The organism is Sphingobacterium faecium (assembly GCF_003054045.1).
GTDB classification, from domain to species: Bacteria; Bacteroidota; Bacteroidia; order Sphingobacteriales; family Sphingobacteriaceae; genus Sphingobacterium; species Sphingobacterium faecium.
In genome coordinates this window covers 403700-461370 of record NZ_QBKH01000003.1, presented here as the reverse complement: position 1 = coordinate 461370, position 57671 = coordinate 403700, and the positions used below count along the sequence as shown (strand labels likewise).

General features: G+C 35.0%; 55 protein-coding genes and 1 pseudogene (1 of these 56 cut by a window edge). 17 read left to right on the top strand and 39 right to left on the bottom strand.

What is annotated here, in order from left to right; all coding sequences use genetic code 11:
* Both C8N37_RS10135 and C8N37_RS10125 read left to right on the top strand, forming a co-directional pair.
* On the top strand, positions 1 to 34 hold the final stretch of the coding sequence (locus C8N37_RS10135) for a cyclic nucleotide-binding domain-containing protein (RefSeq protein ID WP_108158802.1). Its footprint begins 545 nt before the window's first position; only the last 34 of its 579 coding nucleotides appear in the window; the start codon falls outside the window, past its left edge; its stop codon occupies positions 32 to 34.
* Positions 35 to 494: 460 nt separating this feature from the next.
* Positions 495 to 737 (top strand): hypothetical protein, encoded by a 243-nt coding sequence (locus tag C8N37_RS10125; protein WP_094772373.1) that lies wholly within the window; start codon positions 495 to 497, stop codon positions 735 to 737.
* A gap of 76 nt (positions 738 to 813) precedes the next feature.
* Here C8N37_RS10125 and C8N37_RS10120 read toward each other — a convergent pair whose 3' ends face one another.
* From C8N37_RS10120 to C8N37_RS10110, 3 genes are read right to left on the bottom strand one after another with little or no spacing between them, the layout of a single operon-like run.
* The gene (locus C8N37_RS10120) at positions 814 to 2079 is read right to left on the bottom strand and encodes a TlpA family protein disulfide reductase (RefSeq protein WP_108158800.1); all 1266 of its coding nucleotides are present in this window, start codon (positions 2077 to 2079) and stop codon (positions 814 to 816) included.
* Between the two features lie 14 nt (positions 2080 to 2093).
* Positions 2094 to 3452, bottom strand: coding sequence for a RagB/SusD family nutrient uptake outer membrane protein (locus tag C8N37_RS10115; RefSeq protein ID WP_108158799.1), 1359 nt, complete (start codon positions 3450 to 3452; stop codon positions 2094 to 2096).
* A gap of 11 nt (positions 3453 to 3463) precedes the next feature.
* Complete coding sequence (locus C8N37_RS10110) at positions 3464 to 7021, bottom strand: SusC/RagA family TonB-linked outer membrane protein (protein ID WP_108158798.1); 3558 nt, start codon at positions 7019 to 7021, stop codon at positions 3464 to 3466.
* Between the two features lie 686 nt (positions 7022 to 7707).
* On the opposite strand from C8N37_RS10110, the gene C8N37_RS10100 reads away from it, so the two are divergent.
* A complete protein-coding gene (locus C8N37_RS10100; protein ID WP_108158796.1) occupies positions 7708 to 7953 on the top strand; it encodes a helix-turn-helix domain-containing protein in 246 nt (81 codons plus the stop codon).
* Here the strand turns inward: C8N37_RS10100 and C8N37_RS10095 are convergent, their stop codons facing one another.
* From C8N37_RS10095 to C8N37_RS22785, 9 genes are all read right to left on the bottom strand, one after another.
* Entirely contained in the window at positions 7954 to 8823 is an 870-nt protein-coding gene (locus C8N37_RS10095; RefSeq protein ID WP_108158795.1) for a nucleotidyltransferase domain-containing protein, read from the bottom strand.
* 167 nt (positions 8824 to 8990) lie between these two features.
* Positions 8991 to 10088 carry a hypothetical protein gene (locus C8N37_RS10090; RefSeq protein WP_108158794.1) on the bottom strand — a complete coding sequence of 366 codons (1098 nt, stop codon included), beginning with the start codon at positions 10086 to 10088 and terminating at the stop codon, positions 8991 to 8993.
* A complete protein-coding gene (locus C8N37_RS10085; RefSeq protein ID WP_108158793.1) occupies positions 10075 to 10737 on the bottom strand; it encodes a hypothetical protein in 663 nt (220 codons plus the stop codon). The genes C8N37_RS10090 and C8N37_RS10085 overlap by 14 nt, the downstream gene beginning before the upstream one ends.
* Positions 10730 to 12244, bottom strand: a complete 1515-nt coding sequence (locus tag C8N37_RS10080) for an ATP-binding protein (protein WP_108158792.1) — start codon at positions 12242 to 12244, stop codon at positions 10730 to 10732. Before C8N37_RS10080 ends, C8N37_RS10085 begins: the two co-directional genes overlap by 8 nt.
* A 159-nt stretch (positions 12245 to 12403) precedes the next feature.
* Positions 12404 to 13231, bottom strand: a complete 828-nt coding sequence (locus tag C8N37_RS10075; RefSeq protein WP_108158791.1) for an HNH endonuclease — start codon at positions 13229 to 13231, stop codon at positions 12404 to 12406.
* Positions 13215 to 14984, bottom strand: coding sequence for an AAA family ATPase (locus tag C8N37_RS10070; RefSeq protein ID WP_170114507.1), 1770 nt, complete (start codon positions 14982 to 14984; stop codon positions 13215 to 13217). The genes C8N37_RS10075 and C8N37_RS10070 overlap by 17 nt, the downstream gene beginning before the upstream one ends.
* Positions 14968 to 16182, bottom strand: coding sequence for a DNA adenine methylase (locus tag C8N37_RS10065; protein WP_108158789.1), 1215 nt, complete (start codon positions 16180 to 16182; stop codon positions 14968 to 14970). Before C8N37_RS10065 ends, C8N37_RS10070 begins: the two co-directional genes overlap by 17 nt.
* Positions 16183 to 17429: 1247 nt before the next feature.
* Positions 17430 to 18215 (bottom strand): hypothetical protein, encoded by a 786-nt coding sequence (locus tag C8N37_RS10060; protein ID WP_146171050.1) that lies wholly within the window; start codon positions 18213 to 18215, stop codon positions 17430 to 17432.
* 70 nt (positions 18216 to 18285) lie between these two features.
* Positions 18286 to 18456: a hypothetical protein gene (locus tag C8N37_RS22785; protein ID WP_170114506.1), complete on the bottom strand. Its 171-nt coding sequence runs from the start codon at positions 18454 to 18456 to the stop codon at positions 18286 to 18288.
* 83 nt (positions 18457 to 18539) lie between these two features.
* On the opposite strand from C8N37_RS22785, the gene C8N37_RS10050 reads away from it, so the two are divergent.
* Positions 18540 to 19253, top strand: a complete 714-nt coding sequence (locus C8N37_RS10050; protein WP_108158786.1) for a hypothetical protein — start codon at positions 18540 to 18542, stop codon at positions 19251 to 19253.
* Between the two features lie 122 nt (positions 19254 to 19375).
* Here C8N37_RS10050 and C8N37_RS10045 read toward each other — a convergent pair whose 3' ends face one another.
* The 3 genes and pseudogenes from C8N37_RS10045 to C8N37_RS10035 all read right to left on the bottom strand — a co-directional run.
* On the bottom strand, positions 19376 to 19777 hold the full coding sequence (locus tag C8N37_RS10045; RefSeq protein ID WP_108159058.1) for a type II toxin-antitoxin system HicB family antitoxin: 402 nt from the start codon (positions 19775 to 19777) through the stop codon (positions 19376 to 19378).
* A 38-nt stretch (positions 19778 to 19815) separates the two neighbouring features.
* The gene (locus C8N37_RS10040; protein WP_186812828.1) at positions 19816 to 19995 is read right to left on the bottom strand and encodes a type II toxin-antitoxin system HicA family toxin; all 180 of its coding nucleotides are present in this window, start codon (positions 19993 to 19995) and stop codon (positions 19816 to 19818) included.
* A gap of 178 nt (positions 19996 to 20173) precedes the next feature.
* Positions 20174 to 20407, bottom strand: a pseudogene (locus C8N37_RS10035) (transposase); the annotation flags it as partial.
* Positions 20408 to 21704: 1297 nt separating this feature from the next.
* On the opposite strand from C8N37_RS10035, the gene C8N37_RS10030 reads away from it, so the two are divergent.
* The 6 genes from C8N37_RS10030 (at position 21705) to C8N37_RS10010 (ending at position 26685) form a co-directional block, all read left to right on the top strand.
* Positions 21705 to 23432 carry an RICIN domain-containing protein gene (locus C8N37_RS10030; protein WP_108158783.1) on the top strand — a complete coding sequence of 576 codons (1728 nt, stop codon included), beginning with the start codon at positions 21705 to 21707 and terminating at the stop codon, positions 23430 to 23432.
* Positions 23433 to 23744: 312 nt separating this feature from the next.
* Positions 23745 to 24068: an IS110 family transposase gene (locus tag C8N37_RS23270; RefSeq protein ID WP_108158782.1), complete on the top strand. Its 324-nt coding sequence runs from the start codon at positions 23745 to 23747 to the stop codon at positions 24066 to 24068.
* 323 nt (positions 24069 to 24391) lie between these two features.
* Positions 24392 to 24523, top strand: a complete 132-nt coding sequence (locus C8N37_RS23175; protein WP_261775297.1) for a hypothetical protein — start codon at positions 24392 to 24394, stop codon at positions 24521 to 24523.
* A 446-nt stretch (positions 24524 to 24969) separates the two neighbouring features.
* The gene (locus tag C8N37_RS10020; RefSeq protein ID WP_108158781.1) at positions 24970 to 25422 is read left to right on the top strand and encodes a VOC family protein; all 453 of its coding nucleotides are present in this window, start codon (positions 24970 to 24972) and stop codon (positions 25420 to 25422) included.
* 292 nt (positions 25423 to 25714) lie between these two features.
* The gene (locus C8N37_RS10015) at positions 25715 to 26083 is read left to right on the top strand and encodes a hypothetical protein (protein ID WP_146171049.1); all 369 of its coding nucleotides are present in this window, start codon (positions 25715 to 25717) and stop codon (positions 26081 to 26083) included.
* Positions 26084 to 26421: 338 nt separating this feature from the next.
* The gene (locus C8N37_RS10010; protein ID WP_045752368.1) at positions 26422 to 26685 is read left to right on the top strand and encodes a helix-turn-helix domain-containing protein; all 264 of its coding nucleotides are present in this window, start codon (positions 26422 to 26424) and stop codon (positions 26683 to 26685) included.
* Positions 26686 to 28897: 2212 nt separating this feature from the next.
* Here the strand turns inward: C8N37_RS10010 and C8N37_RS09990 are convergent.
* The 6 genes from C8N37_RS09990 to C8N37_RS09965 form a co-directional block, all read right to left on the bottom strand.
* Positions 28898 to 29104 carry a hypothetical protein gene (locus C8N37_RS09990; protein ID WP_108158779.1) on the bottom strand — a complete coding sequence of 69 codons (207 nt, stop codon included), beginning with the start codon at positions 29102 to 29104 and terminating at the stop codon, positions 28898 to 28900.
* A gap of 23 nt (positions 29105 to 29127) precedes the next feature.
* Complete coding sequence (locus C8N37_RS09985; RefSeq protein WP_108158778.1) at positions 29128 to 29763, bottom strand: cytochrome b; 636 nt, start codon at positions 29761 to 29763, stop codon at positions 29128 to 29130.
* 2 nt (positions 29764 to 29765) lie between these two features.
* Complete coding sequence (locus C8N37_RS09980) at positions 29766 to 30866, bottom strand: catalase family peroxidase (RefSeq protein WP_108158777.1); 1101 nt, start codon at positions 30864 to 30866, stop codon at positions 29766 to 29768.
* A gap of 135 nt (positions 30867 to 31001) precedes the next feature.
* Positions 31002 to 31826 (bottom strand): helix-turn-helix domain-containing protein, encoded by an 825-nt coding sequence (locus C8N37_RS09975; RefSeq protein ID WP_108158776.1) that lies wholly within the window; start codon positions 31824 to 31826, stop codon positions 31002 to 31004.
* A gap of 177 nt (positions 31827 to 32003) precedes the next feature.
* Entirely contained in the window at positions 32004 to 32189 is a 186-nt protein-coding gene (locus tag C8N37_RS09970; RefSeq protein ID WP_108158775.1) for a winged helix-turn-helix transcriptional regulator, read from the bottom strand.
* A 26-nt stretch (positions 32190 to 32215) separates the two neighbouring features.
* Positions 32216 to 33112 carry a LysR family transcriptional regulator gene (locus C8N37_RS09965; protein WP_108158774.1) on the bottom strand — a complete coding sequence of 299 codons (897 nt, stop codon included), beginning with the start codon at positions 33110 to 33112 and terminating at the stop codon, positions 32216 to 32218.
* Positions 33113 to 33202: 90 nt separating this feature from the next.
* Here C8N37_RS09965 and C8N37_RS09960 point away from each other — a divergent pair, with 90 nt between their 5' ends.
* Positions 33203 to 33820, top strand: a complete 618-nt coding sequence (locus C8N37_RS09960; protein ID WP_108158773.1) for an NAD(P)H-dependent oxidoreductase — start codon at positions 33203 to 33205, stop codon at positions 33818 to 33820.
* 567 nt (positions 33821 to 34387) lie between these two features.
* Here the strand turns inward: C8N37_RS09960 and C8N37_RS09950 are convergent.
* Positions 34388 to 34651: a winged helix-turn-helix transcriptional regulator gene (locus C8N37_RS09950; protein WP_108158771.1), complete on the bottom strand. Its 264-nt coding sequence runs from the start codon at positions 34649 to 34651 to the stop codon at positions 34388 to 34390.
* Positions 34652 to 34754: 103 nt separating this feature from the next.
* On the opposite strand from C8N37_RS09950, the gene C8N37_RS09945 reads away from it, so the two are divergent.
* On the top strand, positions 34755 to 35627 hold the full coding sequence (locus C8N37_RS09945) for an SDR family oxidoreductase (RefSeq protein ID WP_108158770.1): 873 nt from the start codon (positions 34755 to 34757) through the stop codon (positions 35625 to 35627).
* A gap of 125 nt (positions 35628 to 35752) precedes the next feature.
* On the opposite strand, the gene C8N37_RS09940 is transcribed toward C8N37_RS09945, so the two are convergent.
* The 9 genes from C8N37_RS09940 to C8N37_RS09890 form a co-directional block, all read right to left on the bottom strand.
* Complete coding sequence (locus C8N37_RS09940) at positions 35753 to 36721, bottom strand: alpha/beta fold hydrolase (protein ID WP_108158769.1); 969 nt, start codon at positions 36719 to 36721, stop codon at positions 35753 to 35755.
* Positions 36722 to 36732: 11 nt separating this feature from the next.
* The gene (locus C8N37_RS09935) at positions 36733 to 37143 is read right to left on the bottom strand and encodes a nuclear transport factor 2 family protein (protein ID WP_108158768.1); all 411 of its coding nucleotides are present in this window, start codon (positions 37141 to 37143) and stop codon (positions 36733 to 36735) included.
* A gap of 40 nt (positions 37144 to 37183) precedes the next feature.
* On the bottom strand, positions 37184 to 37747 hold the full coding sequence (locus C8N37_RS09930) for a TetR/AcrR family transcriptional regulator (RefSeq protein WP_045755197.1): 564 nt from the start codon (positions 37745 to 37747) through the stop codon (positions 37184 to 37186).
* A 127-nt stretch (positions 37748 to 37874) separates the two neighbouring features.
* Complete coding sequence (locus C8N37_RS09925; protein ID WP_108158767.1) at positions 37875 to 39011, bottom strand: epoxide hydrolase family protein; 1137 nt, start codon at positions 39009 to 39011, stop codon at positions 37875 to 37877.
* Between the two features lie 315 nt (positions 39012 to 39326).
* The gene (locus C8N37_RS09915; RefSeq protein WP_108158765.1) at positions 39327 to 40394 is read right to left on the bottom strand and encodes an NAD(P)H-dependent flavin oxidoreductase; all 1068 of its coding nucleotides are present in this window, start codon (positions 40392 to 40394) and stop codon (positions 39327 to 39329) included.
* A gap of 61 nt (positions 40395 to 40455) precedes the next feature.
* Positions 40456 to 41256, bottom strand: coding sequence for a 4-hydroxy-tetrahydrodipicolinate reductase (dapB, locus tag C8N37_RS09910; protein ID WP_108158764.1), 801 nt, complete (start codon positions 41254 to 41256; stop codon positions 40456 to 40458).
* Between the two features lie 197 nt (positions 41257 to 41453).
* Positions 41454 to 42326, bottom strand: a complete 873-nt coding sequence (locus C8N37_RS09905; RefSeq protein ID WP_108158763.1) for an NmrA family NAD(P)-binding protein — start codon at positions 42324 to 42326, stop codon at positions 41454 to 41456.
* A gap of 78 nt (positions 42327 to 42404) precedes the next feature.
* Positions 42405 to 42974, bottom strand: a complete 570-nt coding sequence (locus C8N37_RS09900; RefSeq protein ID WP_108158762.1) for a Crp/Fnr family transcriptional regulator — start codon at positions 42972 to 42974, stop codon at positions 42405 to 42407.
* A 381-nt stretch (positions 42975 to 43355) separates the two neighbouring features.
* Positions 43356 to 44423 carry a serine hydrolase domain-containing protein gene (locus C8N37_RS09890; protein ID WP_108158760.1) on the bottom strand — a complete coding sequence of 356 codons (1068 nt, stop codon included), beginning with the start codon at positions 44421 to 44423 and terminating at the stop codon, positions 43356 to 43358.
* A 236-nt stretch (positions 44424 to 44659) separates the two neighbouring features.
* Between C8N37_RS09890 and C8N37_RS22660 the strand changes: the two genes are divergently transcribed.
* Entirely contained in the window at positions 44660 to 44845 is a 186-nt protein-coding gene (locus C8N37_RS22660; RefSeq protein WP_146171048.1) for a hypothetical protein, read from the top strand.
* A gap of 186 nt (positions 44846 to 45031) precedes the next feature.
* On the opposite strand, the gene C8N37_RS09885 is transcribed toward C8N37_RS22660, so the two are convergent.
* The 3 genes from C8N37_RS09885 to C8N37_RS09875 all read right to left on the bottom strand — a co-directional run bounded on the left by C8N37_RS09885 (position 45032) and on the right by C8N37_RS09875 (position 48438).
* Entirely contained in the window at positions 45032 to 46168 is a 1137-nt protein-coding gene (locus C8N37_RS09885; RefSeq protein WP_108158759.1) for a clostripain-related cysteine peptidase, read from the bottom strand.
* 32 nt (positions 46169 to 46200) lie between these two features.
* The gene (locus C8N37_RS09880) at positions 46201 to 46758 is read right to left on the bottom strand and encodes a DUF5025 domain-containing protein (protein WP_108158758.1); all 558 of its coding nucleotides are present in this window, start codon (positions 46756 to 46758) and stop codon (positions 46201 to 46203) included.
* A 63-nt stretch (positions 46759 to 46821) separates the two neighbouring features.
* Positions 46822 to 48438, bottom strand: coding sequence for a hypothetical protein (locus C8N37_RS09875; protein ID WP_108158757.1), 1617 nt, complete (start codon positions 48436 to 48438; stop codon positions 46822 to 46824).
* A gap of 604 nt (positions 48439 to 49042) precedes the next feature.
* Here C8N37_RS09875 and C8N37_RS23170 point away from each other — a divergent pair.
* Complete coding sequence (locus C8N37_RS23170; protein WP_261775298.1) at positions 49043 to 49174, top strand: hypothetical protein; 132 nt, start codon at positions 49043 to 49045, stop codon at positions 49172 to 49174.
* Positions 49175 to 49354: 180 nt separating this feature from the next.
* Here the strand turns inward: C8N37_RS23170 and C8N37_RS09870 are convergent, their stop codons facing one another.
* From C8N37_RS09870 to C8N37_RS09850, 5 genes are all read right to left on the bottom strand, one after another.
* Positions 49355 to 49900, bottom strand: coding sequence for a PDDEXK nuclease domain-containing protein (locus C8N37_RS09870; RefSeq protein WP_211322224.1), 546 nt, complete (start codon positions 49898 to 49900; stop codon positions 49355 to 49357).
* A 196-nt stretch (positions 49901 to 50096) separates the two neighbouring features.
* Positions 50097 to 50558, bottom strand: coding sequence for a PD-(D/E)XK nuclease family transposase (locus C8N37_RS23165; protein WP_108158756.1), 462 nt, complete (start codon positions 50556 to 50558; stop codon positions 50097 to 50099).
* Positions 50559 to 50593: 35 nt separating this feature from the next.
* On the bottom strand, positions 50594 to 51109 hold the full coding sequence (locus C8N37_RS23160) for a PD-(D/E)XK nuclease family transposase (RefSeq protein WP_108158755.1): 516 nt from the start codon (positions 51107 to 51109) through the stop codon (positions 50594 to 50596).
* A gap of 257 nt (positions 51110 to 51366) precedes the next feature.
* Positions 51367 to 52131 (bottom strand): hypothetical protein, encoded by a 765-nt coding sequence (locus tag C8N37_RS09855; protein ID WP_108158754.1) that lies wholly within the window; start codon positions 52129 to 52131, stop codon positions 51367 to 51369.
* A 156-nt stretch (positions 52132 to 52287) separates the two neighbouring features.
* The gene (locus C8N37_RS09850) at positions 52288 to 52818 is read right to left on the bottom strand and encodes a DUF421 domain-containing protein (RefSeq protein ID WP_108158753.1); all 531 of its coding nucleotides are present in this window, start codon (positions 52816 to 52818) and stop codon (positions 52288 to 52290) included.
* Positions 52819 to 53619: 801 nt separating this feature from the next.
* Between C8N37_RS09850 and C8N37_RS09845 the strand changes: the two genes are divergently transcribed.
* The 3 genes from C8N37_RS09845 to C8N37_RS09835 all read left to right on the top strand — a co-directional run bounded on the left by C8N37_RS09845 (position 53620) and on the right by C8N37_RS09835 (position 57533).
* Positions 53620 to 53943 (top strand): hypothetical protein, encoded by a 324-nt coding sequence (locus C8N37_RS09845; RefSeq protein ID WP_108158752.1) that lies wholly within the window; start codon positions 53620 to 53622, stop codon positions 53941 to 53943.
* A gap of 63 nt (positions 53944 to 54006) precedes the next feature.
* Positions 54007 to 54846: a GLPGLI family protein gene (locus tag C8N37_RS09840; protein WP_108158751.1), complete on the top strand. Its 840-nt coding sequence runs from the start codon at positions 54007 to 54009 to the stop codon at positions 54844 to 54846.
* An 11-nt stretch (positions 54847 to 54857) separates the two neighbouring features.
* Positions 54858 to 57533 carry a Plug and carboxypeptidase regulatory-like domain-containing protein gene (locus C8N37_RS09835; protein WP_108158750.1) on the top strand — a complete coding sequence of 892 codons (2676 nt, stop codon included), beginning with the start codon at positions 54858 to 54860 and terminating at the stop codon, positions 57531 to 57533.
* Positions 57534 to 57671 lie beyond the last annotated feature (138 nt).

Genomic DNA, 57671 nt, shown 5'->3' with positions numbered 1-57671 from the left:
TAAATCTTTACGCTATCATCTTGGAAAGAGCTAAGATATATCGCATTGCTATTATCAGAGCTTACCGAAGGATTATATTTTTACGAAAAGCAAGTATCAAAAAAATAATAAGAGCTGTCGAAGATCAAAATCAATATGGTCTGACAAATACGAAAAAAATGCAATCTATAGCATTGCTATACGAAGCTAAAGAAGAAGGAATCTAATTTTACATCAAGCATCTTAAATAATATCATGTTTGCTGGATAAACGAATAAACTATGACCATGAAAAACATAAATATAAACAACTTAGGTATCAAAGTATACCGTCGCAAATTTGCGACATTCCCCGGTGGCCGGTGCAGGAAATAAAAGTCCACTTTAATATAAAAGCCTCCGATGCGCGGAAGCTTTTATGTGGCCAGCCTGTTATATACAGGTAGACCGATTTGAACCGATATGAATATACGAATTATTTATGTCTTATTTATGATAACTAAAAACTTGTCAATTATGGCTTGGTTTATTTTTACGGGAACAGACCCGTCACAATCTTCACATTATACATTGTCACCAGGAACAACTCCTCCATCGTGTCCAGGAGCACCAGAAGCATTATGTTCTATTCAGGATATGAATGATGGCTTTAACAATCCAAAGTTGGAAAGCGCTATTCAAGCAGAAATAGCAAACGCTTTGCAAAATGAGGTGAATACGACCAATGTGAGATTAAAGGCTCGTCCAACATCTAAATAATTGGACAACATATAAGCGGTAGCTAAACTCAGAAAGGGTATGGTCGAAAAGAACCATACCCTTATTGTATTTTAGACTAGTAATGCAACTCTTCTACAACCAAAACATTGATTTCAGCATCTTCTATAACACCTTTAACACCATAGGCTGCGAGCTGTACATTCATACCTTCGAGATCATTATAGTCCCCAATTTCAATTTCGATTTTCCTATCGTTCACCAGGTCAACAGCAGGAGGAAATTTTTCAGAAAGATCAAGAAACCCTGTGAGTACATTTGTTCCGACATAAGTTATTTTTTTTGCATCTGGATCTGCAGTATAAGGTACCACAGGACAAGGCTTCAGCACCAAACATTTTATTTTCCTTTTTTGCTGATAGATTTTGACGCCATAAAAACTAAGAAAATCTTGCATGATCACCAAGGCCTGCAACGAGTCCGGCCGCTCTGTAATATCGTAGCGTTCATAACAGATGGCATTTTCTTTCCACCAGCCTTCTTCATTTTTAAAATTATAGTACTTGGTAGAATCTTTCACCTTCCAATGAACTCTCTCGATTCTGGGCATGTATGATTCCTTTAATCTGGCCTTATATATCAATACTCGTAAAGTTTGCATGATGCCCGTATTATAGCATGAACTTTTATACAGGCCAGTGATACTATCGCGTTTGAATCGCCAGGATTCCGCCTCTACTCCTTCCTGATAACCTGAAAAAATAGTTCCCGCTTTTATTGTCTTCTGCTGCCCTGTCATCTGTGTGAGCACATCGCCTGTTGCATAGTCATCTTTAACCCGAACACTAATCGGCAGACCTGCATGTAAATTCAATATATTTTCTTCTGTTATGCCGTTACTATTGGTGATCGCGTGCACCTTACCTTTGTAGATCAAGATTTCATGTGGTGCTGCTTTATGTGGAAAGATACTTTTAAAATAGGTATCATCATAGACCACCGGTAAATTCACTTTATTTTCCTTGAGATATTCGTTCGTTGCAAATAACTTCTCGATAGTTGCTTTATCCTGCCAAGTAACGGTGATCACTTTGAATTTATCTGCATGCTTTTTTTCAAGCTGCTGTAATTTAGGCATGATCTGTATGCAAGTGCCACAAAACGTGTCAAAAAAATCAATGAGTACAACCTTGTCTTCTAAAGCCTTCCAGTCAAATGACTTGTCCGTTCCACGCATCAGCTTTACTGCCGGTGGTGGAATAAAAGTATCGCCAATCTTTAGCGCTTTGGAAAAATCAACCTGCTGTTCTTTTTGCGCATACAGGTGCGCATTAGCAAAAAGTAAACTAAGAAATACGAATAATAATGTGATGTTCTTCTTCATGATATAGTTGTTTTTTATCTATTATTTTGTGGAATATCTGCCAGTCTGATTACGGTCTCCGAAAGACGGTAAGCATATTTAGCACTATTGGGTGGTAGGGTATAAATTTGATCGCCCACCGTACGTATCAATGTTTTTTGAAATCTAGGATCGAGGTTCAATCTTTTTAAATCAGCCCATCTGCGTCCGCGGAAGACCAGTTCTTTACGTCTTTCATCCAAGATGATTTTCAGCAATCGATCAGCGTTATTTTCGGTTACAGGGATATATGCCACTTCTTTATTCCATCTGGTTTTGAGAAGCGTATTGATGGCTAGAAGAGCAATGTCAATCTTATTCGTCCTACATGCCGCTTCTGCTTTTATCAAATAAACTTCACTGTTCGTGATACCGTAGAACAGCGCTGCCCCTTTATCATAGCTGCCTTTGTAAAAATATGTCCCTGTAGGATTGGTATTGACTCGGTAAAAAATACCCTTTCGCAAGTCGTGCATAGCGTACGATCCGACCAATTCCGGATCCATCAAAGCAGTAGTAGCAGCCATCGGTGCAGCTGATGCTGGATTTGCAGAAAATAACACCTCCACATTGAATCGGGGCACAGGATAAGCATCAGTTGCTTTGAGCATATTATAGTCCATCAATTCCGCATGGAGTTGCAAGCAAGAGTCTGCATAAAGATAAGCCTGTTGAAAATCGCCCATATTCAAGAAAGCACGCGCTAGACCTGCATAGGCAGATGCTTTAAAAGGTCTACCGCGGATCGGCTCCACGACAGGTAGATAAATAGCAGCATTCTTAAAATCTGCTATAATCTGTTGATAAGTTTCTTTTAAAGAAGATCGTACCGACTTATCGTCAATTCCAGCATCTAAACGAAGCGGAATCCCAAGCTCTGCCTGAGCAGTTGCCTCTACATAGGCACTACAATGCAACTCTGTCAATAATTGAAAGGCAAATGCACGATAGAACAATGCTGCCCCGAAATTGCGTTTATATGCATCACTGTTTTGGTCCTTTGTAAGTTTTCCAAGAATTTCGAGCACCTGATTAGAGATAAATATCGTCCGATACGGTCTTTGCCACTGTAGCGCATCGACATAGGGCTCATCAGCCCATACATAGCTATTTCTTTGGTCCAGATTGACCAATGCATTCCATCTTTCGGCAGTCAGGTAATAATCATCGGTACCTATCTCTCCATAAGTGGGGTAGCCACCATTTAAAGTGGTATAATCATTCATTAATAAGGTCGCATCTTCCAATGTTTTCGGGATGACCATTTTTATATCAGGCTTTTCATCCAGATATTTGTTGCAGGAGCTCAAGGATAGCACGATAAGCACTAATCCTAGTATAGATAAGTTTTTCATCAGGTAAGCAATTAAAGATTAAAATTTAAGCCAAGTGAACACATCAATGGATCGGGATACCAACTTCCAAATTCAGGATCTATACCTTTTTTATTTGCCCGCCATATCGTACCTACGTTCTGTATATAACTATAGATGCGAAAGCTTTTAAAACCATATTTTGACATTGCTGGCAGCTCCAAACTGCATTGGATATCCCGCAGCTTGATCTGGCCTGCATTTTCAACCAATGCGGCAGAACTCACGTACATCCTACTGCCATTTGCATTATTAGGATAGGTAAAAGCAGGTACATCGGTCACCAACTCATCACCCGGTTTCTGCCACCGCAATTGATAATCCGGATGACCAGATCCATAGTTCAGAAACGCATCATTGCTAAATGTTGGCCTGATGAATTTGTGCCCTAACTGATAAGCTATATTCCATGATAATTCAACTTGTTTAAATCGAATACTATTTCTAAAAGAGCCAAAATACAGTGGTACCTGAGAACCATGGTTCTCTAATGTTGTCACTTTTGCACCTGCAATAGCGACATAGTCTTTTGAGATTTCACCATCCAAATAACCACGTGGTGTACCATCTTCTGGGTCTAGTCCTGCCCACTTATAGGTCAATAAACTGTACAGGTCCATTCCCGTTATGGGTGTTCTTTGAAAACTGAATGATCGGCTTACATTATTCTGGGCGACATCAGATCTTAAGAAAGCCTTGGTTACTTTGGTGCGGTTATAGGAAAAAACCAGGTTACTATTCCATTCCCAAAAACCTGTCTGTAACGGTTTTCCGCGCAACCCGATATCCCATCCTTTTCCATGAAGATTTGCGGCATTGACCGTCAGTGAGGTGAATCCTGTACTAGGGTCTATCTCTGTAGGAGCGATTAAGTCTTTAGACCTTTTATCATAATACTCCATACTTCCTCCAAAGCGATTTCCTTTAAAGGAGAAATCCATTCCTAGATTCAGTGTAGCCACACGTTCCCATCTTAGAGTCGGATTGGGCGGGTTGGTCATCATCGCAAAATTTTGTCCCGTCACACTATTTGCATAAGACTGGATACTCATAGTCGGATACGCAGATACGGTATTATTGACATTACCACTATAGCCATATGTCGTCCTCAATTTTAAATAATCAAGGATACTAGCTTTAGCAAAAGATTCTTTGGATATCACCCAAGCGCCACCAATAGACCAGAATGGCTGACCACGATCATTGGTTTTGACTCCGAACAAGTTTGAGGCATCTTTTCTAAAACTTGCACTCACTATATATCTTTCCTTAAAAGTGTAAGCTCCATTACCATAATAGGAAACAAAACGGTTAAGTTGCTTTTCGAATCCATTGAGATCAGGCAAATAATTGGTTCCCCATAATCCGTTTAAGTAAGGTACCTCTTTACCAAATTGCACCGATTGAAAAGAACCTGTTTCAGCATCATAGCCAAAGTATTGGGATACACGCAGATCTCTGCCCAATTCTCTCCTATCATACCCCGCCAGTAAACTTAAATCATGATGTGTGTTCCACTTTTTTGAATATTCAGCAGTTCCGCGAAGCTGATGCGTATAACTATTCCAAGTGGATTCCAATAACTGATCACCAACTGGCAATCCCCAGCGCACCTGTTTATCATCCCAACTCGCAAATTGATTGATATCCATCCTTTGGCTATATGTTCCAATACCCCTCCATTCTGACACCGGACCGATATTTCGCTGATAAGCATACAATCCATGCAGTTTTAAACCAAATGGCAATACATACGTTCCAGAAAAATTGACCAATAAATCCCGATTCAACTGTAAACGCTTCGAATCATCAAGTTCTTTTAGCGGATTATAACTCCAATCCAGGAGTCTACCCGCCCCTACTGTATCTCTAAAAGCTTGACTAAACACCGCAATATCAACAGCAAGTGGATTGCCAGCTGCATCCGCCAGCTCCATATAAGGAAAATTAGATATCCCCTTACCAAGCGCGTTATAGGCAACAGGGATCTGGCTATCTGTTGCTTTTGATTCTGTATAGGTGATCCCTAAATTAAGCAATAGCTTATCTGTGGCTTTAATTTGGGTATTCGTATTTAAATTTAAACGTCGGAAACCCGAAGTCACCAGTTCATTTCTGTTTTGGTCAACACCCAGCCCAATCGAGGTATTGACCCGATCTCCTCCAGAATTTAATCGTACATTATATTGCTGGTTGACAGCTTTACGATAGATATATTTTTTAAAATCATCTCTGATATCAATCTTTTTCAATCGATTTAATTCATCATTCAATTGCGTCGCTGTCATGTTGCCATCCTTTTCCTGTTTCATTAATTTGATAACAGGTTCCAGATTAGTACCCCAATCGTCAAAATATGCATCGTACCTCCCCTTATCAAAAAAATACTGCATCAGATCAATATAATCTGAGGTAGCCATCTGTGGAATAGCATACAGGTCAGGTCTATCTTTTATCGTGATATTGGTATTGACATCTATATTCGTTTTTTCATTGAATTTCCCCTTTTTTGTTGTGATCACGATCACACCATTTCCGGCCTTTGCTCCCCAGATCGAAGCCGCTGCCGCATCTTTTAAAACAGTTACATTTTCAATATCATTTGGGTTGATATTATTGAACGTACCAAATCCACCATCTGCAAATTTATTTTCATAGGGCACACCATCAATAACCAGTAAAGGCCATCTATCGGAGTTTAGCGTACTTTCACCTCTTATATTAATATTCAGTAATGATCCCTTATTATTGGGGAAAACTTTGGAAGATGATATCCCCGGCACTACGTCTTCTAGCCTACTTACAAAGTCTGTCGAGACCTTACGATTGAAGAGTTTATTGTCGACAAACTCGAAACTCCCTGTTGCACGCTCTTTCGGGATTTTCTGGTATCCGGTTGATACCACCTCCACTTCTTCGAGTTTGTAATCTTCAGGTATCAATTTCACTACTAACGATACTCCTGAGGTATAATTGATTTCTTGGCTTTTGTAACCTATGTAGGAGAATTTGATCTTGCCTCTTTGATTTCTTACTGTCAATTCAAAAGTTCCATTCTTAGATGTTGTAATCTGTAGGTTTTCGTTTTCGATATAGATAGATACACCCTGCATGGGTGTGCCCTCAGCAGCGGATATGACCTGTCCTTCGAGTTTATATTTTCTTTGCCCGTTCACCCCGCTGTCCTTGCGGGGTGTCTGAGCTGATAAACATAAATTATAAAACACTGCAATAACCATGATGCATGGTATCGCAATTACTTTAAGTGCCTTTAATAAGCAGAAGATCAGATTAAAGGCATGTAACATTGGAGCAAGCAAATAGCAAAGTACTACTTGGTTCCAAGATGCTTTTAGCGATGAAACCATAGGTTGATGATCCTCTTGTTGAGAAGAACCCTTCCTGAGGTTTCCAATTTTTAGTATAGAACTTTTCAATGTGTTTATTTTTTGGTTTGTTTTAGATGGAAGACCAAAAAATAACGCTCGAATTAGGACAGTATTTACCCTTCGGGATAGCACATAGCTCTCCCTATTGCAAGTTTTTTGCATTTTTTTTAGATTACATTGAAGGTAAAGCGAGTGCTAGAACTCACGCAATAAGCTCCCTGCTCAACCATTCAATAGTTAAAAAATAAGATTTGAAAAATGCAATTATACTGTTATCATCAAGGTTATATTTGGTCTTCGTGATTGCACTTTGAATGGATAGTCATCATAGTGACTTTACTCAGCCAATTCAAGGTGGGAACTTGAGTATCCTTACAGTTTTTTGATACATCTTTATTTTCTAATTATCTCAAATACAAGTGAATATATCTTATGTAATATGCAGTTGCATATTTTCTATGCACAAATACTTAAATTACAATCTTTTTGGAGCATCAAATTAAGGATTCAAGATTAAATGATATATCGTTATACAGGGGGTGGTTTTATAAAACAGAAAAAGTCTATCCAACTCAAATTGAATTGGACAGACATAAAGTCACCTTTTAAAACAGAGGTGTCTTTTATCTCAATTCTGAGCACTGAAGAACCGTCTCGAGAATTAAAGAGATACTTATTAAAAAGTGTAAAATTATTATTGTTCATATTTCCCTCTATTTCTGTTGTTCTTCAGGCATCAGAATAAGGAATTATACAGCATTTATAATTGTTGATTCAAATATAGTAAATAAAAACTATGTACTCAAATAACACTACAAAATATTTTACTTTTTTTTTGTCTTTTGAGAATGGAGCTTGATAAAATAAAATTCTCTAAAAATTTTGGCATACACCTTAAAGCTATTAGAGAAGGGAATAAATTTAGAAAAGGGAAAAGAATCAGCTTACGTAGACTTGACCAGATGTCTGGTGTCGACCACAGCCATATTCACAAAATAGAAAAAGGAGAATCATCTCCTTCTTTATTAACCTTAAAATCTTTAGCCTTAGCCTTGGATATTAGTTTATCCGAATTAGTAAACTTCGAAGATTAGTTATTTAAAACTTTGTATCCTATCGGTACAGAGTCGATGTGTTACCTCAATCATCTCCCCTAGACGAGAACTTATTTCTTTAAGGTCTTCTATATCAACCTCGAAATCGATTTTATATTTACCACTGATGTATGCTCTGTTTAGTAAATCGAAAAGCCTTCTCTCATTACCTTCTTGAACATCGGGGAATATAGCATTCAATTCTTCCGATATACTGCTAACCGAACGACGATATTTATAAAGATTATGAAGCTTGGGTTTAATACCTATAAATACTAATTGCAATGTACTATAAATAGACTCGACAGTTTGGAACAAAAACCAAGCATTTAAACCAGCTCTCGATTTCCCCTGTAGCATTAATTCATAATCAAAATGAAAATGTGCAAAAAATGTCTCAGCATTACCCATCCAAAAATCGTAATACTCAGTAATATTCTTTCGAATCTGGTCAATAGAAAGCGGTTTTGGTGTGCATAATTGACTCTTCCCATTATCATACAGCATCACTCCTTCAAAATAAACTGGCACAAAGAAGAAGTTACCCGTTACCAACTCCTGATTTAGGTATTTGATATCATACATAAAGAAATTGATATCCGGACGTGCAGAAATGCGCTTTTCTAATTCATTAGCGAGTTCATACTCCTTGATATTTGTCTTGTTAGTAACGACAATAATATCATAGTCACTGATGTAAAAGTACCTGATGCCATTTTTGATGTACACCTGATCCTTGAACTCTCCCCTAGCGTAGCTACCATACAAGATAATCATATCAGGATCCACGAACTCAGTGATGATCGCTTTGATGGACTGTACCTCTTTTATTTTATGCTCCGGAAGTGTTACTGGTAATTGGGAATTCATAGTTTAAAGATACGAATAAGTAACTCGAAAAGGCAAATAATAGAGATAAGGAAAACTTTTTTTTAATATCTAATCCGCTTTATACTTTTAAAAGGTTTTATCACTTATTGAGTGACTTAGTTAGATTTAATAATTAGATAGTTCCCAAATGACAATGTAAGAAAATACTAAATATATTTTGCGGGTAAACTTCCCAATTTACTTTCAAGTTGTCCAAAAATTGTATCAGAATAGACAGATTTTTCTCCTTCAATTATTTCTACAAACATTACCCTATGTAGATCGTTATTTCTGACAGGTATCGGTGATGCCTTATTTCCAGAGATTATAAGGAGCTGATATGATATTGGGTTAGTAAGTTTAATTTTCTTCTTTAATTGAGGACAGATGCCATTTGGCTCATTTGTTTTTACAGGTATCACTACATTACGAAAAGTACCCATAGCATGTTTAGATTCTTTTATTCTATTTGATTTATAAACTACTCCATCTACTTTTTGAACAGAAACCACCCATTGCAATAGTAATTGAGGAATTATATACTCAGGCTTAAATACTTCATTAGGTTTTTTTACCATTAAAGAACAAGCTGCTAAAAGTGGCCAATAACAAAGATATGGAAGGAGTAGATTAAATAATTTTCCTTCATGATTTTTTTTCGGAAAACATTTTTTTTTCACTTCATTTGGAAAAGTATCGAAAAATAAAAATTTCAGTTTTGATTGAGAAAGATCAAACCTAGAAGCATAAAATGTATTTAAATCAGGTCTTCCGAGTTCTTCCCAACAGACAAATATAGAATCACCAAGATATAGACATGGGAATCCTGGAATACTATATCGTTGAGTGGATACTTTTTCTCTAATTTCGAATGGAATGTGAAATAATTGACCAATATCTAATGTTTTACTGTCAGAGATTCTCAAACGGTAAAAAGTAGGATTAAAAGTATCTAAATCCATCTTTTGTATTGGTAAATAATCATTAATATCCAATAAGTTTAGTGCTCTCGATAAGATATCAAACGCAATGGAGGGGGAACCTTGTAAGTAAGAGGTAAGACTTTCCTTAATGAGAGTGATTTGGTTTTCGATAAATGGTATTAGAGTTTTTAACTGGATTTGTAAATCACCCCCAAATTTTTTAATCTCGTTTAAATAATCATTATAGGTATTTTCTAAAAATATATCTACACTATTTTCATCTCTCTTTTTGGGAAGATTAAAAACAATATTATTAAAAATATCTGCATTAGTCTGTGTCATATTTTTCTATATGTTCATGAATTTTAATGAATATTTGATAGTCATCATTAAAGTCCTTTTCAAGGATTTCATTTGTAAAAACGCCACTAGATTCAGAATGGTCAAATTGAATTGCTCTAATAATCCAAGCTAATTGAGCATCCGAAATTTGCTTTTTTAAATTAATACTATTTCCTACTCCCATCAACATACTTCTTAATTTAACAGATAGTGTGTTTCTATCAATATTTCTTTGTTTTAAATAACTAGCTATAGATTTCCAACAATTTCCAGAAATAAGTTTTACCAATTCTTCAATACCTGTATAATCACTATTTTCATCAACAATTTCTTTCAAAAGAGTTAATGGTTGTGATGATTTTAATATTTCATCAGAACGCTTATACATAAGCCTTCTTACTTTTTCAGGAGCTCTCAAGACAATAAAAAGAAGCCCGATATCAAAACCTGTCTTATCTATAGCGGCAAACTCATCATCTTCTAATTCACCTAATCCATTATAAACATCAACTTCACTTACTGTTAATCCAAGATCTTGAGCCATGAATTCAATTACAACATGATTTTTTGATGATAACCAAATTAAAAAACAATCATATCGCTGTTGAAGAGGTATAGATAAATCTAATAATTTTAATTTATCATTCATTACTACCTCCTTTTTGAGAGGTTAACCATATTAGTTGCTCATCTCGGAAAGCAACAGCATCTTTTAACTTATAATCAAACTCTTCACATAATAATAGTAAAATACAATCTGATATAGCCCAGGACAATAATAGAGAAATAGTATTATCATCACTATTTCCATTAATTAAATTTTTATGAATAGGACTTTCTTCATTTATAATAATTGCTAATTCTCTTGATTGTTTTCTAAAATGATAAATCCAAGGCTTATTTCTTTCGTTTTCGCCTAATTTATCTATAATGGGATTTACTATTATAAACCACTCTCCTGTAGTAAGTATAACCGCATTCTCTGGAACTTCCAGTTTTTCCGTGCTCCCTGAAATAATATTAGAGAGAACTTTTTTAATAGCTTTTTTATTCTTTTGTACTTTTTTGATTGTTTCTTTTACCTTTTCATGATCTCCTGATTTAAACTCTTCAGATGCCTGCATAATAGTCGCAATTGAACTCTCTAAAATTTCAGCAACTTTTATCCAACTCTTTTTTGAATAGTCAAAACCAACTTTATGAAATGAAGGGACACACATATCTAAATGTATTTCTCCATAAGTTCTACCAAATTTTGGGTGTGGATTTTTAGGCATTAATCCTCCCAATCGACTAGGTAGTTGATGAAATCTTTCTATTACTTGGTTATTTTTGAATAAATGTAATCCCCATTTTCCAAGACCCGAAGAACTTGTTTTCATTAAACCAAGCCAGCCTTTAATTTGAACAGGATTTCCAGTTGTTTCATCATCTATAAATAAATTAAGTTCATCTAAATTAATAATACTTTCAGAATAAACTGGAACATCAATCTTTTTACAATCGTATTCATGTCCACTTATTTTATCTATAACTTGAATGTGAACATTTTCTACAGATATTTCGGGACTAAATATTTCTTGAAGAGAATCTCTTACAGCAATAGCTGTTAATGGACGATGGCTTAAGTCTTCAATTAAAATTGATGTGCCTGATTTCCAATCACCTAAGGGACTATCGAAAAGATTAGGCAAAGATTCACCATTTATATTTTTTCTATAGTTATTAGTTATTCCATCAGAATCAAGCTCACGTGTATTTAAAATAAATGTATTTTCAATACCTTCTTCTAATTTCGAACGAGTATGAAAAGTGATTTTCCATCCTAAGCTTAAGCAAGCAACTTTCATTCCCATTCCAAACATTCCTTTTCTTACCCGGAGTGATGTCCGCAAATTTTCATTTGCGACTGATACTTGTATGGCATTTTGGAGCTCGTCTGATTTCATTCCGAAGCCATTATCCTTTACTTCTATCGAATTTTTAGAAATAATGATTTGAATCAGGGGTTTTATATTATCATCTTCGATTCGCCAGTCAAGTGAGTTTGCTACTAATTCAGCAAGTGCCTGAGTTGGCTCCATACCCATTGCTCCTAAACCTTTAGGAGTCCAAAAGCGATTGCCAACATTAAGGTCTATTTGAAACTTTGTCATATAATTGAAAATCAATCAGGTCATTGTCAATATTACTTAAAAAATCTGAATAGTAGCCCGCAATTATCAGACATTCTAAACAATCAAATAAGTTATAACTAATTAAACTAGTAAACTATCTTCTATTTTTGTAAAAACAGAAAATAAAACACACAAGTATTAACCAACTTTTAACTCTTTTATAATGGTATTTAACCAATTGTTACTGATCGCGAATCTCCTAAATGCCAAATATTCTAATTTTGGATTTTCAGAATCTGACTTAAAATTATTTAAATTTGTTTTAAGTGCAACTAATTGATCACTAATGCTCTCATTATTTAATAACGCATCGCGGACATTTTCTCTGAATCGATCTAATATGCCTCTTCGCCAATCATTAAGGATTTCTCTATCCACTTTACATATTGAAATAGTGTATTTAAATCTCTTATCTTCTGAAGATATTTCACCTTTCTGATTAAAGACAATTTTTCCTTCAGGATCAGTTACCTCAGGATTAACTAGTTGTGGAAACTCCTTGAGATCATAATTTGCAGACAAAATATTTATAGCCTTTAGATTATTATCATTATTAACAAAGCTGACTTTAGCACCATCTAATTCAAAGTTATTCCCTTTATATTCATTGCATAGAGAACAAGCCATTAATAAATTGTCCCATGAATATGCCAACCAATAATAAATTGATTTTGGTCTATAATGCTCTACGTGATATTGTTCAATTATTTGTTCACAAAATGCACATTTATTATTATAAATTAACCTTAGAGCTGTCTTAATATCTGTTAGTTTGTATCGTGTATTATATACATCCGTGTCGATATAACTTCCTTTTTCAATCAATTCAGTTCGTCTTTGATGTGTAGTCTTAGATGGACCTGGAATGGGGATTACTTTCCTACCAACTCTATCCTTAAAAAACTCTAAATACGGGGGTATTAATGACACAGGTAAGATGGTAAGATCTTTATTCAGTTTTATCATTTCTATCTAACTCCTCATTCATGATTAGATTAATTAAGTCATCAATTTCTTCGTCACTGATGAATTTTTTTCCTTCTTTTCTTTGTAGAGCTAACCTTTCATCTAACTTCAAGTTAATTCGGTGTAACAAATATGAATCACTGGTATCTGCTGTGTCATTCTTACTATCAAGCCGAGCCGATTCTAATCCAAATAAAGATGATGTGACGAGCGTGTTCAGCATCATGTAATTAAGATCTTTACGAAAGTATGTATCAGTAACTCTAGTTATTCCATCCTCTTGATTTCTATATACTTTGAATATGACGGAATCTTCCGAAGCTCCTTGAATAATACTTGGACTATGTGTTGTAAAAATAAATTGAATATTTTTAAAAATATCTCTTAATTTCCGAACAATAACCTTCTTCCATTTAGGATGTAGATGTAAATCGATCTCATCTACAATTACTACTGCTGGTATTTTAAAAATATCTTCATTCGTTGTGACAAGTTTCTGCAATCTATATAACAAATCAATAACAAAAACTGTTACACTTTTGTAACCTTCAGATAATTGTTCAAACTTTAATCTCCTCCCTTTTTCAAAGAAATATAAATCCGTACCTTCAAAGACTACTCTTACATTTTTTTCCAAAATATCAAAAATGATATCTTTAACCATATCAATGGATGCATATATACCTTTTTCATTTTGAAGCTCGAGGAATAATTGGTCTTTAAGCCATTTCTCTGGACTTATTAACATTTCATTAGAATCAAATAACGACATAAAGCCGTACTGTTCAAAATTATCATTAGTGGATCTTCCTCGATGTGTTCCATAAGCAAAAATATTTTTTAAATATCGATCTTCACCATTTGAATCCATTCCACTTAAAATTAGCGATGGGTTATCTTTTAAAATTTCCCTAATTTTCCCGGTTCTCTCTTGATCAGTTTGCTCTAGTACGAAATCTTTGTTAAATGCAAGATATAAAGCCATTAGTATTAAAGATTTTCCATCTCCATTTTCACCAACAAAATAAATCTCTTTTGACGATCCAAAATCCAGATGAATGGGATCCACTATACTATAAAAATTTTGAATTTGCACATTTTTTATATAGGGAAAATCCTTTTTTACATTAACTTTTGTTGCTTCATAACTTTCTAACCAGGATAAGAAGTAATCTCGATCACAGCTGAAAGTTTCATATAATTTAAGTTCATCAATTAAGCTTATGTAATTAGTATAGTCTATCTTAAAAGTCGAGATTCGATTAAGCCGTTCAATAATAACATTTCTAAAAATATTACCAACGTTTTTATTTAACAAAATCGTCGTAAAATCATAAGGAACCTTTTCTTTTCGTCTAAAAATAGGCTTTGATGCTCCAGACTCAACTAAACAACTACGTATATTAGTATACATCTTACCCTCTTCCACATTGAATTCACCAATCATAGGACTCACTGCAGAGTCCCTAAATATATTTAATACTTTGTGATGAGTAAGAATTAAAGCAAAAAGACCAAACAAACGTTTTTCGTTTGGATATTTAAGAATTTCAAACCAATAATCAGGAATTTCGTCATCTAAAGAATCAACTCCCAAAAATGATTTTAAAATAGCGGTATTTAACTTAGAATCTTGATTAACATAACTTATCAAAGTTTCCTTATCAAACAATATATCTAAAACCTGAACTATGTCAAATTTAGTCCACGAAGTAGTTAATTTACTTAAATCAAAACTAGGCTGTGTTGCCATTTCTTCGGAAATTAATAATATATTCTTCAACATCATGTTCCTTTTCATCACTTCTCCCCATCTTGCTATGAACATGGCTTTTACTTAATATCTGAACTTTATATCCTGATCCAAATATCTCTTCTCCTAATTTAGTGATTTTTTCTTTAGAAATCATCCCCGTATCGGCGTAGCTTAAACTAATATGTGCTTTACGAGCCTTAACAGCTTTAAACATATTTATAAAAGCATCCTCAACTTTGGTCTTTAAACAAAAAGGTGATTGATGCCGATCTTCTCTATAACGACCTTTATATTTTACTGTTGGGTAGTCATAACGAACTAAAGTTTCTAAAGCGTGATAGAATCTCGAATAATGAACTGATTGATAGGGTGGATCTGCATAAACAATTGTCCCTTCTGGTATAATTCGCAAGCAATCTAAATAATCCATGGTAGTTACTAGATATTTCCTATTCTTAGTACCATTGATCATTGTTATCAATTCCGTAAACTTTCTCTTAAAATAGGGTATAATATCACGCTTACGATATGATAGAATATCATTAAAATTAGAATCCGTTAAATCCCGATATTGAGCATAATGACCAGTACTTTGTGACATATAAGACATGCCAAAAATTAATGATGATAGTATAACATAATATAATGAACTCCCTTTATATTTCTCAGCAACGGCACGAAAAGAATCGATCCATACACACTGTTCATAAGACCAATATGTACCTGAAAAATATTTTGCAAATAAATGAAATCCTATTTTAAATTCATGATCAATCAATTTCCTCTGCTGATTCTCTATCCAGTCGAATTTCTCATAAGTGATGTCTTCTAAATACTTAAATGATAATTCACTGTGAATTTTTAAAAATTCATTTCTATATGATAACGCTTCTTGGAGAACCATATCCAAATCTTCAATAGAAAAGTTTCCATTCAGATCTGACAAATATGTATTTGAAAATATAGCGGAGTACATCTGTACATCATTCGCCATTACATTATATTTATTTTTAAAAGTGCCCGCTACGACGCTGGTGCCAGAAAAGAGATCACAAAACCATTCTGCTTTTACATCCAACGCTTCTATAGCTTCTTGGACAAACCCCAATATTTCCCTTTTGGAACCCATGTACTTCAAAATATGTGGGATCTTAGCTTTAACTTCAACTTCTGTTGCAATTTCTTGTATACTCATTTATAGGAACGAAATTAAGACAAATTAATGGCTTTGCTAGTTTTATTTTTCAAGAAAAACTAACATATTCTTTCAGTAGATTTGTAAATAAAACATAAACTTCAATGTTTACCGAACCTTTAAATTGCGTTATTAAGGTAAATTAAAGGCAAAATGTAATTAAGTGTTAAAAATTTGTTTCAATATTTTCCAATTTAAGTTGCCTCTTCAAACAAAGTTACAATAATTACTAACAATATTAGCTAAGTATTTTATTACATTTTTTATTATTTCAATCAGTATTAAAGATAAATAAAATTTACCAGTACATATATAGTAATTACAGGTTTAACTTTAATGCTTACAATATTCTACCAATTTCTAGAATTTTCTAAAGCACAAAAACTTAAGACTCTTGCTTTAAAATAATTAGATATTAAGCCTTCACGTACTATAATCTAATAAAAAAGGAGATCAAATATATAAAACAACCAAAAAAATGTAAAAAAATTACTAATTACTTCGGATTTATTTTGATTCCGGATGACTACTATGCGCCAAATACCTTGTCCCAAATACGTGATTCTTAAATTTACTTTACTCGAGTAAAATAATAAGTTTATAGGAAGCCTTGCTATATCAAAAAATGGTATACTTCTTCATTCAAAACCTGTCGGTTTTTCTTATCTTGAATACAAAAAGAAAGAATTATTCACAAAAGCTTTTACAATATGATATCGTAAAATATCTTTCAATTTGAATACCGGTATTACACCAATGGCATTGAAATTATTTTCTTCTAAATAAACCTGAAATTAACGATTAGTTGGCAGAATAAAGGTCTTGTGTTCAGACCTCCAACTGTTTTCTTTCTCTTACCATTACGGCGGTTGTGATTCCAAGAAGGTTTATTCACTTGCAGGTTGTTCTCTCTCTGGCTCGTCGTGAATCATTGAATATAATAAATGCTAAATTAAAGGCACCAAAACACTGATATTGGAATATTAGACTCTTCTAATCTTAAAGATTTTACATAGCTTCCACTTTAAAACGTTCAAAACGGCGAAACCCTCTTGAGTTCCTTTAAAAACAAACACGAACGAAAAATCGAATGAGGTCTTTTCTTTCATGACCATGTCGTTTGAATAATTAAATATAAAAGATCTTGTTAAATTATTCCGTTGATATAGTTTACGTTACAGTCTCGTACTTTCCGTTATCAGGACTACATACACCAATAAAAAATAAATAATCGCATGCTCTTGTACTTAATTACTACCATTGGTCATGTTTACTCTGTAAAATTCATATTCATTGCCTTCTTCTTTATATGCGGTCAACAGCCCAAAATAAAGAGTAGAATCGTCTGACCAAAATTCCTGCTCTATTACGCAAAGCCATTTGCCGGTTTTCTTTACAAAGAAATCATTGAGCTCGGCGATCTTTTTAAATTTTCCATTCTCCCTTACCTGAATAAAATGGCTGTAGCATTCCTGCCCTTCGAATACCTTGTTCAATCTGTATTTTCCAGATGGTGATATGGTTACAAAGTTGAGATTTCCTATCTCATAGGTAGTCTGTCCTGTGGACAGATCAAAGCTTACATCCATGGTGTGGCCGCATTCCAACAGCAAAACGTCCTCGGAAGGAAAGTATGAAACGAAAGCACATTCACTGAGGTCAACCTCATTTTGGACAGAATGACCATTCCTGAAATTAATCTTTTTTATACCCAGGTAATTTCCGTGCTCTTCAAATTCTACGATTCCTGCCAATTTTTCCTGAACGATCTTCAAATCTGTAATCTTCTCCAAAGGGATATTTACTTTAGCACTTTGTTTTGCAGAAAGGAATTTTGCACTACTTATTTTTTCTATTGCCAAGTCAATTGTTTGTGGTCTGGACTTAAGGGGTGCCGGCCCTTCATTTGCGACAGATACTTGCCTTGCTTTGGATGGGACACCACGGTTTGTTGTTCCTTTCTGATCACAGGATAGCACCACTATGGACAGAAAAACAATTACTGATATTTTTTTCAAAAACTTACTTCTCATGTGCATTGAAATTTTAATAGCTGGTTCCTTTTAAATATCCATCGGTTATTTCATGTGCCACCCTTACGTTCTAGCAAGGAAACCACCAGTGCATAAAATATACCCTTCCATTCTTAAAAAATATTTTGATATGCCCATCGGAGCTGCCATTTTCATCCTCTTTCAACTGTATGACCCACAGTTTTCCTTCTTTGTCCATGCCCAACCTACCTTTTACGGCTGTCGGAAACAGACGTTGCATATCATCCATGGTAGTGCCTGCATCAATCCTGATACCCTTATAGTAACAAAATAACAACCTATCAAGATATCTTTAACATAGTGATGGAATTTCAAAATTCTAGCGAATTCCCTTTATTAAGAAGGTCACACCATGCATCAAAAATCCTTAAAAGTAAAAGTGTTGACCTCAATGATTGGGTATCAGCTCAAGAGCTTCTTTTACAAATTCCGTTGGATTCGAACGAAGTACAGCGCTTTCATAGCTATCTAAAAGATAATTTATCAAATGATAACTCATATTTTGAAGCTTGGAGCCTTTTTAAAAATTTTGAGCACGAACAACTCGAAAAAACTACGGGTACAGCACGGGAAAATGTCAAAATTAATACTAAACGTAAAAATGAAATTTTATCAGATAAGTATTATTATATGGCGCTTCCCGAAATTCTTAAGGAAGCTGAAAGAATTAATAGAAATGTCGTGATCTATTTTACAGGTTGGGGGCATGTGGATAGTAGAAAACTAGAAGTCTCGTTATTTAACGATATGCAAATAAATGAATTACTTTACGATAAATTCATGTTTGTTACCTTATACACTGACGATAAAACTAAAATCGAAAACTCTCCGAGCCAAAATGAAGATAAGGGAACCAATATGACAGTAGGTAAACGTGGCGAAAAAATTCAAATTCATTATCTAGGTTCTAAGAAAATACCTGCATTTATATTATTGAATACCAGAGGACAATTAATCAGAAGTTTATCTAAAAATATAAATAAAGAAACGCTACGTAGCTTCCTGACAGAAGAATAAGGATGAACTATTATCCATCAAAGCGATATGGAAAGAAGAGCATTTTTAAACAATCCACTCTTGATAAAAGCGATGAAAACCTTGCTAAATCAAAAGCATAGATTAAATTATCGATGACATTTCTACACCAACTCCACCGCCTGAAGCTCTGCCGCAAGACGATGTAACCCATCCTCAATCTTCTTAAGCTGCGGCTGTCGAGGCTTTTTTAAGCCAGAGGAGTAATGTTGCAGCTGACGCTGATTAATGCCTGTAATCTTCTCTAAAGCAGCATTGGTAAAGATCCCCTTGTAATAGGTAAGAAAACTCTCTGCATCGAAGTGATACACAATATGGTATTTTCCTTTTAGAATGGAAGGTATATTCTCTGAAGTAAACTCTTCAGTTATGATTTTAATAGCATCTAAAATGGATTGTTTTGCCTCTTCGACAGTATCCCCTCCGCCATAGATGCCTTCTGCATTCTCTGCATATGCACTAAACATATCTTCACTACGTTCAATAACAATTTTTAAGGTTTTCATATTTTTGCTCCTTTCTGTTTTCATTTAGAATCTAGGGCTTATTTAAGCCGCAGATCCTTCATGATTTTCTTGCGAAGACCTTCTCCAATTTCTTTACTTCCATGATATGGAACTGGGTATGTTCTACCCTCCTTCTCATAAATGTAGTGAGATCCACTCGTGCGGATATGGTTCCAGCCACTTTTTCGCAAAATCTTGTGGAATTCACTTGATTTCATATTGAAACAGATTTAAATGTGAGTGGATAATTTACGCCTTAAACTACCATACACATCTCGAATACCACAATACAAAGGTAGTACAAATACTACCATTATGCAAAATAATATTAAATTTAATTTTAAACGGAGATATTATAACGACTAATACACAATATCTTATACTAAGAATGCATCAAAGCATCATCTTGTCAAGACTGACATCTATTAAAATCTTTTTCAGTTGGGAATTCTCTTCTTCAAGCTACCGCATTTTTCGGATTTCCGAAACTCTTAGATAACCGTATTTCTTCTTCCAGTTGTAGGATGTAGCTTTACTTATACCCATCTTACGCCAGGCTTCCTCCACACGGGTGCCTGTCTCGGACTGCTTGATCGCAAAGGTGACCTGAGCTTCGTTAAACCGACCGATGGGAGCTCATACGAAGTATAATTTCGATCTTTCCATTCTTACAAAAATCAAAGATGTAGTTCTTAGGACGGATACATATAATTGATATTTATAATTAATAGATACACAATTTTATCACCCTATCATACTGTAAAAATATACCAACTCAAAAAAATCCATATCGTGCTAGATGTGGATTTATAATTAACTCTATTGACTGTTACTCACTTGATCGATCTGACGCCAATTTTAAATTACACTGAGCTTTTAATTCATTTACTAATGTTAATGCTGTGAACAAATTGAGCAATATATCACTGATTACGTGTTTAAACTTAATCGAACAGATATAGCGACAATTATTGGAGTCAACAGAGTCTTTATTACAAATGTTGAGAATCCATCTAATGGAGCAGTTAATTTTAAAACAAAATGGTAAACCTTTTCCTTCAATAGGAATTCCAAGAAAATTTAAGACATTCAAATTATCAAAGGCAAATGAAAAAGATCTTAATCCTGATTTTTTTTACGCTCCTTAATTAAAAAATCACGTTGATCTATATTGTCACTTAACAAAACTATCTTCTGACGCTTGACTTCAGGTAAATTTAAAAATTGACATCATTACATCTATGCAACTATTGCAATCCAAGTGAGAAAATCTTATAAATAATCAGTAGCGTCCTTTATTTGGAACGATAAGAGATTGAAACATTCTTCAAACATCCAAAACGAAGACTAAAGGTCACCAGTTTTGTGGGCACATCCCAAAATGCAGTGTACATCCAGATATAGACGGCATTGATCGGAATATTGCTCTAAATATAGTCAGAAGCGGGCGAAATACAGCTGGAATCTGTCCATTATGGTCAACTTTATTAAACATAATATCTTCGTCAAGATTGATCTCTGTAAATGGGCTGAAGACCCCTTTATTTCAGGTAAATCGCTCGATAAAAAAGGTCAGTTTACGCTATTCTAAACCGAACAGAGAGGTACATTTAGTGTTAAAAAATAAAATCTTTCCTGAAATAGCGATGAAGACGGTTTTTTTCGTGCCAAAAAAATTATTTAAGACGCTACTGATATATATGTCAATTTTATTTGAAAAAATATTTATTTATATTTAATAATATATTTATTTTTATAAAACAACAACTTAAATGACCAATATTTCCATAATACCATGCTTTCATGCGTAAAGAATCCAGGAAAAGAAAAGGTTTCACATCTGAAACTGAATGGAAACAATTTCATTATTCTGACCAACGCATTAATAGCTAAAAAATAAGATTAACAACCCCTTAAATATTTAATTATGAGAACAAACAAAATGTGGCTATTTCTGGCCTTTCTACTAACCATTTTTTTCGGATGCTCCCGGATGGAAGAAAAAACTCTACTGGAAGAATCCGAAAGAATCCTGAGAGTCAACACCAACAACGATGCTTCTGCATTGGCGGTGACACCACCCCTGCATGTCGGCGGCAGGCACCTCAAAGACCCCTGCGGCAATAACGTCGTCTTACATGGGGTTGCCATAACACCCAGTCCCTGGTTCAATGGCTGTCAATATGGTGCGAATTCAGGCTACTGTACTTGGGACAATTATAATGTGCAGGGGGCTCTGAACTATAACAAAGCTGTCATGGACAAGCTCAGCAGCACTGCTGATGGCTGGCACCTCAATTACATCCGCCTTCACATTGACCCATATTGGACCAATAACCCCGGCTCGCCTATCCCTGAGAACGATATCTCAAGATTCAATTATAACCGTTTGGTTACCTACACTGATCAAGTTATTATTCCTTTGATCAACCATGCACGAAGCCGAGGTATGTATGTAATCCTACGTCCTCCAGGTGTATGCCCACATCGTATCGCAGTCGATGATGCGTACCATAACTACCTCAAGACTGTATGGACTTTTCTCTCCCAACACCCCGGACTGAAGAATGCTGACAACGTAATGTTTGAACTGGCCAACGAACCTGTTGAGATCCTGGGAACAAACGGCACATGGGGAACAACGGGGAATGCGCACTTTGCAGCACTCAAAAACTTCTTTCAGCCATTAGTCAACATCATTCGCAACAACGGAGCCAACAATATTTGCTGGATTCCAGGTACAGGTTGGCAATCGCATTATCAAGGCTATGTCAATAACCAGATCACCGGTGGTAATATTGGTTATGCTGTTCACATATACCCTGGTTACTGGGGTGGTGTCAACAACTATCAATCCTTCCAAAATGCATGGAATATTAATGTTAAGCCAATTGCAGACATTGCACCGATCGCTATTACCGAGACCGACTGGGCACCGCAGGGATATGAAACCTTCGGCATCGGCACAACCGGCACAGCAGGCGGAAACGGCTTTGGCGCCAATTTAAAATATATTGTGGATCAATCTGGCAATGTAAGCTGGAACCTCCTTGCACCAGATAATCTGCTACACAAGGGTGATCCTAATGCAGGAACAGCCTATAACAACGATTGGGAAGCCTGCGCAGCTCCAAGCAAGCAATGGTTTCAGCAATATGCTGCCTCTAACTATCCTGTTGCAAACTGTAACGAAACCAGCAGTCTGGTCAATAATGGTATTTATGAAATCGAATTTCAGACCGACCCCAACAAAGTACTTGATTTAAAATCCGGAGAGGACATCAATGGTGCAGTATTAAGACCATGGACGAGGAATGGTGCTTCTGCACAGCGGTGGGTTGCCATTAACGCCGGCAATGGCTACTGGCGTTTTGTGTCTAAAGCCAGTGCAACAAATCGCTGTATCGATCTGGCTAGTAACAGTAATACGCTGGGAACTTCAATTCGGCTTTGGCAGAACTATAGCAATGATGCACAGTCCTGGCAGGTAGTCTCCATCTCCAATGGTTATTACAAAATCCTATCCAAAGTGGATGCTACCCGTGGCTGGGATATCCCCAACTGTAGCATGGACGGTAATTCAACCTTACACCTTTGGGATTATTACGGAACATCCTGTCAATTGTTCAAGTTCAAATTTATTGGGATGAACTAGATGTCATAAAGTGTCTATCACTAATTCTGAAAACAAAAAAATAGGATGCATTTTTCAGCATCCTATTTTTTTACAGTAGCGTCCTTTAGATTTGCTATTATTAAAAATGCTTATATTACTAATAAAAGATTAACTATCGACGGTGGCTCATTTTAGTTGCGTCAAGGTTTTTAATACCTATTTTAGGATCGAATCCATCGCCGATTTTTTTCTCTTAATTTTCATATAACAATTCGGGTTCATTACCCACTATTAAGGACTTGAAGTATAGGAGAAAAAAAGTTAGATCATTAACATACTAATCTAATTAAAATGGAAGACACTACAAAATTTTTCATAGGTATTGATGTCTCAAAGCCTCATTTTGACGCATCATTATTGAGCGTTGTAGGAGATAGACGCCCAATTCAAACCGAGAGATTTGAAAATAATCTTGATGGACTTAAGTTGTTTCAAAAGTGGCTGAGGAAAAATAAGGTTACCATGGTTTCAAATTCTCTTTTGGTAATAGAGAATACCGGAATTTATCACAGACTGATCTGGTCCTTTTGTGGATGTATAAAGTTGCCAATCTATATCGGAAATTCAGCACATATTAAATGGAGTTTTGGACTACCTTTAACGCTTACCTTCTGACTGCTGTCAATTGTCGATAAACAGCAGTGAATTTCTTTAGAAGAGATATCCAATCCCAGTGAATACTTTAACATAATTACCCTATTTTAAAATTATAAAAGAACAGATATTCTGAAAAACCATTACTCATCTTTTATACAGGATTATCTAACGTAATAGATATCTTTAAGTACTATTCTGGATCTCTTCAGAAAGAGACTAAAGCAGGTTTCTCTGTGTCCCAGCATCCTCAAAGAAAAGTGCCTAGTTCGATGTTCAAGTTGCTGCTTTAGCTCTGTTAGTTTTTAATATAAAAATATTGATTATACATTATTTTCAAAGATATGAGTTCACGTTACAGTCTCGACCACATTATTCCTGAGCTTGTCGATCACTTTGAGGTAGAGAGTTATCAAGGAGATCTAACTCCAGATTTTCATTTTTTTGCTTTGCAACATCACCTGAGGAAGCTCTGATTAAATTCGAATCTAAACTCTATCCTTATAGGAGAGATCACAATATTAATTATCCATTAGCCGATGCAAAGTATATGCTGATAGTTTGTTCAGCTTTTATCAACTATATGTACACAAAAATCCAATAATTCATTCGGATTTTGTGCTCAATTTTTCACAGTAAGCTGGTAAGTTCAAAACGGCGAACCCCTCATTAGTTACTTTAAAATAAATACTTATGAAAAATAAAGACACAGTTTCTTTATAATGGCAGAATCATGGCAGTAATTTGAAAACACCTTTTTTATACCTTCTTTAGAAGGATAAGTTCGAATATACGTAGAGATTCGAAAACAAAATTATACTTTTGTATAGCTTAAAGAACAAAAGATTTTATAACACCAGGAAATAATAAATTGAAAAAGTGTTACCATTAATAACGTTTCGAACAATATAGTCAAATTTTCATGATAAAAATAAAGTACGCTCATACCAACATTATAACGAAGGATTGGAAGAAACTTGCAAAATTCTATGAAATCGTATTTAATTGCATACCAGTTCCACCTATACGAACCTATCAAGGAGAGTGGCTTGACAAAGGCACCGGTGTTGTAAATGCTCATTTAGAAGGGATGCAATTACGTTTACCCGGCTATGGCGATAATGGACCAACACTCGAGATCTATCAGTATTCAAAAATGATAAATGCTGAAAGACACCTAGCTAATCAAAAAGGATTTGGACATATTGCATTCCAGGTAGAGGACATTGCCGGACTTTTAGCATTAGCATTATCGAATGGAGCATCGAAGATTGGAGAGCTAAGCGAACATCATTTTGACAATAAGGGGGTGTTTAAGTTTATTTATATCTCGGATCCTGACGGAAATATAATAGAACTCCTAAACTGGAGTTGATATTGATTTAGCAAGCGTGGAGATTGACACCGAACGCTTTTTGGTTTAAATTCTTAAGTCATCATCCAATTTAAATCGCATGATTATGCGAGAGATTTCGAGCTATAATTCCAATAAAATGGTTTAAGAATAGGCATTTTATTATAAAACATTCTATGCCTGAATTCCTGAAATATCTTGTAGCCGAGACACTCAAAAAGTCAGCAGAGCTGCCTGAAAAATATATTGAATTAAAGACATTTTGCGACTTTAATTTTTCATTAATTAATATTAAAGACACATAATGAGCTAAGTGAGTCCTTGTAAGGAGTACCAGGGGCATTATTTGGCCAGCTGCAGCTATAACTTGATGGTGCACCGGCAGCGGTTCCAAGGTAAGCCTATGACCAGCATATGTTCTTTAAGCTTGTTAAGCAGAGAAGATGGGAAATGGAATATTTATATGGAATCACTACCAAATTTAGTCATTCCCAGAAAAAAGGATAAAGGAAATTTTGTTGCCAACACGCTCGGCCAGCTCGCAGAAGCAGGCGAGAAAGAAATTGGCCGGGAATATAAATATGGTAATGGAGAGATCAATGATAAGTTCATAAGCAAGGAATTCAATGAGGATCTAAAGAAAAACCACCAGCGTTTTATATCCAGAAAAATTAAGAAGTAAACAGCTCACCGTCTACAAAAGATACAATTACAAATACACCGTATGGCAAACATATGTTGGTCAAAAACATCTTATACTGGCATTGATTATCGTCTATTTGCTCACTTGCTGCTATAATCCTGATTTTTCACAATGCATAGTGCTTTTCGAAGAATTCACTTTCTATATTTCTATTTTTTTCAACCTAAATCATTATAATGGTTGTGTTTTTAAAATTATAAAAAGAAAAACAAATTATTACATAAACGGAAACCGTACGCCAAAACGAGTATCATTATCAACAATTTCATAATCTCGCATCATTATCCTACAATTTTGAGCCATACAAATTATAGAATATGGAAATAGTATCAAAACAGGATTTGGAACAATTCAGGATAAGAATGCTTTCGGATATACAACAGATGTTGGTAGGCAGTCTTGTCCCGCCTACTGAAGAATTTGACTGGCTACGAAGCAAGGCCATCCGGAAAATGATGGACATTTCACCTGCCACGCTGCAGAACTTAAGAATCACTGGGAAGATCCGCCACAAAAAGGTAATGGGTTCTTATTATTACAACAGGTCAGACCTTCAAAAATTATTTCAAGATGAAAACTGATGTATCCAAAAGAGGTTTGACATACCTTGATCATATTTGTGATGATCCCAGACTGAATGTTTGGCATATAAGCCTACTACTTGCAATTACGCGATTAGCCTATAGGCAAAATGAAAGCAAGATTATACGGGTAAGCAGAAGTAAACTAATGGCTCTCTCGCATATTAATACAACACCCACATATCACAAATACTTTAAGGAACTGCAAATTTATGGCTTCATAAAGTATAAACCCTCCTATCATCCGGGATACCGCAGCACTGTAGAATTACTGCAACCGCACTGAAAAAACTTCAATATTCTCCATATATGAATATGGAACTTTTTGTATTCATTTTACAAAAAAAATTGCTTGAAAATTAGACATAATTTCCCATAAAAGATATAACGCTAATTTCAATCATTAGACTTCAAAATAAAAACAAAATATATTTCTTATCTCCTCTAATCCATTATCAAAATTCATTACCATAAAATTTGAAAGGAAGAGCTCAATAATATGGATTCTGATAACCATTTAAAAAGACCGTCTGAATAAAACGCTGACTAGCTCTTTTGACTACTTTAGAAATAACATTTATTTATTTCGTCTTATTTATGGAGACTATTACATATATATACCATCCAGGAACATAACTAACATTAATAACTTTAACATCTGCTTCATGGCAAAATCAAATTGTTAGCAAAAAAGGTGACTATACTGATCCTATTTACTGATATTTTCGTAATTTAAAGTAATGCGGAGAGAACATTCCACCAATCCGATTGAAATAGCAGTTTTTATTGCACGGCGCAAGGAATTAAAATCTAAAAATTAAAAGGAGTTTGACGAATGAATTAAAAGTATTAATGTAAAAAAGGATGAATTCTAATATCAAGTTTTTTATAATCATAATAGTGTCAGTAATAGGGATTCTATATGTTCCATTGAAATTAATATTTCTAAATAATAATCTCACCCCCATTCAGGGATCATTAATTGAGGTAAAAAAATCAGGTACAAGAATTCCTTTTTATAGATTTCGTATCTCTGATTATTCAAATATATTTTATAACGGAGGAACAGGTTTTTTATCTAATTTTAAAAGTGACAAGGAAATTTTATATAATAAAAATGATAAGAAAATCACATTCTTTATAAACAAAAATGATACTTGCAGGATTAAAGAAGGAAAGGATATCAAGTATATTGGGCTTCAGAAAAAGAATATTTATATCGATCTGTTTTATTATAACTTTTCTCAGTTGTCCAAACTTCCTTTTTTTATGTTTTGTATTATTATGATGTGTTTGAATGCATATGGCATATACGCATTCAAAGAGAGGACTTTTGAAGTATTGATCCTTTTATATTTATTTTACGGAATATTAATTTTAGTACTGTGATAAAGGTATTGATGTTTTATAAGCTCATAAATGAGGTTTTAAAGTGTGTGGTAAGAGTTGTTTCGGATCCCTCCTATCCTACTTTGACTTTACATTTGATAATTTTATTTCGAATACCAATTTTGAGAAACTTTTCCCATACATCAATATTCTATCCGTTTTTGAAAGAACTTCATAAACGGTAATGATTATAAATTGCAAAGTATAAATATAAAATGAACTTTAAAAATCTTTAAAAATGAGTTTTTTTGTCACCATTATTGTGGTATCAATCTGTATTGGAGGCGCCTTAATGTTTTCGGGCGCAATATTACTTTTTCTATTAACGATCTATGAGCTACTTTTTTCAATTAATAAAAGCACTAATAACAGGTTATTAAAATCCGTCATATTCTTTTCCAAAATGGCACAAATTGGGGTTTTGATATTTTTGCTTGGCCTAGCGGCCATGTCGTTCTATATGATGATAGCAGGTTTATTGAAAGGTAAGTACGAGCTGAGTTTTAGTCGAATTGGTCATGGGTTAACACGCATTACCTGGGAAAATCAATCTGGATGGTTTATATTCCAGACATGCCTTTTCGCAGGGTTTTCTATCGGTATTATGATTTTTTTACTAAAACTTCGGAAGAAGTTTTTTTGAATGGGCTAAGAAAATGCCTTCATTCCTTTTATCGCAGCACTTTAGAATTACTATAACCACACTAAAAAAACTTCAATATTCTTTATGTCAGAATATTGAAGTTTTTTTATTCATTTTATAAAGAAGTACACTCTGAAATCTTTGGAATTGACCAACTCTTCCATAACCTGCAATTACTGCTTACCTAATTGTAAACTCCGCGGTCAAAAGACTTTTCTTGTCTTCTTCTTTATAGATCCACACATCCCTCACAAAACTGTACTGACCTTTAACAACAGTATGATTTTTCAAAATGCGAGAAAGGGCTAAAGGAAATTCTTTAGTGCTTTTCAGGGGAATATCGTATGTGCTATCCTCAAAAACCAACATTTCTGCTAAAGGTACCATTTGCCATTTATAGAATTAGTGATTTACATAACCCTTTCATTCCCAACGTTATTTTTATCATTACTCTGTTCACCTGGCAGGAGATTTTCAGATCTAGTAATTGTTTTTCTTGTCCACGTAATACTCGAAAAAAGCCCGTCACGGTATACCCAGGCATGTAACAATGCTGCGGAAAGGTGTCCTATGATCATCAAAAAAAATGTCCAAGCCATCACTTTGTGCGCATCATGCATCAAAGCAAATAAAAATGGATTCTCTGGAAGTATTGGGGGAAGATTGACACCAGGAACGATCTTTATCAAAAACCCTCCTGCAGACAATTGTGCCCATCCTGTTAGTGGCAAAGCCACCATCATACCATACAGGAGCCAATGGAGTCCTGCCGCCGCTTTTGACTGAAAGCCAGACACGCTTGCAGGCATTTTTGGTACAGAAAAGCTTAACCTATTTATCAAACGGATGATCACCAGCAACAATATAGCTGTACCTAATGGGATATGGAGGTTTAGCAGCCACGGTCTCCACGTTAGAGATGTCATCATTCCTACCCCGACGAAGATCATTGTAAGTATCATTGAAGCCATCAGCCAGTGCAATATACGGGCAGTTACATTGAAATGAGTTGGCGGAGCCGAAGGTATATTTTTATTTTTAGCCATGGTTATTTATTTCTCGAGGTTTCTTTTTGAGGTTTCCCTACTGCATCCGTAGCCTTACCATAACCGATCTCGCGTACCCGATCGCTGTGCGAATGAGAATAAATGCCAGCCCGGGCTGCCAGAACGGGATCATCCGAAAGCGTAATTCCCTTTGGGACACGAGTGGGATCGAAATTTACATCCCTGCATCCACCCTTCGTCTGGTCAAAAACATGGGATACTTCCAAGGTGCCGGCCACGATCTGTCTTCGGTTTTCCGGCCAAACCTGTGAAGGGTCATTTACCGGATCGCCTGGTTCGGCCAAAGTCAGCACGAGATCCCAATATAACGACCCTTTTTCAAGACGCTTCTTCAAATCTTCAAACAGGAAGTCGTGGCTGGCCTCTTCACGCTGACTGACACTCCATGAAGTGAACGGTGCGTGTGGGACCATAGACCAGCGTACCGCCTGCTTTTTGCCGTTTGCATCAATCAGGATAAAGGAATTAATAACATTATATTGTGCTCCTGCAAAACTGCGGGTCCAAGGTGCTGTAGCATCCCATTCTACATATTTCTGTGCTTCTGGATACTCTTTCAAAAAAGCTGCAACTCGTGCTGGATCTGGAATGCCCGTAGCCGAAGTAGGCTTATATGCCTCCATTTGCTTTAGAAAACCTTCTGCATCACGGGTAGCAAAAAAAGGTTCATTGTTAAGCTTCATTCTCCATTGTTCTCCGTCATCAGCAGTCAGCATCGCGGCCATACTTACTGTTCGGGTGGAATTATCAGGCGCATAGGGATCGGGACTGCCAAGTGAAAAACGGCCTATAACCGGAACATTTTGCTGCGCAAAAACCCTTGCTATAGAATATGGTACTGCTTGACCTGAGGCGCGGAAAGTACCTTCAAAACATATTCCCTTCCCGTGAGCCCGACGGTAACCTGCCGGATATGTTTTGGGGGTATCCTGTAAAAATGTTTGAGTGGTAATGCGTCCGCCAAAAAGTCCTGCAGTATAAGCGAAGGCTAAAACTAATGTCGCTGAAATCAGAGCAATACCGATCACTATCAAGAGTACACGCTTTCTTTTTAAATAGGTAACTAAAGAATTTTTTTTCATATTTTCAAAAATTATTAGCTGTGAAAACTATGATTCTTTATTGATATGTAGTTTCCCATTACTATTACTTTACCGTACAAATGTAGAGTAATTGAGAGGTGCGAGAATTACACTTTCTGGCTAAAAAAAAGGACATTACTGCTTTTGGAATTCTTTGGGTGTTAGACCTGTATGTTTTTTTGTAAAACGTGTAAGATAAGAGGGTTCGGTAAACCCCAACTCGTAGGCTATTTCCTTTACAGTCTTTTTGCCCAGATACAGTTCCTTTCGGATTTCCAAAATGATGCGATCCTGGATCAGATACTTTATCTTCTTGTTCGTGATACTTTCGCAGATCTGATTAAGCTTTTTGGCTGAAATATTTAACTTTTTGACGTAAAATGCTGCTCCTTTCTCCGTAATAAAATGCGTTTCTATCAGACTCATCAGTTTCCCGAAAACAGGATAGTCCAAATATTCTCTGACCGCTGGACTGTCATCAAAAAGAGTTGACACATGAAATAAGATCGAAAACATATAGCTTTCCATCATTAAAGCCCTATTGTACCTGTTATACTCTTTTAAAAGCAAATCAACGAGGGTTCTCATTGTTATGGCATTTTCACCGGTAAGTGGTACCAACTGATTGATAAAAAAACCATTCAGGTAATCTGATCCGATCTTCTGATTGATCCAAAAGAATACATCATTGTGAATTAAAAATAAATATCCTTTTTTATCAGTCAGATCAATTTTAATATTCTGATAGGGGTAAATGACAACGGCCTGGGAGCCAACCGCTTCAAAATCATTAAAGTCAATACTAAAAGTGATATTTGCGTCTGTCTCCGTACTCCATAGCAGCTGATGGAAATTAAACCGCTGATAATAATCGAATGTACCGGCACGTAATTCTTCTATCCTAAATATCTCTATACAGGAAAATTGTGGGACCGAACTATTTAAAATATGCTTTTTCAAACTATGGTAGATTTATCAAGATAAATATAGGTTAAAGATCCTTAACTCTTATTTATCTTATCAATATGTATATTGCATCGTTTTTTGAGATTAATTATTGTTTTTTGAGCTGAGATGTATTAAGTAATGGAAAACAAAAAGCAGATTAGCGATAAAAGGTACTTTTTAGCAATAATTTTAAACAGCGATATTTCTACAAGCATAGTGATTGCTGAAAGTCATGCTGATTATTTCATGTTCTTCAAGCTTTCGCAGTTGTAAGGTCTTCATTCTTTCAGTTATACCAGGTAATTTCTTCCCATTAAAAATAATTTCTGATCCCTCGGTTGAAATAAAAAAAATAGCAAAAACAAAAATCAACATGGTCCACACAATGGGTTATGTTGATTTTACAACATTTCTTTTTTAAACAAATCTTTAATTAAATCAAGCTCTTTCTCATATGAAGTTTTTTTTCTAGTGGCAAAGTAGAGCGTATTTGTAAGTTTTTTATGTCCTTCCCAAATCACTTTTACAGCACCACTTTCTATTTCTTTTTGGCAAAAAAAGTCAGGAATAACAGCTAATCCATTGGATCCACTCAAACAACGGACAATTGAGTTCAAGTTAGGAACAATATAATTGGGTCTAAAATCAGGAAAGTTTCCAAAATTCAATTGCCAAAAACGAAAAAGATTCTCCATGGCGCCAGTGGTTCCATACCATTTGGGGCTTTTTAAATACTGCTCGGCTTCAATATATTTTTTTTGTTTTACCAATCGCTGAAATTCCGAATCATCCACTTCGCTTCCTCCCACTAAAATAATAGTTTCTGATGAAAAAGCTTCATAAGAAATAGTAGTTGAATTTTCCTTTTGTGGGCAAATTATTAAGTCTAAAATTCCTTTATCTAAATTTTCCAGCATTTCTCTATAATCACCAAAACGAATAATCACATTAAAGGGCAAACTCGAAATGTATTGCTCCAATGTGATTTGGAAAGTCTCAAAACAAATCCCAATACTAATTGTAGGGGTATGTTTCTCCGTACTTCTATGGAAATTTTTTTCGGCATCTTCCAGGGTTTTCAATCCTTCAATAATAGCATTGTATAAAATTTTTCCTCTTTCGGTTGGAATCATTTTACGTCCTGTTCTCTCAAAAAGTTTATAACCTACATAACTTTCCAGGGAACTTAAATGCACACTCACACCAGGTTGCGAAATAAACAACGCCTCAGCAGCACTGGTTAATGTTCCTGTTTTATAAATCGTTTTAAAGGTGCGATACCATTCTAAATTGACCATATCTATTAAATTTATAATACAAATGTATAAATTATACTATTTGAATAATAACAAAAGCTGGTCTAACTTTACGCCAGTATAAAAAAAATCATGAAAAAGATATTTATCATAAATGCAGGACAAAGCTTTGCTACTTCTGGTGGATTATTCAACAACACCATTACTGAAACTACTCAACAATTTTTTAATCAATCAGAAGATATAATAGTTCAAACCACTACAATAGAAAACGGATACACAGCTGAAGAAGAAGTCAACAAATTTGTTTGGGCTGATGTTATTATTTACCACACACCAGTTTGGTGGTTTCAGGTTCCGTTTAACTTTAAGAAATACATTGACGAAGTTTTTAATGCAGGAGGCAACAATGGAATTTTTAGAAACGACGGCAGAAGATCCAGCAACCCAAATATTAATTATGGAACTGGCGGGATGTTGCAGGGCAAAAAATACATGCTCACAACCACTTGGAATGCACCAGCAACTGCTTTTACAATTCCTGGAGAATTTTTCGATCAAAAATCAGTTGACGAAGGTTCTTTTTTTGGTTTTCATAGAATGAATGCTTTTACAGGAATGACTCCTTTAAAAAGTTACCACTTTTATGATGTGATAAAAAATACCAATATTATAGAACATATGGAAGCATACAGCCATCATTTAGAAGAAACCTTTTCTGATAGTTTGATTTGCGAAACTAAAAATTAAAAAGTCCATCTACATTCTTTATAAGCAGAACCATTTTATATTAGAAAATATTAAATGACCGTAAAATTTGGCGTCAGAAACGTACTACTTGGCGTTAAGAACGCCAAATTGGTTTTTTTTTGCATTCTTTAGGTTTAGATACTGTTGTTTTCTGATTTTAACGTGCAAAAATATGCGGTGGATAATTTTTATTTTCCTGCAACCGTTGCGCTTGAGATATTTAGTGAAGATTTTTTTTACTGGACTAGATTTGCCGTTTGGAAAGGCAGTCATTCGCAAACGATGCATTTTGATTGGCAAAAGTCTGAAGTTTTGAGTAGATGTAAGACTGGTTGAGAAAGATTTAGAGGACTTTTTTAAAATCACTTTTTGTAATTTTTTTTAGATTTTGGCGCGCTGCGTGAAAATATGCGCTAACGTATTGGCAGTACAGCGGGTTTGGAACTAAATTAAATCCTATTTCAGATTTGGTAAATCATTCCAAGTACAAACTATCGTTTTTTGAGATTTTTTATCTGTACATAAATCCTTATATATAAGCTCTTATCTGCAATGAATGGCGTACGATTACGTGCGTGATAGTACAGACGTTCTATGTTCTATACCCCATTCAATCATTTTATCCAAAACCTCTGTAATTAATTTTCCTGATTCAGACAATTCATATTCCACGGCCACTGGTGTTGAATCATATACTTTTCGAATAATCATTCCGTTCAACTCTAATTCTTTTAGCTCTTTACTGAGCATTCGGGGGGTGATCTTAGAAATATTACGCTGTATTTCCGTAAATCGCTTTTTACCGAAAAGTATTGAACCAATACTTTCCATTTTTTCAATAATAAATGTTTGTCGCTATACTTTAGTATACTGCTATATTTTAAGAAGCAAATGTACTATATCTTTGTATAACAATATTTAAAAAATTAAAAATATGATTTTAGTAACAGGAGCATCAGGAAATTACGGAAAGGCGACCATTGACTTTCTATTGAAAAAAGGGGTTGCGGCACAAAGTATTTCGGCTTTTGTAAGAGACGAAGAGAAAGTAAAAGACTTAAAAGCAAAAGGAATTAACGTAAAAATTGGCGATTATGATAACTATGATGAATTGGTAGAAGCATTTAAAGGTGTTGAAAAGTTGCTGTTAGTATCAAGTTCAGATATCGAAAACCGCGAAAAACAGCAGGAGAATGCAGTGAATGCAGCTAAAGCGGCAGGTGTCAAACATATATTATATACCAGCTTTGAAAGAAAAAACGATACCGAAACTTCACCTATTTACTCAATTGCAAAATCACATATCAAAACAGAAGAACTAATTAAAGAAAGTGGGTTGACTTACACCATTTTCAGAAACAATCTTTATCTGGATCTGTTACCAATGTTTTTTGGAGAAGACGTGTTAACAACCGGAATATTTTTACCTGCCGGGAACTCGAAATCAGCGTATGCTCTGCGTAATGATATGTGTGAAGCCACTGCCAATGTATTAACAAGCAAAGGTCACGACAATAAAGTTTACTCATTGAGCAATACGGAAAGTGTATCATTACAGGAAATAGCTGATGACTTAAGTGAAATAGTTGGTAATGACATCAACTTTGTCAGCCCTCCACAAGATATTTACGTAGAAACTTTAACGAAAGCAGGTGTTCCAGCTCAATACATAGGAATGGTTGCAGGCATTGCCGAAGCGATTAAACAAGAGGAATTTTCAGCTGAAACAACAGATCTGGAAGATCTTTTGGGCAGAAAACCAACTACTGCAAAAGCATTTTTAAAAGAAGTTTATGCTACTAAATAACATTATGAATGTAATGAATACAAAGAGCGAGTGGTTTAAACTGTTCGCTCTTTGAATATATATTTTTGAGATTTAGTTTATCTGCAGCTAAAATTTCGGGACTGGCCGATATAAGCAGCTGGCAATTACTTCCCAACTTTCATCATAAATATTCTAATTTTTTCTATAATTTCATCTCCATCTTCTTCTAATGCAAAATGTCCGGTATCATAAATATTATAGTCGATTTCCTTAACATCTTTTTTGAAAGCAGCTGCTCCGCTTTCAGGGAAAAACTCATCATTTTTACCCCAAACTATTAATAAAGGTGGCTGATTATCTCTTAAATACTGTTGCCATTTTGGATATAGTTTTAAGTTGTTTTGATAGTCGTAAAATAAATCCATATTGACTTTATGTGCATTTGGTCTTGAAAGTCTTAAATAATCTAAATGCCAGGTGTCTGGATTTATGGTTTCAACATTTCTTGTTCCGTGTGTGTATTGCCATTTTAAGCCGTCCAGTGAAAAGGATGGCAGTATTGCTTTTTCGGTTTCAGGGTTTCGGTCTTTCCAAAGCGCTCTGATTCCAGCCCACGCATCACCCAAACCTTCTAAATATGCATTTCCGTTTTGATTTATTATTGCCGTGACCCTTTCTGGGTGAGCTGTCGCTATTCTGAAACCTACAGGTGCTCCATAATCTTGTATCATCAATGCATAAGAGCCAATTTTTTTCTTTTCTAAAAAGGCGTCTATTGTTTTTGCAATATTATCAAAAGTGTATTCATATTCACTTGCCAACGGAAAATCGCTGTTTCCAAATGAAGGATAATCTGGTGCAATCAGATGAAAGTCATCAGATAACTGTGATAAAACTTTTCGGTATTGATGTGAAGATGAAGGAAAGCCGTGTAATAGCACTATTGTAGGGTTTTTGGGGTTTCCTGCTTCTCTATATGCAATATTAATTCCGTCAACATTGATGGTTTTAAATAATGTGGGGTGTTTGTGTGTCATACTTTTTGATTTAACGTTAGTATTATTAATTGTTTGGCTTTTACATCCAAATAATGTGAATAGGATGATGAATTGTAATAGGATTATTTTTTTCATATTCTGATTGTTTATAACCTTCGTTCTGTTTCTTCAATTTTTAGGTCATTGATGCTTGCAAACCTTTTTGTCATGAATCCATTTTCATCAAATTCCCAGTTTTCGTTTCCGTAAGCTCTATACCACTGACCATTTTTATCGCGATATTCGTACTCAAATCTTACAGCAATACGATTGTCGTTAAATGTCCAAAGCTCTTTTTTAAGTTTGTAATCCAATTCATTTTTCCATTTGTCCGAAAGAAAATCCTGTACTTCTTTTCTCCCGTTAATAAATTGATTCCGATTACGCCATTCTGTATCAACTGCATATGCTTTTGAAATTCGAATAGGATCTTTGCTGTTCCAGGCATCTTCTGCCTTTTGAATTTTTTGTATCGCTGTCTCTTCGTTAAAAGGTGGGAGCGGATATAATTGTGTCATAACTTACCGAACGTTTGTTAATATATTAATTCAAATTTTTTTACTCTGTTGAATATCGCTTTTCAATATTTTTTAAAGTATTTTTAAAAATGCTGGTATCAGCTAACCCTTTTGTTACAATTAGACTGCCTTGCAATTCTATTAAGGTCTGAATAGCATTTTGTTGAGATTGCGTGGAAGTTAATTTTAAGGCAATACCCAATGCATTAAAAGCGGAAATCCATTTATTCATACCTGATTTTATCTGCTGCTCAAATAATGATAATCCGCTATGCATTGAAAAAGCTCTTAAAACACACGTTTCTTTTCCGCTATCATAAAGAATTTCAATATTTTTTAGAGCATCTCTTAATCTCAATTTTGTTGGTTTATTTTCGTCCAATAGAGGAAAGAAAATATGATCATCAACCCACTGATCAATATTGTTCAATACACATTCTGCCATCTCTTGTTTTCCATTTGGAAATCGATGATACAGACTTGCTTTTTTTAATCCGGTTACTTCCGCTAAATCATTTAAACTCGCTCCTTCATAGCCTTTATCTCTAAAAACCTTGGTAAGTCCGGAGATCATATCTGCATCTAAAATTTTCTGTGGTCTCATAGTACAAATATAAATAAAAATTATTAATTACCTAACGTTCGTTAAAATATTTTTATTATTTTTGATATGACACGCTGTTTCTCTTGCTTATTGTAATTTTAAAATGCTGTATCTCAGCTGTTGAAAATTATTTTATTAATATAAGACTCTTGAAAAACTTTTTAATGTCATCGGCTAATAATTTTGGTTGTTCCATTGCTGCAAAATGTCCTCCAAATGGCATTTCCGCCCAATGAGTTATATTAAAACTTTTCTCAATATAAGAACGCGGTGGAGTTGGCAGTTCTTTAGGAAATTTTGCAAATCCAACAGGAACTTTTATAAAGTCGTTTTCTCCAAATTCTAATGGACGCTTGCTGTTTTCACTGTATATCCGGATCGATGAATGAATACTTTGCGTAATCCAATATAAGGTTACGTTCGCGAGCAGTTCGTCTTTTGAAAAAACGTTATAAATATTACCATCATGATCGCTCCAGGCATTAAATTTTTCTATAATCCAGGCACACAAGCCAATCGGCGAATCATTTAATCCATAAGCCAAAGTTTGAGGTTTTGTGCTTTGAATATTGGAATATGCGCCTTCTTTGGATGACCATATCTGAACAAATTTTTGAAATTCCAGAACCTCAGAAGCTAATTCTTCCCCTTCTTTTAAATAAGGTTTGTAAGAACTTGAAATGTAATTCAGATGCAGGCCCATTACGTTATCAGGATATTTTAAAGATAGCCATGTGCTAATCCCTGACCCAAGATCTCCGCCCTGTGCTCCATAGAGTTGGTAACCCAATTCCACCATTAATTTCTGCCAAAGATCGGCAACAAACTCAGAATTGCATCCATCGACTTTGATTGCGCTGGAATATCCAAAACCAATTATCGATGGAATGACCAGATCAAAGGAGAGATCTTTGTCATTTGTCAATAAAGGGATCAGCTTTATCATCTCAATAAATGATCCGGGCCAACCATGAGTAATAATCAGTGGAATACAATTTTCACCTTTTCCTTTTACATGTACAAAATGAATTTCGTAACCATCAATATTTGCAATAAAATTTGGAAACGAATTTATTTCAGCCTCCACTTTTCTCCAGTCAAAACTGTTAAGCCAATAATGGCATAATTCTTTTAAAAAAGATTGATTGGTTCCATAACTCCATTCAGAATTGGTTATTTCGTCTGTCCAACGAACATTTCTGATTCTTGTCTTTAAGTCATCAAGAATTTCTTCGGAAATATTTGCTGAAAATGGTGCTATCATTGTAGTTTTTTGTTAAAATTTTCTGTTTTAGATTTAATGGCAGTTGACGTTTTGCTTAGTTCTTTGGCGGAAATTGAATTGTAATTGTTTACACCACTTAGTTCAGTCATAAGTTTTTCTATCGAAAATACTTCTTCCAAATATTTTTCGTATATTTTATTTGATGTTGCTTGCTGCAAACGTTTGACAAAACGTAGTCTTTCAATTTCATGTAATTGGCTTATATCGTTTATTGTTTTTTTAAATAGAAATATTTTCCATTCAGTTCTTTGTTATAATTATTGTGATTGTTGGAAGCTTTGCCACAAACTGAATTTAGCGATTGTTAGTTTCTGTTTGTTTAATTAATTTACTTATGATTTCAGTAATGGATTGTCCACTATAATCATTGATGGATTGCCCAACCCAAATGTTTACAAAATCAACATTCTTATTGATTTTGGCCACTTTTCGTAATTCGCCTGTCAATTTGTTTTGGTAAGGGTAAGGTAAAATAAACTCTGTTTCTTCCATATCGGAAATAAAAGCGTTTCTTATTCCTCTTGCTAAACGTCCAGAAAAACTTTTTGTCAAAACAATATCAGCTTCATTGACTTTTCGCAATCTTTCTTTCTCAAAATCTTTCAATGCACTTTCAGCCGAACCTAATAATAAACTTCCGATTTGAAACCCACCTGCACCTAAAGCTTTTGAAGCTAATAATGTTTTTGAATTGTAAATTCCGCCTGCGTAAATAATTGGAACATTTACAGTCTCACTTACTTGTGCTAATAATGATAAACCACCAATTTTAGGAATAACTTCTGAAGTGAAACTCCCTCTGTGTCCCCCTGCTTCCAAACCTTGCACACAAATAATGTCAATTCCCGATTTTTCTAAAACAATTGCTTCACTTACCGAAGTGCAAGTGCCAATTAAAATAGTTCCATTGCTTTTTAGTTTGTCAATGCTATGTTTGTCAAGATTACCGAACGTGAAACTTAAAATTTTGCAGTTTTCAGAGATAATAACGTCAACTTGTTCGTGGTAGCTATTGATTTTTAGTTGGTCAATAGTTGGAATGTGTATGTGTAAATTGTTTTGTTCCGCTAAGTGTTCAATGAATGTTTTTGCATTTGCATAGTCCGCTCTTAGTTTGTCTGTAATTTCGGGTATGTCGTGAACGAAAATGTTTACTGCAAAGGGATTTTTAGTGAGTTGCTTTGTCAAGCGAATTGCTTCAACGCATTTTTCAGCGCTAAGGTCAGCCAAAGCTAATGAACCCAAACAATTTATGTTTGAAGTAGCTGCAACCATTTCAGGCGTTGTAACTCCAAACATTGGTGCTTGAATAATTGGGTATTCAATGTTTAGTATTCGTGTTATGTTGTTTGTCCAATTCATAGCTTCTGGTCTGTCAAGTTTATCGCTAACAATTATATACTTTGTGATTTGCAGTTTTTTTTTAAAATTCCATTACACTGTCAAGTCCTCTTTTTAAGCCTTTAAAAGTGCTAACTTTTTCAATTGCTAAAAGTCCGCCTTTTACATAAGGTTCTGCACTTGCTCCGGAATCGTGGCGAATGGACAGCTTTTCATCTTTTAGTCCGAAGATTGTTTCTATGGAAATAACATGACCCGGAAGCCTGACGGAATGCACCTGCACCTCATTTAGATTTGCGCCACGACTTGCTTTTTCGCCAATCAGCTCTTCTTCGGTCACATACTGATTTGGTTTTTGAACTTTTGAAAGTCGATAGGCTAATTCTCTTGCGGTTCCACTTGGTGCATCAATTTTGTCTTCGTGGGCATAATCTATAATCTCAAAGTTTGGGATGTATTTTGCTGCCATTTCAGAAAACTTCTGAAGCAGCACGACAGTAATTGCAAAGTTTCCAACGGCCAAAACAGAGGTGTTGTTTTCGTCTGCTGTTTTTTCTATTTCTGAATAATCTTCATCGGTAAGTCCCGAAGTGCCGATAACCACATTCTTACCTTTTTTAAGACAAGAAATAATGTTCTTCATGGCAATGGTTGGCTTTGTATAATCTACCAATACGTCAAAATCAATTTCTTTTAATGCTGTTTCGATATCACCAAAGATTGGAATGTTTGCTGAACCAAAATTAAGAACATCACCCAGATTTTCTCCTTTATGTTTTCTTGAAAGTGCGCCAACTAACGTCATATTAGGGTTGTTAAAAACGCCTTTGCTCAATTCAGAACCTGCCCAACCGGTGCCGCCTGCTATACATACTTTAATCATAATAGCTGTGTTTTGTTATTTTTATGTTTTTTAAATTTACTTAAATGATTCTTAGGAACAATGCATAACAAAACTCCTGAAGTAATTAAAATGTGAAAATGTCAGTTGTCAAAAAATAAATAAAATATTCAAAAGAGGATAAATACAAAGTTAAATTACCAATGTAATTTTGCTGGTTTCTTTGCTATTGTTTGGCTTTATTTTATTTTATCTACTACATTTTCAATCATCCACTCTTTAATTGTTGTCGTAGTATCATCTGTTCTCGGTTCAGCATCATACAGGCCATTGCCAATTGCCGTCAACATCTCAGTTAAAGAGATTGCAAATGCTTCCGATGTATGGTGTTGTCCTAATAGTGTTTTAATATAGTCTTCATTTGAAACCTGCTGAAAACGGATCGGTCTACCTGTCAGCTCACTCAGTTGAACGGCAATGTCGTTATAGCTGATATCTTCCGGACCCTGAATCTCATATCCTTCTACACCTGCCCAGGTTTTATCAATTAGAAGTTCTACCGCTTTTGCAGCAATGTCTTTTATTGCGACTTGTGGCATTTTGTAATTTCCATCAATCGGCAAAAAGAACATTCCCATTTTTTTTAGTGACGAAATTTGATACAAAATGCTTTCGTAAAATACAGGACAGCGCAATGCCCGGACTGATGCACCTGACTGACTGATGATATCTTCACCTTTATGGAGTGCTGTTATAAGACCTGCCTGCAAATTGCTTTCCTTCCCCCCGCTTGACAAATAAACAACTCTTCGTGTATCTGCATTTTTAATTGCGTTTGAAGCCACGTTGGCGAAGTTCTCATAATAGGCATTTACGTCTTCTTGTGTGTTGCTCTGAGGCACACAAAAATAAAGCGTTTCGCATCCTTGTAATGCCTCTGTAAATTCAGATTCATTCAGCAGAGATCCTGTGGCAACTTCTACTTTTTCTAAAATGTCAGCTGGTATTTTTTCTGGGTCCCTGACAAAAATTCTAACCTGTTGTCCTCGCTCTACTAATTGTTGCACAATCACTGAACCTGTGTTGCCTGTTGGCGTTGTTACTAAAATCATAATTGAACTTTTTTTTCTTTATTGAAGTACAAAGATGATAAGAGTATATTTTGTAAACATTATCCTATGTTCACATTTTTACAGCTTTGATTTTAATCTGCTTAATGTTTGAGGGGTGAGACCTAAATACGATGCAACCATTTTGTTTGATAGCCTTGTCAACCATTTTGATTGATTGGTCAAAACCCAACGAACTTTTTCTATGGCTTCTAAACTTTGAAAACAGTAAATACGTTCCTGGGATTTGAGATAAGCCAATTCTAAAATCTGTCTGTAAACAATAGCGAACTGTGGAACAATTTCAACCAAATGAAAGTAATCTTCACGGTTGATGACCAGCAACTCCGAAGGTTCAATAGTCTGCATAAATTCATACGATGGTTTTTGATTGATAAGACTTGGTAACGCGGTTCCAAAAGCATCCTCAAAATGAAAATATCTCGTTCCTTCTTCTCCGTCCTTATTAATGTTAAAAAGTCGTATGCAACCCTTATTTATAAAATAGAAATGTTTGCAAATTTCACCTTCTTTCAACAGAAATTCATTTCTTTTCGTCTTTTTAATTTTGAAGTATGATGAGATATAAGAAAGTGTCTTATCGTCAATTTCAGTTCTTGTTTTAAAATATTCTTCTAATTGTGAGTGCACTTAAAAAAAATTTAGGGTTCCATTAAAATGTCGCATAGCGTCCAAATTTACGCATTGCCTCAGTCTAATTTAAATAACTTTCATAAAGTTATTTCAGCCAATAATTTTAAATTTAATTTACAATCAAGATGATTGGCTGTTAGTATATGTCATTTCTGAAGCTTTTTTACCGTATCAAACGTTTTTTCATTAAACTAATTATTTTCCGTTTAACTATATTACTCAAAGATAATAATTGTGATCAATACACATTGAACCATATCATTTCTGGACATCGCGAACCTAAAGAAATAGATTCCAGACAGGCACTGACATCGGGGTTCATCTATCATAATTTGCGGAAAAATTTCCGATGTCTTTTGAATACTGCTCATGCAAATCCTAATGAATAGATTTAGTCCTCATTAAATTGCTATTCATTACGATTTTTCTTATTTCCTTCTCAAAATAATAATGAAGACTTTCGTCATCACTATATTGGTTTTCTAATACTACCATATCTACATCACTTTCAGGAAAATAAATTTTAAGTGATGCAAACCCCAGCCCTTTTCCCGGATGCCCGATATATTTGATCGGTGTTTTATCGCTTATGTATACGCCGTAGCCATAGCCAATTTTTTCCTCGCCAAAAGCTTCATGCTGTGCAGTAATAGTATAATTTGTCATCAGTTTGTAGGTCGTTGGCTTTAAGATTTTTCTATGATGAAGTTTTGTATCCCATGTATTTAAGTCTTCTAGATTGGAAACAATTCCCCCAGCTGGAATGAAACCAACCCAATCATTTCCCTGAATGGGATGATTCCTTAATTTGAAGATGTTATTCGAGCTTGTATAGCCATTGACCAGCATGTCTTGCATTTTATTTTCTTCATAGCAAAAGCTATTATTCATATTCAGATCTTTAAACAAATCATTTGCTACATCCACATATTTTTTGCCGGTTACTTTCTCAATGATATTTCCAAGCAGGGTGTAAGCGACCACATTGTATAAGAAGTCTGCTCCAGGTTTAAAACTTAAAGGTTTGTCAATGGCTGTTATTCCCGACGAGAAGTTAAGCAACTGATGAACTGTTACCGAGTCTGCCCAGATTTGCTGTATTTGCGGTAAATATTTTTTTATTGGACTTTGAAGATCTATTTTTCCATTGTCAACTTCCCTTAAAATCAAGACGGCGGTAATTTGTTTGCTGTTTGACTGAATCCTGAACCTGTCTTTAACTGACAATGGTGTTTTGGTTTCAAAATCTGCATAACCAAGAGCCTTTGAATATTTTGTTTTACCATTCTGGGTGATCATAATGACACCATTAAACGAACGTGGATCTTTGATTCGTATTAAGCTATCAATTTTAGCGGAATAATCATCTTTTTGTTGTGCCTGCAAATTACATACAGCCAAAGATGTTGAAAATAAGAATAGCAAGGTTTTTAAAAAATATTTCATAAGTCTTTTGATAAGTAATTGTGTAAAATTGAATTTGAGATTAATAATAGCCTCTTTTTAAAAGATTGATCCATTTGGAAATGCAACTTCAGTTTTTAATCGAGGTCTTTGTGTTCGTCCCGTAACTATGGAAATGTTTTCTTGACGAAGTCAAGATCGGAATGGAGTGATTTGTCCCAGCACATAGTTATTTATATTGATAGAGTATATATTAATAAACACGATAATGTATTCATTTGTTTTATCGCCGGCTATTAACTGATAAGCTCAATGGCCCTGACTTTCTTTTAGTTCTTCCCATCGCAGATGATAGCCCATACGCGACCATGTCCGAGGGTAAAGAGGATATCGATCGGATTTTTCCTTTTGAAGGTGGTCTGGCTACGCAGGTAACCGATAATCTTGGTTTCGTACATGCGTAGCATGCGCTTTTCCCACTTTTCTTCGCGAAAGCGATTTTTGAAGATGCGATAGCCGGAATTGATTTCCAGTAACTGCTGTTACTGAAATGGGATTGTTGTGGTGATCGGTTTGAATAAAAAATACGGGAAGTCGTAAGTTGGGTATTAAACAAACAAAGCCATTCTGCTCAGAATGGCTTTGTTATGTTATTTTAAGAAAAAACTATCCTTGTTCCAGCTTAATTCTGAGTAATATGTATAAAAAGGATCATCAGGTAATGGACAGGAAATGGTAATACCTGAGAATTTATAAATTTTGTTACCCAAAAATTCCTTGGTATTATTTTTATAAAGAATTGCTTCATCCATTAATTTGCGGATGGCATCAGCATCTTCTTGTTTAAAATTTTTGGTTATAAAGTCACTAAAGTCATACAGCTTAACAGGAAATCCAGGTGTAAAATCCAATCTCTGCACACCGTCTGTCACATATACTCGATCATGATCGGATTTTAATTTAAGGTATGACGCTAACTTACTTAATTTGGATAAATCCGTAACGGACACCGAAGCTGACCTATAAAGTCCTTGTTGAATATCATAATAATTGAAAAATGAGTTGGCAATACGAATTAAAGAATTGCGATCGGGATATGAAAGTGCTGAAATAAAAGCTTTATAAGGAAACCCATCAGATAAGATATCAGTCGGCGAAGCTATTATAAAGTCTGCCTTGTCTCTAAATTCATATAACACTTCAATACTTGCCATCGAACAGGCATCAAAAACGATAAAATTAAAATGCATGGGAAGCGCATCTTTCAATGCTATAATATCAATTTGTTGCCCCCTATCTTCTCCAAAAGATTTAGATTTTGGTGGTGATAAATAGTCTGCGCCTGGAGACCATGCGGTACCGTGCGACCACAGCACAAGATTATAAGTTTCACTGTTATATCTTTTATCAACATAAGTCAAAACTTCTCGAATCTGATTTGCATCTGACTTACGGTAAAAAGGAAATGACATGATCGTATCGCTCACTATTCGATATGGATCTGCATTTGCAACTATTTGCAGAAGATAGCCGATATCATCATTATCCTTTATATAAACCAGAATATTACTTTTAGCCTTGGTATTCAATAATCCTCCCTCCAGTTCATGGATGGCTTTGCGAGCTTCTCCTCTCAGATTATTATTGGCTTCCATATAGATGATCGTAGTGATGTCAGAATTAATTTCTAGCAACTTATCATCCTTCTTACATGAAGCAAATATCTGAAGAATACCCACACAAAGAAATGTGATCAGATATCTTTTTTTATACTTATTTAATATCATTTAGCATTACATTTTCTCACAGGAACACGGATTTATTGAAATGGTTCAGTCAAAAATGAAGCTTGTACCAAAATACTGTCTTTATGATTCTTCACATTAAACAGATAACCTTTCATACTTCCTTGTACCGAAGGAACTTTAGATTGTAATTCACTAATTTTTTCTATTTGAACGTTAAAAGTTTCTCGATCTTGCAAAGTGCTATATATTTTTGCATTCTCGTTTCCAATATTACCATCCTTCGTTATTAGAGTAATCCAATTTTCATTTACTCCGTTATCACCGACGTAGGGCAAAAACCTTTTATAGGTGGTCTCAGCCTTCATATCTTTTAAATTGACAATAAGTTGATTATAAATGATAAATTGATCAAAACTGTTATCTAATTCAAATTCGAATTTGATGGATTGTGCATCGCCATCTAAAGTTTTAATCACTTTTCTTGACTTATCATTTTCTAAATAAAAACCATGCCTTCCTATTTCACCTCTAAAAGTACCTGGAATATAGGGCTTGACCTCAACATGATCTTTTGAACAACTTAATAAGCCGATCATTATAAATCCGGCTACTATTATATTTTTTTTCATATATCTTTAATTTCGATATCGCTATAGAAGAATTTCCTCTATAGCGATAGCTTTGATTCAACCTTATATAGGTCTTGGTAATAACATAATATCGATAGAACCTGTACCTACTGAATAACCATCATAAATTCGAACTGCTGGTTTGTCTTTCCAATAATCAACTTTTAAAATTGGATCAGAAAAATAGAATGTAGCATTTCCAAGTGCGTCACTCGTATGGGTCGTAGTCCATTTAGTGCGTTGTACTTTTGTTTCCTCTTTCTGACTAGACATACCAAATGATAAGTCCAACTTGACAAGTTTCTTAGGTAGACCACCTAAACCTAGATCTAATTTAAAATTTGCTGAACTTGAATATTTGTTTGATACTGTGATTTCTTTTTCCTCAATCTCTCCTGGATCAAATTCTTCTACAAAAATAGTCATGGTCATCGACTCCTCGGCAATATCCCACTGTTCTAGCTGTATTCCTGTACCATTAGGAGTAAACCATTTACCTTCGAGATCATTAATGGACTCGATCGAATAGGTATGTTTATCTCGATGAAAGATACCCCCCCCTTTAATGGTATGCTTAACTTTTTTGACTGTAAATAAATCCCTTGGAGATATACTCAGATTCTTGATATCAGGTTTTTCGGCATTACTACCTGCAGATCTCTTACCTTTGTAGATATAGAACCTGAATTCAAAATTTCCGTCAGTCCACACTCTTCTCACAACGTCCGCCCATGGAACTGGATCTTTTAAGTCGCTACTATGCTGAAAAGATGTTAATTTCGGATCACTAGGCTGATCTGAAATGGTATAAAAAATATTGGGATTGACTCTAACTTTATGGATAAATTCCCTTACCTGTGGGTTGAAACTTCCATTTTTTGGTTTTGTTTTTGACAATCCCCAATAAATATAATCTCTTTGCCAGTAAATAGGATCAATACCAAATTCAGCAAAAGCCTGCTGAACAATTTGCGCTGGCGCAACAATATTATCATCTCTGTAGCCATGCGCGACTCCATCAACAATAACGGCTCCCTTGGTATTTAATTTTTTATTAAAAACATCATCGAGAAACTCATAATTAGTTGAACTCATACCCTTAACTTTGATATTCTGTTTCAACCTCTCATTATCTTTCACAATTAAACATGGAAAACCTGGTATCTCATTTTTAGCAAGACTAAATAATTTATTCCCATCTCCATAAAATGTTTGTTCAGATTCGTAGTTTAATGCAGTTACAACAATATCGTTGTCATTTGTATCCCACTTCTCTGCATTAAAGTCGTTGAACATCGTTAGATCTGGAACGTATATATTCAGTAATGGCAAAGAGGCTTCGATACTTTTAAGCGTATTTTCGTTATCCGTATACTGCAAGAGTATTTCTCGAAATGACATTCCATCTTTAACTATTTTATCTTTAATAAAAGGATAAAATACATCATAATCATTATCGAATTGTTCAATGGCTATTTCTTTTATAAAGTTCCTTAACTCTTTGCTGTCATAAACAGCCTTTGAAAGTATTTTAGAAAACTCAATTCTAGCCAAATTAGACTGAGATAACGCGTTGACCGCAACTGTACTTTCAATTCCAGGCTCGACCGGTAAATTATCTTTTTGACAAGATAATAATGAAATCCCAGCTACGAGTGGATAAATAAAATGTTTATTCATTTCTTTGTTTTGTAAATAATTTTTCAAATAATTCCTGATATTTATTAAGATTTCTAAATTATTATAATAAAAACTTATAATTCTATATTATTTCTCAAAAGAATAATTAACCCCTAAATATTTCCACAAACATACTAATATTTTTTTTCTTAAATAAGGGAATTTTAAACAAAACACTTGTAAAACGATAAAATATTGATTATCTGAATGAAAAAAATTTCATTCAATGACATTTTATGATTTTAAATAATTTTTGGTTAAAAAAATACATACACTAATGTCGTCAGCCAAGGCGCGTGCAGCAAAAACCAAGAGCCCATAAGAGAACAACCAATTGATGAATTCACCTACGAATTGGAATTTAGGAGTTGTGAAATCACCTACACCGATAAATCCAATGCCATAAAACAGTAAAACATACAGAAGGAAAGTGGGAATATGGATTTGATCAGAAGATCAGCTTTGAGCTAAAGCTATCATCAAGACATTGCTAGCATCTAAACAGACAATAAATGCGTATATACTAAAAAACATAGAGACTGTATATGGTGATGTGGGATACAACCAAACTGATATAACCTATAATGCATAAAGAGGTATGGATATGGAGTCTATGACGCCTATAAAAATGCAGACTCGGGCAATGGAGGAAGTAATGGCGGTAGTACCAAGCCAACATCGTCTGTATGTGGAGCCAAAAACAAATCGGGAGGCTCCTGTAAACGTATCGTGGTAGTTGGAGATTGATTTATCTGTTGTAATCCGAGAATAATAACGTTTCTAAGTCAATGCGAAATATGATAATGAAATAACCATCAAATAATTTGCAACTGATTTAGAGGACGTTATATCTAAAAACATTCCTATCATCAAATAACCATCAAATAAAGATCTGCTGATTTGCATTTTATTGATGTTATATTTGATTATTCTCAAACAGCTCGTGCAGTTTTTGCTGTAGTAATTTTTTATCAGGTAATTGCATTTGGTATTCGGCAACCATTGTGGGTGAAAGGCTTCTACTTAAAGCATATTCTACTACTTCGCTATCTTTGTCTTTACACAGTAAAACGCCAATACTAGGGTTTTCATTAGCTTTTTTTACATCATGGTCTAGAGCTTGTAGATAGAAATTCAATTGCCCTAAATGTTCGGGTTTAAACTTGTCGGCTTTCAACTCAAAAGCGACCAGACATTGTAATCCTCGATGATAAAATAATAAATCAACATAAAAATCACTATTCCCAACTTGTACTTTATATTCTTCGGCAATAAACAAAAATTCTTTTCCTAGTTCTAAAATGAAATTTTTCATTTGATGAATTAAGCCTCTTTGTAGATCACTTTCGTTATATGGCTCTGGAAGGTTCAGAAAATCAAAAATATAACTATCTTTAAATGCATTTGTTATACCAAAATTAAATTCTCTCAACACTGTTGAGAGTTTTGTATTTCCGATCATGGTACGTTCAAAATAACCTGTTGATATTTGACGTTCTCACTCAGAGCATTGGCTCCAATAAAAGCTGTTGCTCAAACGGGATTTTTGTGTTGATCGGTTTGATTAAAAAATACGGCAAGTCGTAAGGAGGGTAAACAAACAAAGCCATTCTTGGGAGAATGGCTTTGTTTGTTTTATTTATATGATCTAAGATCGTTTATTTCAGCTTTTCGATCTCGTCAATACTAAGACCAGTACCTTTTGCAATATCTGCAATAGGTAAACCCATTTTCTTGAACTCTAATGCTGTCTCAAGGGCTTTTTTGCGCTCGCCTTCGGCTTTAGCAATTACAACAGCTTCTTTAGCCTCTTGCAATTGATTTTCTAGTCCTTCCAATTGATTTTTAAGTCCTTCAACTTGTTCCTGTTGATACATCCGCACTGCTTCGGCATCCCATTTACGTTTTAAACTAATATCATACATAGTTCGTTCCTCCTTTGTCAATTTTGCGTAGCTGGCCAACTGAAAGAAGCGTTGAAATACAGCCGATTTCATGATCCGTGGCAAGGTCTTTAACGTAGACATATTCTTGAGCATATAAAATACTTTATCCAGTTCGTCTTCAACCTCAGCTTCGCTTTTAACAAAGTTAATAATTTCTAAATAGATAAACCCCAAACCCTCGTAAAACTAATTGAGTTACTGTTGCATACTCAAGCAACTGTAAGGAAAGTCTCTTGCTGACCAAAAAGTATCAAAATTTTCCAGCAAAATATTTCCCCTGAATCTCTATTACACAGGCAAGTATCATGAAAATATGTACTCCGATCACCGCCTGGCATATGAAAACCATCCATCAGGACAATGGTGTAAACCTCGGGAATGGCATAACCCCAGGCTTTGCGGTTTCCTTTGGGTGCTGTGTCTGAAATAACCTTGCTAGCATAATAGAGCATGCGTTGCTTTAGATTAGTCTGACTGCTGGTCTGCATCTCGATGATGATCTCTTCTCCTGTACTGATCTGGACTACCAAATCAAAGATAACTTTGCCGATCTCTTCGGTTGCACCAATACGCTCGGTATCCCGATAAGTAAGGTCTGTGATGGTCTTTCGACCACGAAAGATAATATTGAGAAAATTAATTAGGTTGATCTTGTCTCCGAATAACCGTTTGAAGCCCTCATCGGTAGTCGGATCAATAAAAACGGGTTGAACGTGATTTTTCATAATTTTAGCATTTGCTGAAATAATTAACTATTGCTAAGCAAACATCAGAAAAACTAAAATTATTAGCCGGTTATTAATCGTTTGTAGTCGTTTGTAAACGTTTGTTGTCGGCTAGCAGTCAAAAAAAGCATCAACTTGTTAACCTAGTCTTGCTTGCCGGACACAAAAAAAGCCACATCTAGCGACATGGTCTTAACTAAACATATGATTAAACAGTAAATTACTTATAAGAATTGATCGATTTGGATATTTTCCAGTTAATTACGACCATTGGTCATGTTTACTCTATAAAATTCATATTCGTTTCCTTCTTCTTTATATTCGGTCAACAGCCCAAAATAAAGAGTAGAATCGTCTGACCAAAATTCCTGCTCTATTACGCAAAGCCATTTGCCGGTTTTCTTTTCAAAGAAATCATTGAGCTCGGCGATCTTTTTAAATTTACCATTCTCCCTTACCTGGATAAAATGGCTGTAGCATTCCTGCCCTTCGAATACCTTGTTCAATCTGTATTTTCCAGATGGTGATATGGTCACCAAGTTGAGGTTTCCTATCTCATAGGTAGTCTGTCCTGTGGACAGATCAAAGCTTACATCCATGGTGTGGCCGCATTCCAAAAGCAAAACGTCCTCGGAAGGAAAGTATGAAACGAAAGCACATTCACTGAGGTCAACCTCATTTTGGACAGAATGACCATTCCTGAAATTAATCTTTTTTATACCCAGGTAATTTCCCTGCTCTTCAAATTCTACGATTCCTGCCAATTTTTCCTGAACGATCTTTAAATCTGTAATCTTATCCAAAGGGATATTTACTTTAGCACTTTGTTTTGCAGAAAGGAATTCTGCGCTACTTATTTTTTCTATTGCCAATTCAATTGTTTGTGGTCTGGACTTAAGAGGTGCCGGCCCTTCATTTGCAACAGATACTTGACTTGCTTTGGATGGGACACCACTTTTTGTTGTTCCTTTCTGATCACAGGATAGCACCACTATGGACAGAAAAACAATTACTCTTACCATATAATCGTATTTAAGTTTGCCTATCGGATCTGCTAAAAGTATAGATAGGAAAACCCAAGGTTAATAATACTTTTTGACATTGCGACGACCACAAATTTTCCAAAGTACCACTTGGGTCAACTCAGTACAATGTTATATTATGCGTTGACAAAAATTTCACTTCCTTTTTTGATTTGGGATTTCAATATCTTCTAACGATGAGTACGATCCTGCGAAAGATTTTTTGACCACTGCTAATTCGCCATTGATTTCCATAACGACGGCTTCTACATCTTCCACATCACCAAGCCCTGCTTCCCTTACAGCAGCGAGAACTTCTTCTTTTGTAAGCACCTCTTTTTCCATAGCATGTTTGAGGTAATTTCCACGATAATATACCAAAGTAGGTGAAGCATTAATAGCTTTTTCTAGGAAATGGAATCTCTTTGCAGAAAATGCTAGAAGATACTGTAGCAGTATGATGATTGCGAGCGAAACGGCACCTTCGATTAGCGTGACTTTCCCCAAAATCATCGACGAAAGTGTAGAACCTAGCGTTATCGTGACAACAAAATCAAATGCGGTAAGCTTGGCTAACGTCCGTTTTCCAGATATACGGATAAATAAAAATAAAACGAAGTAACCAATGACAGTACAGAAAGCAACATTTCCAATGCTTTGCCAATCTTTAAATATTAATTCTTTCATAAGGAGATAACAAATGGACCAACTTGATGTTCGGCTTCAATAAGAATTTATTAAAAAAAATTGGATTTTAAAAAAATGGGACCAAAAGATGCTTTCCTTGTTCGTTGTAACTTTATTTCTGTGCTATAGGTACGCGAAATATAATTGTATTGATTATGCGCTATACCACTTTTTTTTGCGGCAATTTAAACTATGATATCGTTTTTTACCTAAAGCGTTTTACAAAAGCATCATGAACGATGTGTTCAAATTCTTACTTCAGAAACCGCAATACTGTGTTTTATCTATGGATTTAAGATGTTTTGGTAGTGGTGAATGAAAAGGACTACTGTCAGTCTTTATCGATTCTCCACTGTATAAATCATTGTCCCTACGGAATGACAGATCCCTTCGGGATTCCCAAATATATAAACCCTACACCGGTATGCTATGAGCATCTGCTGGTATCTGTGTGGCTTTACCTTCTTTAACATAGCGTAATGTGCTTGGGCTTGAGCTTCTTTGGATATTCTGAATATTCGTAAATTTCTTTACTATAGCATTTTCTTTTACTCTTATGTTTAGCAATCACTGGAAACAGGATACAATTCTTATTAAAAGTTTTCCATTATATTTTTTAGTGTATTACATAATCTACAGATATAGATCTAAACCACACGAATATTCTTGAAAAATGCACACATATAAAACCACTATTTTGCTAGTGATCTTTAATGCTGAATATTACCTAAAAATAAGGAATATGACATCATCTACTATGCATATATCCCTATTCAATTAATTCACTAAAAAACAAAAACTATGAAAAAATTATGTACTGCGTTACTATTCTTATCTATAGGAATAAGCGCTTTTTCAAGTGATTTGGCATCTAATGTTAAGCAAGATGGTGCACAGCTAGAGATTAAGAAAACCTCGGAAGACCAAATTGAAGTATCAACAACACCACAAGTGGCTGGAAAACCTAAACGTACACAACTGAGGGTTGACTGGCAGGATGAATGTGGAAATACAATGGCTATATGGGTATCAGGACCACAGGGCACAAGTTACGGTGACCTGTGGATGACAGCAGCCAACCATGCAATAACTACTATAAATAATAATGGTGGTTGTTTATATTAAATCAACTGTTAGATTTCTAGGGCGCTTTTAACCCCTTCTTTTTGATCACTTATCATAAAACTGATGCGTAATTACATCAAGCTTATTGCAGCTGCACTCGTATTGTGCAGCTGTTATGCTTTTAGCTATAAAAATACAACCGAGCCACCTACTGGAGTTGCTTATTATCACTTTTTTCATATCCGCGATTCAACAAACACGGGTATTTTATGGGAAGAAGATTTCCTGATGCCTTTTAATGCCTACCAAAGCTTTTATACAAGCTCGACAAAGATGACTCAAGATTCAATACAAATGGCAAAGATAGAAGCGGCTATGAAATCTGGGAGCAATACGGTAAACATGGGGACTTTATTAAGAACGACCAGCGATAACATCTACCTGAACGAAAAGGAAAGCAGCTTATATATCAATAAGAACTTTAACCGGAACAACTACCTGATAAAAGAAGCCTTAGAAAAAATAAATTGGAAAATTGAGCAGGAAACCAAAGAAATATTGGGTTATGTTTGCCAAAAAGCTACTGGTATATGCAAAGGCAGACTGTATACAGCCTGGTTTACTACAGATATACCTGCAAGTCTTGGCCCATGGAAATTGCACGGCCTACCAGGTTTAATTTTAGAAGCGTATGATGCAAGACAGTGGATAAAATTTACTTGTACAAATGTGGTTACAAGTGGAAAACTACCAGCTTCAGCATCATTGGAATTACCTACAGATGCTACAGTAACTACTGCCTCAGCATATAATCAAATGGAGAAAGCGAGCAAAAATGGCTTTGGTATGGATGCCATGAATTCAAGTGGTTTAACTATTGATAATGTAGCTGTAGATAGAAACGGATCTGGTACAAAACGCAAGAAATTCGTATTGAATTTTCCATTGGAATTAACAAACTAAGCAAATAAGATTTGTGCAAAAAAACTATATTACTTGTTTTCTTAATATTTTCTACTCGATTACTTTATGGTCAAAGTACCATAATCATAAATGGAATCGTAAATGACAGTATTGGGACTCCTGTTGGCTATGCCTCTATAACCCTCATCAATGAAAATGGCGCAGGAATTTCTTTTACCAAAACAGATCAGCAGGGCTCGTTTAATATTGAATTGCAAGGAAATAAGGAGCTTCTTTCTCTCAAAATAACGGCTATAGGTTATCAGCAACTTGTAGTTCCGCTTTCCAATATCGCTCATTATCCTTATGTTGCGATATTAAAAAAAGCATACAATAAATTATCAGAAGTTACCGTAAAAACAAAAAGTAAGATATCTCTATCCAGCGATACCTTAAAATATAATGTCAACGCATTCAAGGATAAAAACGATCGGGTAATTGCGGATTTGATCGCCAGACTTCCAGGCATTCAGGTCGATGACAATGGTGCTATTAGCTACAATGGGAAACGCATAACCAATGTGTATCTAGATGGTGATAATCTTTTGGATGGGAAGTATAGAACTGCTACCAGTAATGTGCCTGTTGATGCTGTTGAACAGGTTCAGGTGATAGAAAGAGATCAACCAATCAAAGCATTAAATGGTTACATGGTAGCCAATAACATTTCGTTAAATTTGAAACTTGCCGATCATGCCCGCACTATTAGCATCAACACTGGTTTTATAGGTTTGGGCAACAAGGCCTATGTTGCAGAATTGAATAATCTTATTTTTAAAGATAAAGTTAAGAGCATAAACAATTTAAAAGTGAATAATATTGGTCAGAATCTACAAACAGAGCATGCCAATATCGGGATATCTTTCAACAGCAGTGAGGTTGGTTTGAAAACCCCCAAGCCATACCTTTCTATGATGAGTGAGCGAACTCCCACTCTAGCCGAGAAATATCACCTCATCAATAATGATTACGCGGGGAATATCAATGCACTTTATAAACTTAAATCTGACTGGGACTTACGCTTAAATATTGCTGCCATGGAACTAAAAAGAAATTACAATTACAACAATGTGGTTAATTACTTTTTGCCAAATGCTGATACCGTTCGTTACAATGAAATACAGCATACCATTGAAAAATTAAGCCATTGGCAAATTGGTGCCCAAATCGAGAAAAACAGCAATTCGATATATGTAAAGTCTAACACAAAAATAGATCTACCCAGGTGGGATCGAAGTGGCGGCACAATTCAAAATAATGTAGCATTTAAGCAGATACAGCCAACAAATCAACTATCCTTGAGCAATGAAACTAATCTGACAAAGGCAATGGGTGTAGATCATGTGGTACAGTACAATTCGGTGCTACAATTCTATAAAATGAACGAAAATCTAAATATTTCTCCGGGAATTCAACAAGACATTGTTAATGATAGCATGAGCTATTTGATGCTTAATCAGCAAGTCAGGACAAAAAACCTGTTTATAAATCAATCTGCTACTTATAAAACAAAATTTGATCGTTTTATCCTTTCGGCAGCGTTAGGCGCATATTATGATCACAATACACTTAATAGTAATTTATATAAAACCGACAGTTTAAACGTAATCAGCACAGTCGGCAAAAACTTTGAAAATGATATCGTGTTTAAAAATATAGGGCTCTACGGAAAAGCGGCACTAATTTACCAGCTGCAAAGAGGTTCCTTAAGCCTGGAAACTACTCCTACATACAGCTTTATAAAATACAATAAACGTGATGCAGTAAACGCTGAAAAAAAAAACTATTTTCTTTTTAACCCTATAATAGAGTTCCGTAACAAAATAGGAAAATACAGTGAGCTTGATTTTAGATACAGCCGGCAAACCAGCTTTGGTGAAATTACTGATATTTATCCTGGTAATATATTGGTAAGTTACAGACAATTTAGCGCAAATGACATACCCTTGCCTAAAACGGATCTACATACAATTGGAGCCAGATATGCTTATCGTAAACCCATAAAAATGTTATTTTACTTTATTTCCTTAAACTACGATAGAACCGGGCAGAATTTTATAATTTCTTATGTTATTGATAGTGGTGCTACCAAAGCTAACGCCATAAATTATAAAAATGTTACTAACAAGTATGCCCTTAGTGGAAATATTTCGAAATATCTATTTCCAATCGCGACTAATATTTCAGCAAGCGGGAATATAGGATTGCAACAAGGAAACAGTCTGTACAATAACGAAATCTCCCCATACAATGGTTACAACATGAATATATCGCTAAAAGCGAGGAAAAAAATATTATCTGAACTAACGATTTCAATTGCCGGAGATCTGGCAAAATTTATCAATGAACAAAATACATGGGATGATACAGTAATAAAGAACATCACCAGGTTAAGCAAAATAAAAGCAGAATGGCAACACAATATAAGCGATCAAATAGCTTATACATTTGCTTATAATTTTACTTCTTACAAGCAGGCATCAAGACAGATAGTAAATAATAGTTTCCTGGATTTAAATTTAAAGTACAGTCCTGCCAATTGGAAAAGTTTTTTTGAACTTCAGTGCATAAATTTGACCAATCAGAAACTTTATCAACAAATGAATTCGGATTCAAATCAATTAATGACTTTTCAATTACCCCTAAGGCCACGAACAATCTTGTTGAAGTACGCGTTTACCTTTTAAGATCGGAAGGAGTGAATTTTAACACCAATACTTTGTCATCTTCGCCCACTCCCGTAAATTACTCGCCACGCATGCAGATTAATCGACTATGGATATAGCAGTAGGTTGCTGCGTCAATAATGTGTAACAATTGAATCT

What these genes read in the sequence shown, in the direction of transcription:
- C8N37_RS09990 (WP_108158779.1), bottom strand. Translation starts at nt 29,104, where the DNA reads ATGGTACCTTTAGCAGAAATGTTGGTTTTTGAGGATAGCACATACGAT.
- C8N37_RS09945 (WP_108158770.1), top strand. Translation starts at nt 34,755, where the DNA reads ATGATTTTAGTAACAGGAGCATCAGGAAATTACGGAAAGGCGACCATT.
- C8N37_RS10070 (WP_170114507.1), bottom strand. Translation starts at nt 14,984, where the DNA reads ATGGCAACACAGCCTAGTTTTGATTTAAGTAAATTAACTACTTCGTGG.
- C8N37_RS09980 (WP_108158777.1), bottom strand. Translation starts at nt 30,866, where the DNA reads ATGAAAAAAAATTCTTTAGTTACCTATTTAAAAAGAAAGCGTGTACTC.
- C8N37_RS09905 (WP_108158763.1), bottom strand. Translation starts at nt 42,326, where the DNA reads ATGATTTTAGTAACAACGCCAACAGGCAACACAGGTTCAGTGATTGTG.
- C8N37_RS10020 (WP_108158781.1), top strand. Translation starts at nt 24,970, where the DNA reads ATGATAAAAATAAAGTACGCTCATACCAACATTATAACGAAGGATTGG.
- C8N37_RS09965 (WP_108158774.1), bottom strand. Translation starts at nt 33,112, where the DNA reads ATGGTCAATTTAGAATGGTATCGCACCTTTAAAACGATTTATAAAACA.
- C8N37_RS09880 (WP_108158758.1), bottom strand. Translation starts at nt 46,758, where the DNA reads ATGAAAAAAAATATAATAGTAGCCGGATTTATAATGATCGGCTTATTA.
- C8N37_RS09930 (WP_045755197.1), bottom strand. Translation starts at nt 37,747, where the DNA reads ATGAGACCACAGAAAATTTTAGATGCAGATATGATCTCCGGACTTACC.
- C8N37_RS09985 (WP_108158778.1), bottom strand. Translation starts at nt 29,763, where the DNA reads ATGGCTAAAAATAAAAATATACCTTCGGCTCCGCCAACTCATTTCAAT.
- C8N37_RS10100 (WP_108158796.1), top strand. Translation starts at nt 7,708, where the DNA reads ATGGAGCTTGATAAAATAAAATTCTCTAAAAATTTTGGCATACACCTT.
- C8N37_RS10040 (WP_186812828.1), bottom strand. Translation starts at nt 19,995, where the DNA reads ATGAAATCAAGTGAATTCCACAAGATTTTGCGAAAAAGTGGCTGGAAC.
- C8N37_RS09875 (WP_108158757.1), bottom strand. Translation starts at nt 48,438, where the DNA reads ATGAATAAACATTTTATTTATCCACTCGTAGCTGGGATTTCATTATTA.
- C8N37_RS23170 (WP_261775298.1), top strand. Translation starts at nt 49,043, where the DNA reads ATGGAGTCTATGACGCCTATAAAAATGCAGACTCGGGCAATGGAGGAA.
- C8N37_RS09855 (WP_108158754.1), bottom strand. Translation starts at nt 52,131, where the DNA reads ATGGTAAGAGTAATTGTTTTTCTGTCCATAGTGGTGCTATCCTGTGAT.
- C8N37_RS10065 (WP_108158789.1), bottom strand. Translation starts at nt 16,182, where the DNA reads ATGAGTATACAAGAAATTGCAACAGAAGTTGAAGTTAAAGCTAAGATC.
- C8N37_RS23175 (WP_261775297.1), top strand. Translation starts at nt 24,392, where the DNA reads ATGAGTTCACGTTACAGTCTCGACCACATTATTCCTGAGCTTGTCGAT.
- C8N37_RS10030 (WP_108158783.1), top strand. Translation starts at nt 21,705, where the DNA reads ATGAGAACAAACAAAATGTGGCTATTTCTGGCCTTTCTACTAACCATT.
- C8N37_RS09850 (WP_108158753.1), bottom strand. Translation starts at nt 52,818, where the DNA reads ATGAAAGAATTAATATTTAAAGATTGGCAAAGCATTGGAAATGTTGCT.
- C8N37_RS10045 (WP_108159058.1), bottom strand. Translation starts at nt 19,777, where the DNA reads ATGAAAACCTTAAAAATTGTTATTGAACGTAGTGAAGATATGTTTAGT.
- C8N37_RS10095 (WP_108158795.1), bottom strand. Translation starts at nt 8,823, where the DNA reads ATGAATTCCCAATTACCAGTAACACTTCCGGAGCATAAAATAAAAGAG.
- C8N37_RS10110 (WP_108158798.1), bottom strand. Translation starts at nt 7,021, where the DNA reads ATGCAAAAAACTTGCAATAGGGAGAGCTATGTGCTATCCCGAAGGGTA.
- C8N37_RS09885 (WP_108158759.1), bottom strand. Translation starts at nt 46,168, where the DNA reads ATGATATTAAATAAGTATAAAAAAAGATATCTGATCACATTTCTTTGT.
- C8N37_RS09890 (WP_108158760.1), bottom strand. Translation starts at nt 44,423, where the DNA reads ATGAAATATTTTTTAAAAACCTTGCTATTCTTATTTTCAACATCTTTG.
- C8N37_RS23270 (WP_108158782.1), top strand. Translation starts at nt 23,745, where the DNA reads ATGGAAGACACTACAAAATTTTTCATAGGTATTGATGTCTCAAAGCCT.
- C8N37_RS09960 (WP_108158773.1), top strand. Translation starts at nt 33,203, where the DNA reads ATGAAAAAGATATTTATCATAAATGCAGGACAAAGCTTTGCTACTTCT.
- C8N37_RS09925 (WP_108158767.1), bottom strand. Translation starts at nt 39,011, where the DNA reads ATGATAGCACCATTTTCAGCAAATATTTCCGAAGAAATTCTTGATGAC.
- C8N37_RS09970 (WP_108158775.1), bottom strand. Translation starts at nt 32,189, where the DNA reads ATGTTGATTTTTGTTTTTGCTATTTTTTTTATTTCAACCGAGGGATCA.
- C8N37_RS10115 (WP_108158799.1), bottom strand. Translation starts at nt 3,452, where the DNA reads ATGAAAAACTTATCTATACTAGGATTAGTGCTTATCGTGCTATCCTTG.
- C8N37_RS10090 (WP_108158794.1), bottom strand. Translation starts at nt 10,088, where the DNA reads ATGACACAGACTAATGCAGATATTTTTAATAATATTGTTTTTAATCTT.
- C8N37_RS09915 (WP_108158765.1), bottom strand. Translation starts at nt 40,394, where the DNA reads ATGAATTGGACAAACAACATAACACGAATACTAAACATTGAATACCCA.
- C8N37_RS09840 (WP_108158751.1), top strand. Translation starts at nt 54,007, where the DNA reads ATGCGTAATTACATCAAGCTTATTGCAGCTGCACTCGTATTGTGCAGC.
- C8N37_RS09940 (WP_108158769.1), bottom strand. Translation starts at nt 36,721, where the DNA reads ATGAAAAAAATAATCCTATTACAATTCATCATCCTATTCACATTATTT.
- C8N37_RS09870 (WP_211322224.1), bottom strand. Translation starts at nt 49,900, where the DNA reads ATGATCGGAAATACAAAACTCTCAACAGTGTTGAGAGAATTTAATTTT.
- C8N37_RS10075 (WP_108158791.1), bottom strand. Translation starts at nt 13,231, where the DNA reads ATGATAAAACTGAATAAAGATCTTACCATCTTACCTGTGTCATTAATA.
- C8N37_RS10080 (WP_108158792.1), bottom strand. Translation starts at nt 12,244, where the DNA reads ATGACAAAGTTTCAAATAGACCTTAATGTTGGCAATCGCTTTTGGACT.
- C8N37_RS10120 (WP_108158800.1), bottom strand. Translation starts at nt 2,079, where the DNA reads ATGAAGAAGAACATCACATTATTATTCGTATTTCTTAGTTTACTTTTT.
- C8N37_RS10050 (WP_108158786.1), top strand. Translation starts at nt 18,540, where the DNA reads ATGGAATTTCAAAATTCTAGCGAATTCCCTTTATTAAGAAGGTCACAC.
- C8N37_RS09935 (WP_108158768.1), bottom strand. Translation starts at nt 37,143, where the DNA reads ATGACACAATTATATCCGCTCCCACCTTTTAACGAAGAGACAGCGATA.
- C8N37_RS23160 (WP_108158755.1), bottom strand. Translation starts at nt 51,109, where the DNA reads ATGAAAAATCACGTTCAACCCGTTTTTATTGATCCGACTACCGATGAG.
- C8N37_RS10010 (WP_045752368.1), top strand. Translation starts at nt 26,422, where the DNA reads ATGGAAATAGTATCAAAACAGGATTTGGAACAATTCAGGATAAGAATG.
- C8N37_RS10125 (WP_094772373.1), top strand. Translation starts at nt 495, where the DNA reads ATGGCTTGGTTTATTTTTACGGGAACAGACCCGTCACAATCTTCACAT.
- C8N37_RS10060 (WP_146171050.1), bottom strand. Translation starts at nt 18,215, where the DNA reads ATGAGAAGTAAGTTTTTGAAAAAAATATCAGTAATTGTTTTTCTGTCC.
- dapB (WP_108158764.1), bottom strand. Translation starts at nt 41,256, where the DNA reads ATGATTAAAGTATGTATAGCAGGCGGCACCGGTTGGGCAGGTTCTGAA.
- C8N37_RS09950 (WP_108158771.1), bottom strand. Translation starts at nt 34,651, where the DNA reads ATGGAAAGTATTGGTTCAATACTTTTCGGTAAAAAGCGATTTACGGAA.
- C8N37_RS10085 (WP_108158793.1), bottom strand. Translation starts at nt 10,737, where the DNA reads ATGAATGATAAATTAAAATTATTAGATTTATCTATACCTCTTCAACAG.
- C8N37_RS22785 (WP_170114506.1), bottom strand. Translation starts at nt 18,456, where the DNA reads ATGCAACGTCTGTTTCCGACAGCCGTAAAAGGTAGGTTGGGCATGGAC.
- C8N37_RS09845 (WP_108158752.1), top strand. Translation starts at nt 53,620, where the DNA reads ATGAAAAAATTATGTACTGCGTTACTATTCTTATCTATAGGAATAAGC.